General features: G+C 36.5%; 55 protein-coding genes and 5 tRNA genes. 44 read left to right on the forward strand and 16 right to left on the reverse strand.

Annotation, left to right across the window (positions count from 1 at the left end; translation table 11 throughout):
* The 8 genes from ABGX27_06725 to rplQ all read left to right on the forward strand — a co-directional run.
* The coding region (locus ABGX27_06725; GenBank protein ID MEO2069192.1) for a type I methionyl aminopeptidase at window positions 1-82 on the forward strand (82 nt) is incomplete at its 5' end.
* 27 nt (window positions 83-109) lie between these two features.
* The gene (infA, locus tag ABGX27_06730; GenBank protein ID MEO2069193.1) at window positions 110-328 is read left to right on the forward strand and encodes a translation initiation factor IF-1; all 219 of its coding nucleotides are present in this window, start codon (window positions 110-112) and stop codon (window positions 326-328) included.
* A gap of 63 nt (window positions 329-391) precedes the next feature.
* The gene (gene rpmJ / locus ABGX27_06735; protein MEO2069194.1) at window positions 392-508 is read left to right on the forward strand and encodes a 50S ribosomal protein L36; all 117 of its coding nucleotides are present in this window, start codon (window positions 392-394) and stop codon (window positions 506-508) included.
* An 11-nt stretch (window positions 509-519) separates the two neighbouring features.
* Entirely contained in the window at window positions 520-900 is a 381-nt protein-coding gene (gene rpsM, locus ABGX27_06740; protein ID MEO2069195.1) for a 30S ribosomal protein S13, read from the forward strand.
* Window positions 901-931: 31 nt separating this feature from the next.
* Window positions 932-1324, forward strand: coding sequence for a 30S ribosomal protein S11 (gene rpsK, locus ABGX27_06745; GenBank protein ID MEO2069196.1), 393 nt, complete (start codon window positions 932-934; stop codon window positions 1322-1324).
* 12 nt (window positions 1325-1336) lie between these two features.
* The gene (gene rpsD / locus ABGX27_06750) at window positions 1337-1963 is read left to right on the forward strand and encodes a 30S ribosomal protein S4 (protein ID MEO2069197.1); all 627 of its coding nucleotides are present in this window, start codon (window positions 1337-1339) and stop codon (window positions 1961-1963) included.
* 26 nt (window positions 1964-1989) lie between these two features.
* Window positions 1990-2955 carry a DNA-directed RNA polymerase subunit alpha gene (locus ABGX27_06755; protein MEO2069198.1) on the forward strand — a complete coding sequence of 322 codons (966 nt, stop codon included), beginning with the start codon at window positions 1990-1992 and terminating at the stop codon, window positions 2953-2955.
* Window positions 2945-3322, forward strand: a complete 378-nt coding sequence (rplQ, locus tag ABGX27_06760) for a 50S ribosomal protein L17 (GenBank protein ID MEO2069199.1) — start codon at window positions 2945-2947, stop codon at window positions 3320-3322. The genes ABGX27_06755 and rplQ overlap by 11 nt, the downstream gene beginning before the upstream one ends.
* A 47-nt stretch (window positions 3323-3369) precedes the next feature.
* On the opposite strand, the gene minE is transcribed toward rplQ, so the two are convergent.
* Genes minE through ABGX27_06775 form a run of 3 tightly spaced genes read right to left on the reverse strand, consistent with a single transcriptional unit; the run spans window position 3370 to window position 5064 of the window.
* Entirely contained in the window at window positions 3370-3612 is a 243-nt protein-coding gene (gene minE, locus ABGX27_06765) for a cell division topological specificity factor MinE (GenBank protein ID MEO2069200.1), read from the reverse strand.
* 4 nt (window positions 3613-3616) lie between these two features.
* Window positions 3617-4414 carry a septum site-determining protein MinD gene (gene minD / locus ABGX27_06770; GenBank protein MEO2069201.1) on the reverse strand — a complete coding sequence of 266 codons (798 nt, stop codon included), beginning with the start codon at window positions 4412-4414 and terminating at the stop codon, window positions 3617-3619.
* The gene (locus ABGX27_06775; protein MEO2069202.1) at window positions 4414-5064 is read right to left on the reverse strand and encodes a septum site-determining protein MinC; all 651 of its coding nucleotides are present in this window, start codon (window positions 5062-5064) and stop codon (window positions 4414-4416) included. The genes minD and ABGX27_06775 overlap by 1 nt, the downstream gene beginning before the upstream one ends.
* Before the next feature lie 62 nt (window positions 5065-5126).
* Between ABGX27_06775 and speB the strand changes: the two genes are divergently transcribed.
* The 3 genes from speB to ABGX27_06790 are packed head-to-tail and all read left to right on the forward strand — an operon-like array spanning window position 5127 to window position 7857.
* Complete coding sequence (gene speB / locus ABGX27_06780; GenBank protein ID MEO2069203.1) at window positions 5127-5939, forward strand: agmatinase; 813 nt, start codon at window positions 5127-5129, stop codon at window positions 5937-5939.
* Window positions 5939-6802 carry a polyamine aminopropyltransferase gene (speE, locus tag ABGX27_06785; GenBank protein MEO2069204.1) on the forward strand — a complete coding sequence of 288 codons (864 nt, stop codon included), beginning with the start codon at window positions 5939-5941 and terminating at the stop codon, window positions 6800-6802. Before speB ends, speE begins: the two co-directional genes overlap by 1 nt.
* A gap of 2 nt (window positions 6803-6804) precedes the next feature.
* Window positions 6805-7857 (forward strand): bis-aminopropyl spermidine synthase family protein, encoded by a 1053-nt coding sequence (locus ABGX27_06790; protein ID MEO2069205.1) that lies wholly within the window; start codon window positions 6805-6807, stop codon window positions 7855-7857.
* On the opposite strand, the gene ABGX27_06795 is transcribed toward ABGX27_06790, so the two are convergent.
* The 5 genes from ABGX27_06795 to gltB all read right to left on the reverse strand — a co-directional run bounded on the left by ABGX27_06795 (window position 7850) and on the right by gltB (window position 17066).
* Window positions 7850-8257, reverse strand: a complete 408-nt coding sequence (locus ABGX27_06795) for a hypothetical protein (protein ID MEO2069206.1) — start codon at window positions 8255-8257, stop codon at window positions 7850-7852. The two genes, ABGX27_06790 and ABGX27_06795, sit on opposite strands and share 8 nt — an antisense overlap.
* A gap of 51 nt (window positions 8258-8308) precedes the next feature.
* Window positions 8309-9814, reverse strand: a complete 1506-nt coding sequence (locus ABGX27_06800) for an ion transporter (protein ID MEO2069207.1) — start codon at window positions 9812-9814, stop codon at window positions 8309-8311.
* Window positions 9807-11417, reverse strand: coding sequence for a citramalate synthase (gene cimA / locus ABGX27_06805; GenBank protein ID MEO2069208.1), 1611 nt, complete (start codon window positions 11415-11417; stop codon window positions 9807-9809). Before cimA ends, ABGX27_06800 begins: the two co-directional genes overlap by 8 nt.
* 15 nt (window positions 11418-11432) lie before the next feature.
* The gene (locus tag ABGX27_06810; GenBank protein MEO2069209.1) at window positions 11433-12659 is read right to left on the reverse strand and encodes an aspartate kinase; all 1227 of its coding nucleotides are present in this window, start codon (window positions 12657-12659) and stop codon (window positions 11433-11435) included.
* Between the two features lie 69 nt (window positions 12660-12728).
* The gene (gene gltB, locus ABGX27_06815) at window positions 12729-17066 is read right to left on the reverse strand and encodes a glutamate synthase large subunit (protein ID MEO2069210.1); all 4338 of its coding nucleotides are present in this window, start codon (window positions 17064-17066) and stop codon (window positions 12729-12731) included.
* A gap of 128 nt (window positions 17067-17194) precedes the next feature.
* Here gltB and ABGX27_06820 point away from each other — a divergent pair.
* The 12 genes from ABGX27_06820 to ABGX27_06875 all read left to right on the forward strand — a co-directional run bounded on the left by ABGX27_06820 (window position 17195) and on the right by ABGX27_06875 (window position 23457).
* Window positions 17195-17270: transfer RNA gene (locus ABGX27_06820), tRNA-Thr, on the forward strand.
* A gap of 5 nt (window positions 17271-17275) precedes the next feature.
* Window positions 17276-17361: transfer RNA gene (locus ABGX27_06825), tRNA-Tyr, on the forward strand.
* Between the two features lie 7 nt (window positions 17362-17368).
* Window positions 17369-17445 (forward strand) — tRNA-Gly (locus ABGX27_06830).
* Window positions 17446-17452: 7 nt separating this feature from the next.
* Window positions 17453-17529, forward strand: a tRNA-Met gene (locus ABGX27_06835).
* 201 nt (window positions 17530-17730) lie between these two features.
* Window positions 17731-18234, forward strand: coding sequence for a 3-isopropylmalate dehydratase small subunit (gene leuD / locus ABGX27_06840; protein MEO2069211.1), 504 nt, complete (start codon window positions 17731-17733; stop codon window positions 18232-18234).
* A gap of 14 nt (window positions 18235-18248) precedes the next feature.
* Window positions 18249-19331 (forward strand): 3-isopropylmalate dehydrogenase, encoded by a 1083-nt coding sequence (gene leuB / locus ABGX27_06845; GenBank protein ID MEO2069212.1) that lies wholly within the window; start codon window positions 18249-18251, stop codon window positions 19329-19331.
* 9 nt (window positions 19332-19340) lie between these two features.
* Complete coding sequence (locus ABGX27_06850) at window positions 19341-20357, forward strand: aspartate-semialdehyde dehydrogenase (protein ID MEO2069213.1); 1017 nt, start codon at window positions 19341-19343, stop codon at window positions 20355-20357.
* Between the two features lie 12 nt (window positions 20358-20369).
* Window positions 20370-20729: a roadblock/LC7 domain-containing protein gene (locus ABGX27_06855; protein MEO2069214.1), complete on the forward strand. Its 360-nt coding sequence runs from the start codon at window positions 20370-20372 to the stop codon at window positions 20727-20729.
* An 11-nt stretch (window positions 20730-20740) separates the two neighbouring features.
* Window positions 20741-21430 carry a metal-dependent hydrolase gene (locus tag ABGX27_06860; GenBank protein ID MEO2069215.1) on the forward strand — a complete coding sequence of 230 codons (690 nt, stop codon included), beginning with the start codon at window positions 20741-20743 and terminating at the stop codon, window positions 21428-21430.
* Window positions 21430-22179 (forward strand): patatin-like phospholipase family protein, encoded by a 750-nt coding sequence (locus ABGX27_06865; protein ID MEO2069216.1) that lies wholly within the window; start codon window positions 21430-21432, stop codon window positions 22177-22179. Before ABGX27_06860 ends, ABGX27_06865 begins: the two co-directional genes overlap by 1 nt.
* Window positions 22176-22454, forward strand: coding sequence for an acylphosphatase (locus ABGX27_06870; protein MEO2069217.1), 279 nt, complete (start codon window positions 22176-22178; stop codon window positions 22452-22454). The genes ABGX27_06865 and ABGX27_06870 overlap by 4 nt, the downstream gene beginning before the upstream one ends.
* The gene (locus tag ABGX27_06875; GenBank protein ID MEO2069218.1) at window positions 22429-23457 is read left to right on the forward strand and encodes a LysM peptidoglycan-binding domain-containing protein; all 1029 of its coding nucleotides are present in this window, start codon (window positions 22429-22431) and stop codon (window positions 23455-23457) included. Before ABGX27_06870 ends, ABGX27_06875 begins: the two co-directional genes overlap by 26 nt.
* A 9-nt stretch (window positions 23458-23466) precedes the next feature.
* Here ABGX27_06875 and ABGX27_06880 read toward each other — a convergent pair whose 3' ends face one another.
* The gene (locus ABGX27_06880) at window positions 23467-23634 is read right to left on the reverse strand and encodes a twin-arginine translocation protein, TatA/E family subunit (protein ID MEO2069219.1); all 168 of its coding nucleotides are present in this window, start codon (window positions 23632-23634) and stop codon (window positions 23467-23469) included.
* Window positions 23635-23702: 68 nt separating this feature from the next.
* Window positions 23703-23858 carry a zinc ribbon domain-containing protein gene (locus tag ABGX27_06885; GenBank protein ID MEO2069220.1) on the reverse strand — a complete coding sequence of 52 codons (156 nt, stop codon included), beginning with the start codon at window positions 23856-23858 and terminating at the stop codon, window positions 23703-23705.
* Between the two features lie 139 nt (window positions 23859-23997).
* On the opposite strand from ABGX27_06885, the gene ABGX27_06890 reads away from it, so the two are divergent.
* Genes ABGX27_06890 through ABGX27_06935 form a run of 10 tightly spaced genes read left to right on the forward strand, consistent with a single transcriptional unit; the run spans window position 23998 to window position 32826 of the window.
* Window positions 23998-24618, forward strand: coding sequence for a hypothetical protein (locus ABGX27_06890; protein MEO2069221.1), 621 nt, complete (start codon window positions 23998-24000; stop codon window positions 24616-24618).
* 1 nt (window position 24619) lies between these two features.
* On the forward strand, window positions 24620-25375 hold the full coding sequence (locus tag ABGX27_06895) for a prepilin peptidase (GenBank protein MEO2069222.1): 756 nt from the start codon (window positions 24620-24622) through the stop codon (window positions 25373-25375).
* A gap of 1 nt (window position 25376) precedes the next feature.
* Window positions 25377-26027, forward strand: coding sequence for a hypothetical protein (locus tag ABGX27_06900; protein ID MEO2069223.1), 651 nt, complete (start codon window positions 25377-25379; stop codon window positions 26025-26027).
* Window positions 26028-26036: 9 nt separating this feature from the next.
* Window positions 26037-26675 (forward strand): tRNA (adenosine(37)-N6)-threonylcarbamoyltransferase complex dimerization subunit type 1 TsaB, encoded by a 639-nt coding sequence (gene tsaB, locus ABGX27_06905; protein MEO2069224.1) that lies wholly within the window; start codon window positions 26037-26039, stop codon window positions 26673-26675.
* Window positions 26647-27105, forward strand: a complete 459-nt coding sequence (gene rimI / locus ABGX27_06910) for a ribosomal protein S18-alanine N-acetyltransferase (GenBank protein ID MEO2069225.1) — start codon at window positions 26647-26649, stop codon at window positions 27103-27105. Before tsaB ends, rimI begins: the two co-directional genes overlap by 29 nt.
* Window positions 27092-27328 (forward strand): YdcH family protein, encoded by a 237-nt coding sequence (locus tag ABGX27_06915; protein MEO2069226.1) that lies wholly within the window; start codon window positions 27092-27094, stop codon window positions 27326-27328. Before rimI ends, ABGX27_06915 begins: the two co-directional genes overlap by 14 nt.
* Window positions 27318-28970, forward strand: a complete 1653-nt coding sequence (gene ilvD, locus ABGX27_06920; GenBank protein MEO2069227.1) for a dihydroxy-acid dehydratase — start codon at window positions 27318-27320, stop codon at window positions 28968-28970. Before ABGX27_06915 ends, ilvD begins: the two co-directional genes overlap by 11 nt.
* A 40-nt stretch (window positions 28971-29010) precedes the next feature.
* Window positions 29011-30198, forward strand: coding sequence for an aspartate aminotransferase family protein (locus ABGX27_06925; GenBank protein ID MEO2069228.1), 1188 nt, complete (start codon window positions 29011-29013; stop codon window positions 30196-30198).
* Window positions 30188-31909 carry a hypothetical protein gene (locus ABGX27_06930; GenBank protein ID MEO2069229.1) on the forward strand — a complete coding sequence of 574 codons (1722 nt, stop codon included), beginning with the start codon at window positions 30188-30190 and terminating at the stop codon, window positions 31907-31909. The genes ABGX27_06925 and ABGX27_06930 overlap by 11 nt, the downstream gene beginning before the upstream one ends.
* Entirely contained in the window at window positions 31900-32826 is a 927-nt protein-coding gene (locus ABGX27_06935) for an ABC transporter ATP-binding protein (GenBank protein ID MEO2069230.1), read from the forward strand. Before ABGX27_06930 ends, ABGX27_06935 begins: the two co-directional genes overlap by 10 nt.
* Here the strand turns inward: ABGX27_06935 and ABGX27_06940 are convergent.
* Genes ABGX27_06940 through ABGX27_06950 form a run of 3 tightly spaced genes read right to left on the reverse strand, consistent with a single transcriptional unit; the run spans window position 32820 to window position 36257 of the window.
* Window positions 32820-34652, reverse strand: a complete 1833-nt coding sequence (locus ABGX27_06940; GenBank protein MEO2069231.1) for a hypothetical protein — start codon at window positions 34650-34652, stop codon at window positions 32820-32822. The genes ABGX27_06935 and ABGX27_06940 overlap by 7 nt on opposite strands.
* A 10-nt stretch (window positions 34653-34662) precedes the next feature.
* On the reverse strand, window positions 34663-35949 hold the full coding sequence (locus ABGX27_06945; protein MEO2069232.1) for an outer membrane protein transport protein: 1287 nt from the start codon (window positions 35947-35949) through the stop codon (window positions 34663-34665).
* 20 nt (window positions 35950-35969) lie between these two features.
* A complete protein-coding gene (locus tag ABGX27_06950; GenBank protein MEO2069233.1) occupies window positions 35970-36257 on the reverse strand; it encodes a DUF503 domain-containing protein in 288 nt (95 codons plus the stop codon).
* A gap of 84 nt (window positions 36258-36341) precedes the next feature.
* Between ABGX27_06950 and rd the strand changes: the two genes are divergently transcribed.
* Genes rd through ABGX27_06965 form a run of 3 tightly spaced genes read left to right on the forward strand, consistent with a single transcriptional unit; the run spans window position 36342 to window position 38513 of the window.
* Window positions 36342-36515, forward strand: a complete 174-nt coding sequence (gene rd / locus ABGX27_06955) for a rubredoxin (GenBank protein MEO2069234.1) — start codon at window positions 36342-36344, stop codon at window positions 36513-36515.
* Complete coding sequence (locus ABGX27_06960; GenBank protein ID MEO2069235.1) at window positions 36515-37501, forward strand: glycosyltransferase family 9 protein; 987 nt, start codon at window positions 36515-36517, stop codon at window positions 37499-37501. The genes rd and ABGX27_06960 overlap by 1 nt, the downstream gene beginning before the upstream one ends.
* A gap of 16 nt (window positions 37502-37517) precedes the next feature.
* The gene (locus ABGX27_06965) at window positions 37518-38513 is read left to right on the forward strand and encodes a DUF475 domain-containing protein (GenBank protein ID MEO2069236.1); all 996 of its coding nucleotides are present in this window, start codon (window positions 37518-37520) and stop codon (window positions 38511-38513) included.
* On the opposite strand, the gene ABGX27_06970 is transcribed toward ABGX27_06965, so the two are convergent.
* The 3 genes from ABGX27_06970 to ABGX27_06980 all read right to left on the reverse strand — a co-directional run bounded on the left by ABGX27_06970 (window position 38503) and on the right by ABGX27_06980 (window position 40075).
* Window positions 38503-39375, reverse strand: a complete 873-nt coding sequence (locus ABGX27_06970; protein ID MEO2069237.1) for an MTAP family purine nucleoside phosphorylase — start codon at window positions 39373-39375, stop codon at window positions 38503-38505. The two genes, ABGX27_06965 and ABGX27_06970, sit on opposite strands and share 11 nt — an antisense overlap.
* On the reverse strand, window positions 39368-39859 hold the full coding sequence (queF, locus tag ABGX27_06975) for a preQ(1) synthase (GenBank protein ID MEO2069238.1): 492 nt from the start codon (window positions 39857-39859) through the stop codon (window positions 39368-39370). The genes ABGX27_06970 and queF overlap by 8 nt, the downstream gene beginning before the upstream one ends.
* A 138-nt stretch (window positions 39860-39997) precedes the next feature.
* A tRNA-Glu gene (locus tag ABGX27_06980) sits at window positions 39998-40075 on the reverse strand.
* A 164-nt stretch (window positions 40076-40239) separates the two neighbouring features.
* Between ABGX27_06980 and purC the strand changes: the two genes are divergently transcribed.
* The 8 genes from purC to ABGX27_07020 all read left to right on the forward strand — a co-directional run.
* Window positions 40240-40965 (forward strand): phosphoribosylaminoimidazolesuccinocarboxamide synthase, encoded by a 726-nt coding sequence (gene purC / locus ABGX27_06985; GenBank protein MEO2069239.1) that lies wholly within the window; start codon window positions 40240-40242, stop codon window positions 40963-40965.
* Between the two features lie 68 nt (window positions 40966-41033).
* A complete protein-coding gene (gene trpS / locus ABGX27_06990; protein ID MEO2069240.1) occupies window positions 41034-42020 on the forward strand; it encodes a tryptophan--tRNA ligase in 987 nt (328 codons plus the stop codon).
* Window positions 42021-42086: 66 nt separating this feature from the next.
* Complete coding sequence (gene ribD / locus ABGX27_06995) at window positions 42087-43175, forward strand: bifunctional diaminohydroxyphosphoribosylaminopyrimidine deaminase/5-amino-6-(5-phosphoribosylamino)uracil reductase RibD (protein MEO2069241.1); 1089 nt, start codon at window positions 42087-42089, stop codon at window positions 43173-43175.
* Complete coding sequence (locus tag ABGX27_07000; protein ID MEO2069242.1) at window positions 43175-43987, forward strand: class I SAM-dependent methyltransferase; 813 nt, start codon at window positions 43175-43177, stop codon at window positions 43985-43987. The genes ribD and ABGX27_07000 overlap by 1 nt, the downstream gene beginning before the upstream one ends.
* Complete coding sequence (locus tag ABGX27_07005; protein MEO2069243.1) at window positions 43980-46850, forward strand: glycosyltransferase; 2871 nt, start codon at window positions 43980-43982, stop codon at window positions 46848-46850. The genes ABGX27_07000 and ABGX27_07005 overlap by 8 nt, the downstream gene beginning before the upstream one ends.
* Window positions 46851-46853: 3 nt before the next feature.
* Window positions 46854-48110, forward strand: a complete 1257-nt coding sequence (locus tag ABGX27_07010; protein ID MEO2069244.1) for a glycosyltransferase — start codon at window positions 46854-46856, stop codon at window positions 48108-48110.
* Complete coding sequence (locus ABGX27_07015; protein ID MEO2069245.1) at window positions 48103-48972, forward strand: hypothetical protein; 870 nt, start codon at window positions 48103-48105, stop codon at window positions 48970-48972. The genes ABGX27_07010 and ABGX27_07015 overlap by 8 nt, the downstream gene beginning before the upstream one ends.
* The coding region (locus ABGX27_07020) for a glycosyltransferase family 2 protein (protein MEO2069246.1) at window positions 48969-49483 on the forward strand (515 nt) is incomplete at its 3' end. The genes ABGX27_07015 and ABGX27_07020, both read left to right, overlap by 4 nt.

Below are 49483 nucleotides of genomic sequence, written 5' to 3' on the forward strand. Positions count from 1 at the left end.
TAAAGATGGTAAACTTTCCGCTCATTTTGAACACGATATTGCTATTACTGAAGATGGGACTATAATTATGTCCGCAATTTAAATTTTACAAAACTTTTTTGGGGAAAAGATGGCGAAAGAAAAAGGAATTCAGGTTGAAGGTAAAGTAGTAGAAGCTCTTCCTAACGCGTACTTTAAGGTTGAACTTGATAACGGTCATCAAGTTCTAGCTCATGCTTCAGGAAAAATGAGGGTCCACTTCATTAGGATACTGCCAGGCGACCGTGTGGTCGTTGAGCTTAGTCCTTATGACCTTACAAGAGGAAGAATTGTTTACAGAAAAGGATAATCCCTTCCTTATAAGAAACCGCGGCTGATGGCACACTGAAAAATTTATGAGGAGAGGAGAAAGATGAAGGTAAGGCCATCTGTAAAAAAGATTTGTCCTAAGTGTAAGATCATTAGAAGAAAAGGCGTAGTAAGGGTAATTTGCGAAAACCCAAAGCACAAACAAAGACAGGGTAAGTAAGGAGGCTAGAGGTGGCTAGAATAGCAGGAGTAGACATTCCAGATAATAGGAAAGTTCCATATTCACTTGCTTACATTTACGGTATCGGAATCAAAACTGGATTTAAGATCTGTGAAAAAGCAGGAATTGACCCTGAAAAAAGAGTAAAGCAACTTACAGAAGAGGAAATTGCAAAGATTAGAAAGATTATCGAGAACGAGTACAAAGTGGAAGGTGATCTTAGAAAAGAAATTGCAATGAACATTAAAAGACTTATTGAAATTGGATGTTACAGAGGAGTTCGTCATAGACTTGGTCTTCCTGTTAGAGGACAAAGAACCAGAACTAATGCGAGAACTAGAAAGGGTCCAAGAAAGACTGTTGCTAATAAGAAGAAGGCTCCTAAGAAGTAATTTAATTAACTAGGTTTTTGGGAGGTTATTAATGGCAAGAGCCAGAAAAGGTGGTAAAAAGAAGCAGAAGAGAACTGTAGGTTTTGCTATTGCTCATATACAGACAACGTTCAACAACACAATAGTTACTTTTACAGATAAAGATGGAAATACTCTTTGTTGGGAAAGTGGTGGAACTGTAGGTTTTAAAGGAACTAGAAAAAGTACACCATACGCTGCTCAGCTTGCAGCGACAAAAGCTGCAGAAAGAGCTATGAAAGAGTTTGGAGTAAAGGACGTTGAAATAAGAATTAAAGGAAATGGTGGTGGTAGAGAAACTGCTATAAAAGCTATTGCTGCTGCTGGGTTAAATGTTAAGGCTATCAAAGATGTTACTCCAATTCCACACGATGGATGTAGACCACCAAAAAGAAGAAGGGTTTAATGGAGGTAATAGATGGGAAGATATACAGGTCCAAAGTGGCGTATTGCTAGACGTCTTGGAGTTAACATATACGTTGGAGAGGAAAAGACACAAAAAGGAAAGTCTATTCTTGATAGACGACCATATCCACCGGGACAGCACGGCCGTACACGTAGAAAGATCTCCTACTACGGTCGTCAGCTTATGGAGAAGCAAAAGGTTAAGTATTACTACGGTATAAGAGAAAGACAGTTTAGGCGTTTCTATGAAATGGCTGAAAGAATGAGAGGTCAAACCGGTGAAAACCTTTTAAAGCTTCTTGAAAGTAGACTTGACAACGTAGTTTACAGACTCGGTTTTGGTAAGTCCCATAGACACGCAAGACAGCTCGTTGTTCACGGGCACATCTTGGTAAACGGAAAGAAGGTAGATAGACCTTCTTACCTTGTGAAGCCTGGAGATGTTATTGAGGTTAAAGAAAAGAGTAGAGACATTCCTCAAATTAAAGAAGGTATAGAGCTTGCTCAAAAGCGTGGAATTCCTTCTTGGCTTGAACTTGACGCCGAAAACTTCAAGGGAGTTGTTAAGGCAGAACCAACAAGAGAAGAAATAGGGATACCAGTTGAGGAACACCTAATTGTAGAGCTCTACTCTAAGTAAGCTTTAAGCGTTTAGTGGAGGAAATAATGGTTGAATTTATTACTCCTGACAAGTTTGTCTGGGAGGAACACACTCCTACCTACGGAAGATTCGTAGTTGAACCTCTCGAAAAAGGATACGGTGTTACTATTGGGAATGCTTTAAGGAGAGTTCTTCTATCATCCATCGAAGGATCAGCTCCGACTGCCGTGAAGTTTGAAGGGGCTTACCACGAGTTTACAACTCTTCCTGGCGTTGTTGAAGATGTAACGGAGATAGTTCTTAACATAAAGCAACTAAGATTTGTTCTCCATGGAGATGGTCCTGTTTTTATAGAGCTTAAAAAGAAAGGACCAGGCGTTGTTTACGCTAAGGACTTTGATCTTCCTTCACAAGTTGAACTTCTAACTCCAGACCAAGAAATAGCAACTCTTGACAATGAGAATTCTGAGATAGAGATACACCTTAGAATAGACAAAGGAAAAGGATTCGTCTTATCCGAAGATATCCAACAAATTTTTGAGATTACTACTATTGGATGGATCCCTCTCGATGCAGACTTTTCTCCTATCAAGAAAGTAGCTTTCAGAGTAGAAGATACTAGAGTTGGTGGAAGAACAGACTATAATAAGTTAACAATGGAAATTTGGACTGACGGAAGCATTACTCCAAAGGATGCTGTTGTTAGAGCTACCAATATCCTAATTGAACACTTCTCTATGGTAAGAGACAAGTTAGTTGAGGCTCTTTTTGCTACTTCCAAAGCAGAATCTGGAGTTGAGGAACAAGAAGTATCCGAAATTTACACTAAATCCTTAGAAGAAGCAGGACTAAAGGGTAGAGCTTTAAAAGTACTGACTGAAAACGGAATTCAGACCGTGGGAGATCTTCTCAAATTAACAAAGAAAGATCTTGATTCTATGAAGGGACTTGGTAAGAAGTCTATTGCAGAAATAGAGAAATTTGTAGCTTCTCTTGGATTTGAGCTTGGAGGTGTGAAAGATGAGACATAGAGTGAAGGGAAAAAAGCTAGGAAGGCCAACTGAACATAGATTGTTAATGCTTAGGAACCTCGTTACTGATTTAATGGAGCATGGAAAGGTAGTTACAACTATTGCAAGAGCAAAAGAACTTAGAAGACTTGCAGATAAAGTAATAAACAAGGCCAAGCAAGAAGATAAAGTGAAAGCTATAAGAGATGTTTTAACAATAGTTACAAGAAAGGAAGTTGCGTATAAGCTTGTTAATGAAATTGCTCCAAAGTATCAAGATAGAAATAGCGGATATACAAGACTTTTACACTACAGCTTTAGAAAAGGAGACGCTGCTCCAACAGCTATAGTTATGCTCGTTGAACCAAAGGAAGCATCTGAGGAATAGTTAAGAATAAGTTTCTTCGAAGAATATGCCCCCGAAAGGGGGCTTTTTTATTTTGAAGCCTTCACAGGAACTTCTATCTCTATTTTCTCAAGATCATCATGAGAAATGTTTATAGATATAGCTTCTGCTTCTATAAAAGGAAACTTTTTCAGGGCATCAAGGATTGCGTTTTTTATTTCTTCCACTGCATTCGGGGGAATTCCAGTTCTATCGTATTTTAGAACTAACTTAAGTCTTTGTTTTGCAATTTCTTTACTGGGAGGCTTCTTATTAAAAGGCCAAAAGTCCATTTTTCTATTCTCCTCCTAACAATTTCTTCAGCTTGTCTAGAAAACTTTCGTTGTAGTCAAGTTTTAGGAACGGTACATTTTTTCCTAAAAGTCTCTCACTTATGTTTCGTAAAGCTTTTCCAGCGATAGAGTCTTCAAACAAGACAGCAGGTTCTCCTTTATTAATGTAAGAAACCATATTTTTATCTTCAGGAACTGTTCCTATAAGTTCTAAACCTAATATTTCCACTACCTCATCAGCATCAAGCATATCTCCTCTTGCAACTTTTTTAGGATCAAGCCTGTTAACTATTAGTTTAGGTTCACCTTTACCCATGTTTTCACACAATCCTACAACCCTGTCAGCATCTCTAATAGATGCCATTTCTGGGTTAGTAACTATTAAGACTCTGTCTGCAGGTGCAACTGCAGTCTTAAAACCATCTTCTATTCCAGCTGGTGAATCTATAAAGATGAAATCAAACTTTTTCCTTAATTCCTCTACTATTTTAACCAAGTCTTCAGGTTTTACAGCACTTTTATCTTTGGTTTGAGCAGCTGGTAAAAGGTAAAGGTTTTTAGTCTTTTTATCTTTTACTAAAGCTTTTTCAACAGTACAGGCACCTTCTATTACGTGGACAATATCATAGACAATTCTATTTTCTAAACCTAAAATAAGATCTAAATTTCTTAAACCTATATCCGCATCAATGGCTACCACTTTATATCCTTTAGAAGCTAAAGCTGTAGCAAGGTTACCCGTAACTGTACTTTTACCAACTCCACCCTTTCCAGAGGTAATGCAAAATACTTTGTCCGCCATTATCTCCCCTTTTCAAGAAATTCTATTTTTAAATTTCCAGCTTTAACCTTAGCTCTAAAGTTTAAATAAGCTTCCTTTCTATCAAAAACTTTTTCTACATTTGCAATTTCTATTCTAGGAGCTTCAAAGTAAAGGGATCTAACTTCTCCTTCGCTTTTCCCTATTCCTGCCTTAACTATGCCCCTTAAGCTTCCCATAACGTAAACGTTACCACCTGCTTCTATTTCAGCTCCAGGATTTACGTCGCCAAGGATTACCAAATCTCCTGTTGAGGTAATCTTCTCTCCAGAACGAACCGTTTTCCTTAGGAACTTAACCTCTTCTACTTCTGAACGTTCCTTCTCCTTGGCTGTTTGCATATTAAACAGATCACACGGAATGCCTACTGAAAGACAAATATCTCTATTCTCTTTGATATTAGTTTTAAATCCACAGAACGTCAATCCTTCAATGGACTCTATGAAGTCTTTAAGATCAAGAATTTCTTTGCGTGTAAGGAAATAGTCTTCTACAGAAACAACTATTCTTGATCCTTTTAGTAGAGAGTTTTTTCCCAAGATGAAACTTTTTATTCCTTCTATCGAAAAATTCTCTTTATTTACTAAAATCTCTATTCCTATTACGTTAGTTCCTCTAAGCTTGAAATTCATCCTTTTGTCCTTATTGAATTGGATTAAAATTTCCTCTTGAAATTCTATCACAGAGGAGATGAATGAAATTCTTGAGCGCTAAGGATAGTGGAAGGATTTCTATCTTTGGAATTCCTTACGACTCGACAACTTGTTTTAGGGCAGGAACTAGATTTGGACCTTCAGGAGTTCGGAATTTTTCTGAAAATTTGGAAACTTATAGTCCAGCATTAAAAAGGGATTTGGAAGATTTAGATTTTGTGGATTTGGGAGACATAGAAATTTCTGTTTCTCCCGAAAAAATGATAAAGGAAGTGGAGGAGTTCTTAACCGAAAAGAAGGTAGGAACACCCGTAATGATAGGAGGAGATCACTCTGTTAGTTACCCTGTAATTAAGTATCTAACAGAAAAGTATGGAAAGCTTACAGTTGTCCAATTTGATGCTCATGCGGACTTAAGGGACGAATATACAGGGACAAAGTTTTCTCATGCTTGTGTTATGAAAAGAGCTTTAGAACTAGGGTGTGATTTAATTCAGGTTGGAATTAGAAGTGGAACGAAGGAAGAATTTGAATTAATGGAAGACTCTAAAAGCATTATCTACTTACCGACTCCTGACAATCTTCCTAAGGTATTGGAGGAAGTAGAAACACCTGTTTATATTACTATCGACATAGATTTCTTTGACCCTTCGTTTGCACCGGGAACGGGAACTCCGGAGCATTGCGGTTTTTCACCTGTTGAATTCTTTGAAACTATTTATAAATTACCGCCTGTTAATATTGTTGGTTTTGATGTTGTAGAAATTTCTCCACCTTACGATCCGTCAGGTATTACTCAAGCCCTTGGGGCAAAGATTATTCGTGAGCTTATGCTCTTTTTCTGGGGGAAATAATGCTCTGGTTTACAGAATTTTACGAAGGCGAAGGAATGGATTTACAGGGAACAGGTCTTACTGTAAAGGTAAGAAAGGCTATAACTAAGAAAACACCCTTTCAAGAAGTTATACTGCTTGATACTGTAGATTTTGGAAAAATGCTTGTTCTTGACGGGGCTATACAGACGACGGAAAAAGATGAGTTTATCTATCACGAAATGATAGTTCACCCTGCACTTTTCACACTTGATAGGAAACCGGAAAAGGTTTTAGTAATAGGTGGAGGAGATGGAGGAACTGTTAGAGAAGTTCTAAAACACGAACCTAAAAAGGTTGAGATGGTTGAAATAGATAAAGATGTAGTAGAGTTTGCCAAAAGGGAGCTCCCTACAATATCTTGTGGCTTAAATGATGAAAGAGTAGAACTTATTTTTGATGATGGAAGAGAGTATATAAGAAATAAAGAAAACATTTACGATGTTATTATAGTGGACTGTTCAGATCCTATTGGCCCTTCAAAAGTTCTTTATGAAGAGGAGTTTTATAAAGATGCTTTTAAAGCTTTAAAGGAAGATGGAATCTTTGTTACCCAATCAGAATCTCCGTTTGCTCAAAGGAGAGTTTACGTAAAAGTTGTAAAAGAACTTCAGAAAGTTTTTCCTATAGTAAGGCCGTATCTGGCTTTCATTCCTACTTATCCTTCAGGAATGTGGAGTTTTACCATAGCTTCTAAGAAAAAAGATCCTCTTTCCTTAGAAAGAAACGTTCTTTTAAGACAAATTCAGGAACTTGAAAGAAAAACTCAAAAGCTTAAATACTATAACTCTCAAATTCACTTTGGAGCTTTTGCAATACCAAACTTTGTTTACAGGGAGGAGTAGAAATGGAAATACTTGAAAGAATCGCTCAGGAAGCAGAACAGAACACCCAAGTCCCTGCTTACCCAAGAAGTGTTGAAAAAGTTATCGCAGCAATAAGATCTACTTCTAACTTTTGGAAAATCGTAGATCTGTCTGATGAACCACTACCTCTTGTAGCTGAAATCTTAAAGCTTCTTAACAGAGAAGGACTTATTGCATTTGAAGGAACTCAAATTTTACTTACAGAAAAGGGTGCTGAGCTTGTAGAAAAGCTTGGAATTGAAAGTTTTGTTTCCCACAAGTGCCCAACCTGTAATGGAAGAAGCGTTGTTATTACAGACCTAAAAGAAGCGTTTGAGAAGTTTCTCAAAATCCAAGAAAACAGACCTCCTGCTATCCACCAGTACGACCAAGGTTATGTAACTCCTGAAAATACTTTTGCAAGAGTTGCTCTTGCAGATAGCAGAGGAGATTTAAGAGGAAAGAATGTAGTTGTTCTTGGTGATGATGACCTTATGAGTATTGCACTTGCTTTAACAGGACTTCCAAAGAAAGTTACAATCCTTGAAATAGATGAAAGACTTATTGACTTTATAAAGAAAGTTTCTGAAGAGTATAACCTTAACATCGATGCAAGAGTTCACGACCTAAGACAGCCTCTTCCAGAAGACGTTGTTGGAGCTTACGATACATTCTTCACAGATCCACCAGAAACTGTAGAAGCTATTAAGGCTTTCGTAGGAAGAGGAGTTGCTACACTTAAAGGACCAAGATGTGCTGGATACTTTGGGGTAACAAGAAGAGAATCTTCCCTTGATAAGTGGGCAAGAATCCAGAAAGTTCTCCTTGATATGGGACTTGTAATTACAGACCTTCTACACAACTTCAACGAGTATGTAAACTGGGATTACTATCAAGAAATGAGAGGATGGCAGCTTACACCTGTTAAAGAACCTCCAAAGGAAATCTGGTACAAGTCCACACAGTTTAGAGTTGAAACTGTTAGAGGATTCAAAGGATTTAACGATCCTATTGTTGGAGATATCTACAACGACGCTGAAAGTTCTACTACTTAAAACTTTCTTGAGGGTGGGAACTCCCCACCCTACTTATTTTTGTAATGATAAGGGAGACAGGCAAGTATTTTACTTTAATAATTTCATTTTCTCGGAAGCTTCTAATAGTTAGTCTATCTATTAAGACTTCTCCATTCCTGCACGTAATTCTTTTCTCGTAAAGGAAATTTCTAACTCTTGATACTTCGCAAGTAGTGCTTTGTAGATAGCTTTCTCCTCTTTTAGGAAACTGAAAAACATCTTCTGTAATTTCCAAAGATGTCGTTATTCCAACAAAAAGTAAGATTGTAAGAGGAACCATCAGTTCTAAGTGGTCTTTCCTTAATAGGAGTTGGAAAAGAATAATTAGAAGGTAAATGGACAGCACTATAAGTGATAGAGAAAATAAAAGATTTTTCACGAGGATAAGTATTACACCTACTTTTAAATCTATCCTTTCCTCCGAAAAGAGTTAAAAAACTACAAAAACATTATCCCCATCCTCTAACTTTTCTTCATCGGGAGGATTCAGTATTACCTCTTCTTTTCTCTCTATTGCTATCGGTAAGGCTTTATACCTTCTGAGATATCTTATAAGTTCGCCGAAAGTTTCAAAGTTACCTACCTCTTTTATTTTTACTTTCTTTATAGTACCTTCATTTGTTAAAAGTTTTTCCATTAGCTTCGCAGATCCAGGAGTGACAATACTATTAAACATTAATCTTCCAATGACTTTACCGTACATAAAAACTCCGTTTACTCCTAGTCTTTTCTCAAAAACTTCTGCGTTCTCATCGTGAAGAACTTCAACGTAAATCTTAGCTTTTGGATTCATTGTCTTTACAAGCATTGCTGTTAGTGCTGTTCTTGCATCTACGTTTCTGTCAGATAAACCTTCTTTTCTTTCACCCAAAATAACAACCTCAGATGCGTTTTGAATAGAAACTTCAACCAAAATCTGTTCTTTTGTAAAGTCTCCTTTTTTATAAAGAATGTACTTGCTTATATCCACTCCAAGTTCAGATTTCTCAAGTTCTGTAACTAAAACAACAGGTTTTTCCTTGTCCAGTCCAGTTCTTATTATTTCCTCTACAAGCTCTTCACCGCTTTCACTCCACCCACAAATAACAAGATGATTCTTTAATTTATCCATCTTTAGTCCTTCTCCTTTAAGAATGTTCATTCTGTTTATAAGGGTTGCTGAGAAAGTAGCAGTTAATGCTGATACAAGAACTATTCCCCCACTTATTAGCAAAGATGCCAAGAATTTTCCTTCTTTTGTGACTGGAGTAATATCTCCGTAGCCGACTGTTGAGATCGTTACAATTCCCCAGTATATGGCTTCAAAAACGGAGTGGAATGCTTTGTTCCCAGCGTTATATTCGTAGATGTATACAGTTAACGAAATTGTCACTATCCAGAGTACTAATGTGATAACTATAAATGAGATTATAGGAGCTTCTTCCTTTATCGCTAAAAAAAGACTTCTTAAAGCGTAAGTGTATCTAAATATTTTTAAAAGTCTTAAAAGTCTAAGTATTCTGAGCGTTCTAAATGGTCTAAAAATTGGAAGTATTGCAAGAAGGTCTATTATCGAGTAGGGCTTTACCATCCATTTCAGTTTAGGCTCTAGTGCTATAAAGAACGCCTTTATATAGCTTCCTGTATTTGACAGACCTTCTCTAAAATCATCTATAAAGTCGGATATGACCCAGAACCTTAAAATGTACTCAACAACAAAGAAAAGAAGGGATATTTCCTCGTAGTCGTCAAACAGTCTTTGAAGATCTGGAGGTAAAGGAATATCTATCCACAGTTCCAAAACAATAGGAACAGAAGAAGTAACAACTATAAAAAGAGCAAAAGTATCATAAAGAAGGCGATAAGGTCCTGTATCACTCTCAAGAAGGTTGTATAGCCATATTTTTACTTTTTTTAGTCTTGTTAGAATTTTTTTGGAGAAACTTTCTTTAAGAATTTTTCCCTTCCTCTTCTTCGTCTTTCATTAGTTTGTATTTTAACGCATCTACAAGGGCTATCCAAGATGCTTCTATCACGTTAGGTGAAACCCCAACCGTTCCCCACTTTCTCTTACCGTCGGTTGATTCTATTAAAACTCTTGGGGAAGAAGCTGTTCCGCTAGCTTCATTTAAGATTCTAACTTTGTAGTCAGTAAGCTTTACTTCTTTTATTGAAGGGTAAAACTTCTCAAGAGCTTTCCTTAATGCCTTATCAAGAGCTTCTACTGGTCCTCTACCTTCAGCAGCTGTATGCTCTACTCTGTCTTTTATACCTTTTTCTCTCGCTATTTCTTCAGGAATCTCTACCTTTATGGTAGCTTCTGCATAGGCTTCTTCGTTTTCAGATCTCTTTTCTGTGAAAACTCTAAAACCTTTTAACTCAAAGTATTTTTTAGTAAGCCCTAAAGTTTCTTTTAAAAGAAGCTCAAAGGAGGCGTCTGCTCCTTCAAAATGATAACCTTGAGCTTCAAGATTCTTAATCTTGGAGAGAACTTTTTTAACCTCTTCAGAGTTCTTTTCAAGTTCTATTCCAAGTTCTTTTGCTTTGTTTACTATATTGCTTCTTCCAGAAAGTTCAGAGACCATAATTCTTCTTCTATTTCCAACAAGGCTTGGGTCTATATGCTCGTAAGTTCTTGGATTCTTTTCTACTGCTGATACATGAACGCCAGCTTTGTGGGCAAAGGCGTTATCACCAACAAATGGAAGGTTTACAGGATGAGGTCTATTGGAAAGTTCAGAAACAAGCCTTGAAACAGAATAGAGTTTCTTAAGGCTCTCTTTTGGTATGGACTCATATCCCATTTTTAGAACAAGGTTAGGGATTATTGAACAAAGATTTGCATTTCCACATCTTTCACCAAGACCGTTAATTGTTCCTTGAATCTGGATAGCACCCTTTTTAACTGCTATTAAAGAATTTATAACTGCCATATCTGAATCATTGTGGGCATGAATTCCAAGAGGAGCTTTTACCTCTTTTATAACATCATCAAATATTTTTTCTGCTTCATACCACAAAGTTCCACCGTTTGTATCACAAAGAACTAAACAATCTGCACCAGCACTCTCGGCAGCTTTTAAAGTTTTCATAGCATATTCAGGATTCTCTTTGTATCCATCAAAAAAGTGTTCTGCATCGAAAAAAACTTCATCAAAGTATTTCTTAAGGTACGTTATTGTTTCATAGATTAGTTCAAGGTTTTCTTCAAGACTTATCTTTAAAGCTTCTGTTACGTGTAAGTCCCAAGATTTCCCAAAAACCGTTACTGCAGGGACTTCTGTCTTTACAAGCTGCTGTATATTTGCGTCATCCTCAATCTTTATTCCTTTTCTCTTTGTTGAACTGAAAGCAACAATTTTGGAGTTTTTTAGGTCAAGACCTTTTACTGTTTCAAAGTAAGCCAGATCTTTTGGATTTGATCCCGGCCATCCACCCTCTATGTAATGAACTCCAAGTTCATCAAGAGCTTGAGTAATTCTCAGCTTATCCTCAAGAGAAAAAGAAATCCCCCTTGTCTGGGCACCATCTCGTAAAGTCGTATCGTATATATAGACCATTGCCTTACCTCATTCCTAGGCTTGTTCACTCTTATCAAGTCCAAAAGCCTCGTGGAGAACTCTTACAGCGAGCTCTGTAAACTTCTCGTCTATGATACAGGATATCTTTATTTCGGAAGTTGAAATCATCACAATGTTTATTCCATAATTTGCAAGAGTTTCAAAAACTTTTCCAGCTACTCCAGCGTGGCTTCTCATTCCGAGTCCAACGACAGAAACTTTCGCAATTTTGTCATCTCTTATTACGTTCTTTGCTCCAATCTCTTTTGCAACCTCTTTTGTTATTCTTTCGGCCTTGGCTGCATCGTTTTTCTCTACTGTAAAGGAAATATCTGTGTAGCCATCAACAGAAACATTCTGAACTATCATGTCAACCGGAATGTTGGCATCAGCAAGAGCATCAAAAATTTTTGCAGCAATACCAGGCTTATCTGGAACTCTTTCTACTGTAATTCTTGCTTCATTCTTGTTATGGGCAATTCCTCTTACTACAACTCTTTCCATTGTTTCGTCTTCCTCCTTAATAAGCGTTCCTTCGTCCTTTGTAAAAGTACTTCTAACTCTTAGAGGAACTTTATACTTCATTGCGAACTCTACTGACCTTATCTGAAGAACTTTTGCACCTAAAGATGCAAGTTCAAGCATTTCTTCATAGGATAGAACGTCAATTTTCTTGGCTTCTGGAACTATTCTTGGGTCGGCTGTATAAACTCCATCCACATCGGTATAGATATCGCACCTTTCAGCCTTCAAAGCGGCAGCAAGGGCAACGGCAGAAGTGTCTGATCCACCCCTTCCAAGGGTTGTAATATCGCCTTTTTCTGTTATTCCTTGAAAACCGGTAATTATGACAATTTTTCCTTCTTTAAGGTGTTTTTTTATTCTTTCAACATCTATGTCAAGAATCCTTGCTTTTGTAAAGGCTTCGTCCGTTTTTATTCCTGCTTGCCAACCTGTTAAAGAGATAGCAGGATGTCCCATACTGTTTAAAACAATGGAAAGAAGTCCTGCAGATACCTGTTCTCCAGTAGAAACTACAAAGTCCATATCCCTTTCGTTTGGTTCAGGAGTTATTTCTTTTACAAGGTTTATTAGCCTATCTGTTTCTCCAGCCATTGCAGAGACAACAACAACAACATCGTTTCCTCTTTCTTTCTCCTCTAAAACCCTTGTCGCAACGTGCTTTATTCTATCTATTGATCCCATAGATGTTCCACCAAACTTTTGAACAACGAGAGCCATTAATTCGCCTCCTATAATAGTTAAAAGGTGTAAAGCTTAATTATCTTTAAAAATTTATGTTATTTAAAGTTAAGCTGGTAGCTTATCCATCCCAGAAAGTTTTATTTCAAGCTCTTTAACACCTATAGGAACTACTTTTCTAATGGATTCTAAAAGGAATCTATTTTCAAGGACTTTAGCAGCCAGTTTACTCCTTGTGAATTTGTAGTGTTTGGAAAGTAGCGACTTTAAAACTTCGTAGTCTTCAGTTGTAAGTTTTCGTACCTCAACGTAGTCTTTGTTAATCTTCTCTTCTATTTCGTCATCAAGGACAAATGCTGTTCCTCCGGTCATTCCAGCTCCAAAGTTCTTTCCAACTTTTCCTAAAATAACAACTATTCCTTTTACCATATACTCACAGGCGTGTTGACCAGCTCCTTCAACAACAGCAATCGCACCACTATTTCTGACTGCAAACCTTTCTCCAACAACTCCTCCTGCAAAGAGAGCTCCTCCTGTTGCTCCATAAAGAAGAGTATTTCCGGCTATTATGTTCTCATGAGGCTCTCCTTTAAACTCTTCAGGAAATCTTAAAACTATTGTTCCACCGCCAAGCCCTTTTCCGACATAATCGTTAGCTTCTCCTACAAGCTCTAAGGTTACTCCCTTTGGTAAAAATGCCCCAAAACTTTGTCCAGCAACCCCACGAAATCTTAAGTGGATAAACTCCTTTTCAATTTCTTCTTCTTTAAGAAGTTTAACTATGTGGTAAGCAAGTGAAACCCCAACACTCCTGTCAGTATTCTTGATTTCGTACTCTTTAAATACTTTTTCTCTCTTTTCTATAAATTGAAGAACATCCCTTACAATCTTTTCGTTTAGTGGTGATTCTACAGGAGTGTAAGGTAATTCTTTTCTCTTTAGTTTATAAATAGGATTTTGGGTGATAAAACTTAAATCCAAGTTCTTTGCATATCTAAACTTATCTTTTAACTCTCCGTTTTCGCTAAGTAAGTCATATCTTCCGATTATTTCGTCTAAGCTTCTATAACCCATTTGGGCTAATATGTACCTTACATCTTCTGCTACTAGCTTAAAGTAGTTGACAACAGTTTCAACGCTTCCTCTGAACTTACAGATTCTATTTTTATCCTGAGTGGCTATCCCAACGGGACAAATATTGGTATGGCAGTCTCTATCCATTACGCAGCCTTCAGCTATCATTGCGGCTGTTCCAAATCCAAACTCTTCAGCTCCCATTAATGCTGCTATTACAACGTCTTTTCCTGTTTTAAACCCTCCGTCTACTCTTAAAACAACTTTTTCTCGCAAGTTATTTTCAACTAAGTCTTTTTGGGTCTCTGGAAGACCTATTTCCCAAGGGAGACCTGCTCCTTTTATTGAGGAAAGAGGAGATGCTCCTGTTCCACCACAGGCACCGCTAATTTGAATTATGTCGGCTTTTGCCTTTGCAACTCCGGATGCTACTGTTCCTACTCCACTTTCAGCAACAAGCTTTACGGTTATTCTTGCCTTTGGGTTAGCAAGTTTTAAGTCATAAATAAGTTGTGCTAAGTCCTCAATTGAGTAGATATCATGGTGAGGAGGAGGAGATATTAAAGCTACGCCTGGAACAGAATATCTTAAAGATGCTATGTAAGATGTAACTTTATGTCCCGGTAGATGACCACCTTCTCCAGGCTTTGCTCCTTGGGCAATTTTTATTTCTATCTCTTCAGCAGATGCTAAGTAAGAGGGGGTTACTCCAAACCTTCCAGAAGCTACCTGCTTAATCTTGCTGTTTTTGTTGGTGTTGTAACGGACTGGATCTTCTCCACCTTCTCCACTACAGCTTTTTGCTCCCAAAATGTTCATAGCTTCTGCTATTACTTCGTGGGCAACTTTTGAAAGAGCTCCTACTGACATTCCGGGAACAATAAATCTTTTAACGATGGAAGAAACCGGCTCAACTTCTTCTACAGGGATTGGTTTTCTATCCGACTTTATGGTAAGTAAATCTCTTAAATGGGTAGGTCTTTTCTCTACAGCTTTTACTACTTCCTTGAAGTCTTCGTACTTTCCACTCTTTGAAGCTTTAAATATGTTTCTTATAACTTCTGGACTCCAAGAGTGGTGAATACCGTTTGGACGAGATTTTAGTTCTCCACTGTATTCTGGCTCTTCTACCTTTTCGGCTAACTTGACCCTTTCCTTAACTATTTCTTCTATATCTTCTAAGGTTATACCACCAATAGGTGAGAAGGTGTTAGGGAAGTATTTGTCAACAACTTCTTTGGAGATTCCTACAATGTCAAAAAGACAGGATCTATGGTAAGAAGCAAGGACAGAAATTCCCATTTTGGACATTATCTTTAGGATACCTGTTTCAATAGCTTTCTTGTAATTCTTCTCAAGTTCTGAGTACGGCAGGTTAAGGTCTATTTCTTTTGATTTTAGATACTCAAAAACAAGGTATGGATGGACTGCTGAGGCTCCAAAAGCTATAAGAGCTGCTACCTGATGGGTATCTCTTGCTTCTCCTGTTTCAACAATTATTGATACCTGATGTAAAAGTCTTTCCCTTTCAAGGAATGCAGTAAGTCCAGAAACGGCTAATATTGAAGGAATTGGATACTTAGTGTCTCTATCGGATAGGATAATAAGTTCTGTTCCTTTTTCTAAAATAGACTTTTTAACTTCTTCAAATAGTTTATTTAAGCCTTCTTTAAGTGAAGTATCAAATTCCATTTTAAAGGTGTCAACCTTTAAGATGTTGGTGTCCTTCAGTTCTTTAAATTCTGAAGGAGTAAGTAGTGGAGAGTGGAGTTCTAATCTCCTTAGAACTTTTCCCTCAAGGTTTAAAAAGTTGACCTTTGCTCCAAGTCTTATACTTAAAGACATTACAGCTTTTTCTCTTATTGGATCTATCGGAGGATTTGTAACTTGGGCAAACTTTTGCTTAAAGTGTTTAAATAGTAAGTAGGGTTTATCTAAAAGGTTAGGAATTGGAGTGTCATCTCCCATTGAAAAGACTGGTTCCTTTCCCATTTCAGCCATGTACTCAATAACTTCTTCTAAATCTTCTCTTGAGTAGCAAAACTTTACAAGTTCTTTGTTTAGGTTTTCCCGTGTCTTAGGTTCTATCTTTTCGGTTCTTTTGAGGTTAAAGAGTTTTCTTCTAACCTCTCTTTCTAAACGGAAAGAAGAAGCTATTCTTTCTAAAACATCCTCATTCTTCTTTACTGTCTTGTTTTCGGTATCAACAACAATGGTTTCTCCAGGCATTAACCTTCCAAACTCTTTTACTCCTTTTTCTGGAACGTCAATCATTCCAACTTCTGAGCCAAATATTACTTCGCCACATTCGGTAATAACGTACCTTGCAGGTCTTAGACCGTTCCTATCAAGCTTTCCACCTATCACTTTACCATCGGTGAAAGCTATGGCAGCAGGGCCATCCCAAGGTTTCATAAGAAGAGAAGTAAATTTAAAGAAAGCTTTCACCTCATCCTTAACGTTGTTTAAAAGCTCGTAAGCAGGAGGAACAAGAATGTTTATTGCTATTCTTGGATCTATTCCACAAACAATCATTAATTCAAAAACTCTATCTAAAGAAGCAGAATCGCTTTCATCAAATTCAACCAAGGGTAAGATGGTTTCTACTTTTTCTTTTATTTTCGGATGGTTTAATATCGGTTCTACAGCCTTTATAAAGTTTCTGTTTGCTGTAATAGTGTTTATTTCACCGTTGTGAGCTATAAGTCTTAACGGCTGAGCCAATCTCCACTCAGGGTTTGTATTGGTAGAATACCTTTGGTGGAATATTGCAAGAGAGCTCTTTATTTCCTCGTTCTGAAGATCTAAATAAAATTTTCTAAGATCTGGAGCTAAGAGCATTCCTTTGTAGGCCACTAGTCTATCTGAAAAGGAAACAACGTAGTTGTCAGGCGAAATAGCTTTCAGTAGCTTTTCAAGTTTTCTTCTTAATACGTAAATTTCCAAAAGGCTTTTGTTTGCTGGAGCTATTACTTGAATAATTTCTGGAAGTGCTTTCCTTGCTATCTCTCCACATTCTTTAGTATCAATAGGAACATCCCTAAAAATGCAAAATCTAAGAGTTTCTTTAACTTCCTTTTCTATAATTTCCTTGGCTTTGTCTACGTTTCCTTTTAAGAAAAAGACACCAACAGCTACTTTATCAGCTTTAAAATCTCTGTCTATTTTTTTGGCTTCGTTTATAAAGAACTCGTGAGGAACCTGAAAGAGAATACCTGAACCGTCTCCTGTTTTTCCGTCTGCAAGAGTTGCTCCTCTATGAGTAAGGTTGGCTACTGCCCTTAATCCTTTATCTATTATTGAATAAGATTTTTCTCCGTTAATGTTTGCTATAAATCCTACTCCACAGGAGTCTTTAAATTTTATTGCCATTGCAACTCCTTCTCTTTATTAAGGTTAAAATGGAAAATAATTCTACCAAAGAGAAGATGGTCAAAAATTCCATTTTTCCCCCTTGACACTTTTTAAGTTCTACCTATATTATTCAGCGTCCACGATGTGCCGGCTTAGCTCAGCTGGCAGAGCGGGTGACTTGTAATCACCAGGTCGGGGGTTCGACTCCCTCAGCCGGCACCATACGTGGAGGGGTGGCCGAGCGGTCAAAGGCACCGGACTGTAAATCCGGCGGCGGAAGCCTACGCAGGTTCGAATCCTGCCCCCTCCACCACTAAAGGGCGGGCGTAGCTCAGCTGGCTAGAGCATCAGCCTTCCAAGCTGAGGGTCGCGGGTTCGAATCCCGTCGCCCGCTCCACTATAGACGCGGGGTAGAGCAGTCCGGTAGCTCGTCGGGCTCATAACCCGAAGGTCGCGGGTTCAAATCCCGCCCCCGCAACCAATTTTCTTCTCCCATCCCTTCCTTCATCTTCCCTAAATACTTCCTTTATATTCTCTCCATTCAAATTAACCCTTCCTACTTTTGTATCTTTTCCATTTCTTCTTGATGACAAGGAATCTCAAGCCATTTTCTTTTGTTTTTTCTACGTTTTTACTGGTATAATTCCCTTTGACCTTGGACACAAAAATTAAGGAGGAAAAAATGTCTGATATTTTAAAAGGAAGAGCTTTTAAGTTTGGAGATGATATTAACACTGATGAAATTATTCCTGCAAGATATCTAAATACGTCTGACCCTTCTGAACTTGCTAAACACGTTATGGAGGATGCTGATCCAGAGTTTCCAAAGAAAGTTCAAAAGGGAGATATTATAGTTGCAGGAAAGAACTTTGGATGTGGTTCTTCAAGAGAACACGCTCCAATAGCTATAAAAGCAGCTGGGGTATCTGCAGTTATTGCTAAGTCCTTTGCAAGAATCTTCTATAGAAATGCAATAAACATTGGACTTCCAATTTTTGAGTCTCCAGAAGCTGTTGAAGGAATAGAAGAAGGGGATATTGTTGAGATAAATCAAGAAACTGGCGTTATTAAGAACTTAACAAAAGGAACAGAGTTTAAAGCAAATCCTATTCCACCTGATATTAGAAAAATCATGGAAGCTGGTGGTTTAATGGAATACGCTAAGCAAAAGCTAGGATTAAAGTAAAAAGTAGGAGGTGAATGTTGAAAAAGTTTAAGATAGCTGTTCTTCCAGGTGATGGTATTGGGCCTGAGATTGTAAAGCAAGCTGTGAAAGTAATGGATGCTGTTTCTGAAAAGTTTGATATAAAGCTTGAATATGATTATGCACTAATAGGTGGTGCTGCAATTGATGAATGTGGAGTTCCTTTCCCAGAGGAAACAAAAGAGAAAATTCTTTCATCAGATGCTGTTCTTCTTGGAGCTGTAGGTGGTCCTAAGTGGGATAATCTTCCATTTGAGATAAGACCAGAACGTGCACTTTTAGGAATGAGAAAGCTTTTAAATGCTTTTGCAAACCTTAGACCTGCAAAACTCTATGAAGAGCTTATTGATGCCTCTACCTTAAAGCCTGAAGTTGTTAGCGGCGTTGACATAATGGTTATTAGAGAGCTAACAAGTGGTATCTATTTTGGAATTCCGAAAGGCATTTTTGAAGACGATGGAGAGAGAGTAGGTATAAATACTTTAAGGTATAGAGAAAGTGAAGTTGAAAGAATTGCAAAAGTTGCTTTTGAAGTAGCAAGAAAGAGAAACAAGAAAGTAACAAGCGTTGATAAGGCGAACGTTCTTGAGGCAACCGTTTTATGGAGAGAAGTAGTAGAAAGAGTTCATAAAGAATATGAGGACGTTGAACTTAACCATATGTATGTTGATAATGCAGCAATGCAGATAATCAGATGGCCTAAGCAATTTGATGTTATAGTCACAACAAATATGTTTGGAGATATTCTCTCTGATGCTTGTGCAATGCTTACAGGTTCTCTTGGAATGCTTCCATCTGCAAGTATTGGTGGAAAAATTGGACTTTACGAGCCAATCCACGGTTCTGCTCCAGATATTGCAGAACAAAATATTGCTAACCCAATAGCTACTATAAATTCTGTCGGAATGATGTTTACATACTCTTTTGATATGCCAGAAGTTGAAAAAGCTATTGATGAAGCAGTTAAAAGAGTTCTCGCAAAAGGATATAGAACAAGAGACATTTATTCTGAAGGAACAAAAGTTGTGTCTACAGAGGAAATGGGTGATTTAATCGCCGAAGAGATAAAGAAGATGTAGGGGTAAAGAATGAAGGGTTATAGGGTTGCTGTTGTTGGTGCAACAGGAGCTGTTGGGCAAGAAATGTTAAAAGTTTTAGAACAGAGAAATTTCCCTGTTGCTGATCTAAAGCTTCTTGCATCAAAAAAGTCAGCAGGAAAAAAGCTCTGTTTTAAGGGAGAAGAAATCACTGTTGAGGAGTTAAAACCTGAGAGTTTTGAAGGTATAGACATAGCTCTATTTTCAGCTGGGGGAGATAGAAGTAAAGAATTTGCTCCAGAAGCTGTAAAGAGAGGGGCTGTCGTAATAGACAATAGCTCTGCTTTTAGGATGGAACCTGATGTCCCTCTTGTTGTTCCTGAGGTTAACCCAGAAGATGTGGACTGGCACAAGGGGATAATAGCCAATCCTAACTGTTCTACCATTCAAATGGTAGTTGTTTTAAAACCTCTCTACGATATTTCAAGAATAAAAAGAGTAGTTGTTGCTACTTATCAAGCAGTTTCTGGAGCTGGAGCACAGGCTGTTGAGGAGCTAAAAGAACAGACAAAGGCTATTTTGGAAGGAAAAGAAGTTCCTCCTCCTAATAAAATTCCAAAGCAGATAGCCTTTAACTGTGTTCCTCACATTGATAAGTTCTTTGAGGATGGATATACAAGAGAAGAACATAAAATGATAAACGAAACGAAGAAAATAATGCACGACGATGAGATTAAAGTCTCTCCAACCTGTGTAAGAGTACCTGTCTTTGTAGGACATTCAGAAGCGGTAAACATTGAATTTGAAAGCCCAATTTCTGTTGAAGAAGCAAGAGAGGCTCTAAGTAAAGCTAAAGGTGTTAAGGTTGTAGATGATTTTGAGAACTTCATTTATCCAACCCCAATAGATGTAGCAGGAAAGGATGAAGTTTTGGTTGGTAGAATTAGAAAGGATGATACAATAGAAAATGGTTTGAACTTGTGGATTGTTGGAGATAATTTAAGGAAAGGAGCTGCTTTGAACGCCGTTCAGATAGCAGAACTTTTAGTTGAAAGGAACTTAATATAGTAGGGTATAGCTATGGAAAGAAGATTCAAGGAAATTGTGAACTCCCTTCCTGAGATTGATTCAATAGCTATTGTTGATGAGGAGGGGTTTATCGTTTACAGGTACGATAAACCAAACCTTGATGTAGATCCTGAGGAAATTTCTGTTCACCTTGTAAATCCCGTTAATAAGATTTTAGAAATGACAGAAGATATTTATCAGGGAGAAAATTCTTTAGAAGAGATTGTTCTGTTTACTGAAAAACACGTTATACTGGTTTACAAGCTTGTTAATGATACTTTCTTAGTTGTTCTTGCAAAGAGAACACCACTTTATGGAAAAGTGAGATTTAAAATTCGTAGTAAGCTAAATGAGATTAAGGCAGCTCTTTAAAGGGGGGAGAAATGGCAAAACTTTGGTATCTTGGACATGCTGCGTTTTATCTTGAAGGAGAAGGAATAAAAGCTTTGATAGATCCCTTCTTAACAGGAAATCCTTGGGGAATTGCAAAACCTGAAGACTTTAAGGAACTTGACTATATATTTGTAACCCACGGACACGGGGACCACTTAGGAGATGCTGTAGATATAGCTAAAAATACTGGAGCTACTATCGTTAGTATTTTTGAGGTTGCTCAGTATTGTCAGGCAAAAGGGGCAAATGTTCATGCAATGCACATTGGAGGAAGCTATAAGTTTCCTTTTGGTAGAGTTAAGTTAGTTCCAGCTTCCCATGGAAGTTCTGTAATAGAAGATGATAAGGTTGTTACTTTAGGCTCCCCATGTGGAGTAATAATTGAGGTTGAAGGAAAGAACGTTTACCACGCTGGGGACACTGGGCTCATTGCTGATATGGAACTTATTGGAAGATATGAAGATATAGAAGTTGCTCTCTTACCAATTGGTGGAAACTTTACGATGGATGTAAAAGATGCCTCTATAGCTGCAGAACTTATAAAACCAAAAGTGGCAGTACCAATCCACTTTAAGACTTGGCCGATAATTGATGCAGATCCTGAAGAATTTAAGAAGGTAACAGAGTCAAGAGGAATAAAAGTTCAGGTTCTTAATCCGGGAGAAGAGTTGGAGTTCTAATGAAATTAGGACTTACCCTTTCGGGCGGCTTCGTAAAGGGAGTCGCCCATGCAGGCCTTCTTAAAGCTTTAGAATATAAAGGAATTTCTCCTTCCTTTATTGCTGGTTCAAGTGCTGGTGCTCTTGTTGGTGTCCTTTACTGTGCAGGTTTTTCTCCAGATGAGATAAAGAAACTTTCTAAAACCATTTCTTGGAAGAAACTCGTAAAGCCCACCTTTAAAGGAGGTATTTTTTCTCTAGAAGGATTAAGAAATAAGCTTTTAAACCTCTTAGGAGATATTGAGTTTAGGGATCTAAAAATTCCTTTTGGTCTTTCTGTGGTTAATCTTAAAACATTAAAGCCAGAGTTTATAACCGAAGGAAAAGTTGTTGATTGGGTTATTGCTTCATGTTCTGCGTCTCCAGTATTTGTTCCGTGTAAAATAGGTAGAAACTATTACGTTGATGGTGGGATTAGAAACTGTCTTCCTGCTGAAATGCCAAAAGTGTTTGGCTGTTCAATAAATATCTGTTCGAATGTTAACATTTTGCCTCCTAAGTTTAATCCAAACTCTATTGTTGATGTTGCAGTAAGAGTAAGTTTTGCTAGTATTATTGAAAATCAAGAGAAAAGATTCCAATATTGTGATATCCTTGTAAATCATGAAATAGAAGGTTCTCGTTTTGATTTTGATAACGTAGAAAAGTTTTTCGAGATTGGTTTTGAAAACGGTTTAAAGGCAATAGAAAGATTAGAGGAAGTTTTATGAGTATAAAGGCTTTTCATGCCTTTGTTAGCGGTAGAGTTCAAGGAGTTGGCTATAGAGCTTTTACAAAGAGGAAGGCAGAAAAGCTTGGATTAAAAGGATTTGTTAGAAACTTACCAGATGGTAGAGTTGAAGTTTATGCTGAAGGTGAGGAAGAAAAGCTCCAAGAGCTTCTTTTACAACTTAAAAAAGGGCCAATTCTAGCGAAAGTTGAGAAGATTGATTTTGAGTTTACAGAAACAAGGGGTAATTATGAAGATTTTGATATTCTTTATTAGCTTTCTCCTTTCTTTTTCTTCGGCTTTTGCAGATGTTATTTATAAAGTGAGAAAGGGAGACAACTTATCAAAGATTGCAAAGAGATTTGGTGTTTCTGTAAGAGATTTAATCAGGGCTAACGATTTAAAAAAGCCATACATAATTAGAGTTGGTCAAAGACTAAAGATACCAACGAAAGAGAGAAAAGCTTTTGTTCTATATGAGGTCAAAAAAGGAGATTCCATTCTAAAAATCGCTAAAAGGTTTGGTGTTTCCGTTGACGAAATTATAAAGGTTAACAATTTAAAGAAACCGTATATCATACGGGTAGGTCAGAAACTAAAAGTTCCTGTAAAAAGTACAAAGAGAGGAAAAAAACTTTCAAGAACCCGTAAGAAGAAAAACGATAATTTCATCTCTGCACAGCAAGCCCTTAGAAGGTCTTTGTTTAGAAAAGTTCCAGTTTATAAGTACTATCGAGTTAGAAAAGGAGATTCTATTCTGAAAATTGCTAAGAAGTTTGGTGTTTCTGCTAAAAGCATAATTAGGGTTAATCACATTAAGAAACCTTACATTATAAGACCCGGACAAAAACTAAAGATACTTGTTGGTTATAGGGATATCCTGAAACTTGATAGACCTATTCAGTTTCGCTTTCCTATTGATGGTAGAGTTGACCCAACGGTTAGAGAAAAAGGATACCCAGGGATTTTCTTTCTTAGTCCTGTCGGAGAAAAGGTTAAGGCTGCAGAAACAGGAATTGTTAAGTTTGCCGGAAAAGATGACCACTTACTTAAAGCTTACGGCAATTTCATTGTCATAGAACATCCAGAAGGATATCAAACGGTTTACAGTAACCTTGATAAGATTTTGGTAAAGCCAAAGCAGGTTGTTAAAAGAGGACAAGTTATAGGAACTGCTGGAATTTCTGGTGATTGGGGACGTAGTGGAATTTACTTTGAGATAAATAAGGTTTACGGTGGGAAAGTTTATCAGATAAATCCTTTGGAAGTTCTTAAATAATTATAGTAATTACCTTTTTTTCTCTACTACTTTTATAACAGGTTTTTCTTCCTCGCCTTCCAGGCCCTTTTTGAACTCCTTTTTAGCTTCAAAGAAGGCCTTAAAGAGATTTATAATCTTATCCCATCCAAAGATTACTCCAACGACAACAAATAGGAGAATAATTTTCGTTATCAACTTTCACCTCGAGGATAATCTTAAACTTTATTATATAAAAAGGGGCAAACTGCCCCTCAATATTAGCCTCAGCCAAATGGAGAACAGGCATTAACGATGTCAATTACTTCACCATCTTCAGAGTTACAAAAGGGACACTTGACTTCCATAAGTTGGAGAGGTGTATAAATTGCTTCTTCAAACTCAGCCCCGCAGCTGTTACACTGGAAGACGTAGATGTTCATATTTACCTCCAAAAATTAATATCATTGTGTATTCCTAAATTTAGGAGTTTTTTTAGAAAATGAAAAGCCAATCTTGATTTGTTGGTATGTAGAAATGGATTAAATTTCCCTTGGCAACTTCTTAAGGAGGTTTTCCAAGATGTCGCAGGATAAAAGAAGGAGAATGAAAGTAAGGATAGATGGAAGATATCACGAGATAGAGGTAAAGGATAGCTTTCCAAAAACAACAAGTAGCATTCTTAGACTTATTGAATATAGATATTTGTTTCCAGAACGTTCAATAAAGTATGTTGAAAAAGATGGAGAAGTTTTACATCCTACAAAAATTGATGAGGTTAAAGATCTAGAGGATTTAAATATAATTACAGAACCTTCAGTTAATATGATAAAGAAGCAGATAGAACTCGCTTTGATGGCCCTTGACGCAATGAGTGTTTCTTTAAACCAAATAGTTAGAGACTTTGAAACCAAGGGGGAACTTGCAAAACTCTACCTTAACAATCTTTTAGATTCTTTAGAGTGGACTGTAAAGGTTGTTGAAAATGGTTCAAAGATCCTACCGATTTACGATGGACTTGACGAAGCTATAGTTAGACTGGAAGACAAAATACTTAAGTTGGATGACTTAATGTATGAAGGAAATGAAGAAAGAACTATAGAAGTTCTGTCTAAGGAACTACCCGCAGCTATTGAAGAGTGGAAGAGTTTTCTAAAGGAGATGGTAAGATTTATAAAGTCAGCATCTGACGAGGTTCATTAATATGGAATATTTTTTAGCTTTTGTCATAGGAGCTATAGTCGGAAGTTTTCTAAATGTTTGTATCTATAGAATACCTTTAGGTAAGTCTTTAATTTTTCCTCCATCTTCCTGTCCAAGTTGTGGTAGAGAGATAAAATGGTACGACAACATTCCAATCATTAGTTATCTTATCTTGAGAGGAAGATGTAGGAACTGTAAGGAAAAGATTTCTGTCCAGTATCCTATCATTGAGTTTCTAACAGGATTATTAACTTTACTTGTTTTTGCAAAATATGGAATTTCTTTAAGCACTTTTTACTTTTTGATTCTTACATACGTTTTAATTGTGGTTGCTACCATTGACATTAAAACAATGCTTGTGTCTGTTAAGTTATGCTACTTTACAATGCTTATAGGAATACTACTTTCTCCTTTCGTTTCTGTTGTTTCTTTTAAGGACTCAATCCTTGGAGCCTCTTTTGGAGCAGGAGTTATTCTGTTCGTTATTGAAACGTATTATATACTAACGGGAAAAGAAGGTATGGGATACGGTGATGCTAATATAATGGCTGTAATAGGAGCATTTTTAGGATGGCAGAAAGTTCTTCTAGTTGTATTTTTAGCTTCGCTTGTAGGTGCAATTGTAGGTATTTTCTTTATGATTATTAAAGGAAAGGATACAAAGTTTGCTTTGCCTTTTGGGCCTTTCTTAGCTATAGGAGCTTATATCACAATGCTTTTTGGAGAGGAAATAATAAACTGGTACTTGGGGTGCTGAAATGATATTTCAAAAGAAAGTGGAGAATTTCTTATTAAAACTTTCGGAAATTTTCTTAACAGCTATTACGGTATCTCTGCTTATTATTTCTTTTGTTCTCTTTTGTGAATTCCTGGTAATGTCTCCACACTTCTTTCACTTGGAGGAAATAATCTTCTCTGGACACATTAAAGATGCAACTGAAAGTCTAAAAGAAATTATTTCCCCTCTCTTAATGTTTGTAATCGTTATAGAACTCATTATCATGCTCATAAAACACCAACCAAGGATTGTTTTCGATGTTCTTTTGATAGCAATAGCAAGAGAAATAATCATTTCTGGACACAACTTTAAAAATGTTTTGCTTGGAGCGTTATCACTGCTTATTTTGTTTTTCATTAGGAGATTTTTAACCTTTAAGAGTGTTCCTCCTGGAACGGCGGTTATTATAGATCCTTACATTACTGTTGAGTCTTTAAATGATATGCTTGATGTTCATATTCCATTTGAAGAAGAGAAGTATCTTGTTGACCTTATAGAAAAAGTGGCAAAAGATAGAGGAATTGCTCTTGAAAGGAGTAAAACAATAGATATTGCTAACGTTAAGATTGAAATACTTGACGTTGATGAGAAAGGGAAGCCTATCTTAGTAAGAGTTATTAAGACTGCGTAGGGTAAAGGTGTGTTAGTTTTAGGTATAGATCTTTCCATTTTTGAAGGAAGTGTTTCTTTGGCAAGAGATGGTGAAGTATTATCGGTTTCTATGTGGAACCAACCAAGGAAACATGCTGAAAAGGTCTTTATAGAAATAGAAAAACTTTTAAGAGATTTCAATCTTTCTAAAGATGATATAGACCTTACAGTAGTAACTTCTGGGCCGGGATCTTTTACCGGTGTAAGGCTTTCTATAACCGTAGGTAAGTCTTTAAAAGTTTTGGGATTTGATGTTAAGGCTGTATCCACTTTAGAGCTTATAGGATTAAATCTTGTGAAGTTGGGAGTAAAAACCGTTTCCCTTATTTCAGGTAGAAAAGGAAGATTCTACACTTTGTTAAGAGAAAGTTTAGAAAGTCCTCTCAATGTTATGGATCTAACAGAAGAGGAGGTTCTGTATTTACTTGGAAATAACGAAGAGTGCGTGGTGGCATACAAAGGAGAAATTCCAAAGAAGATCAAGGAAAACTCTAGGACTTTTCATGAAACTACTCCTTTGGGAGTTTACTGTTCCCTTTTACCCTTTGAACATCCTTTCCTTTTGAAACCTCTCCATTTCTACTACGTAAGAGATCACGATGCAAGACCTTCTTGTAAGGGAATGTAGGGAAGAAGATATAGGTGATATACTAAAAATAGAAAGAGAATCCTTTTCTGATTGCTGGAGCAAGGAAACTTTGGAAAAAGAACTCTCCTTACCTTTTTCCTATTTCTTAGTAGCTGAAGTTAACAAAGAAGTGGTTGGTTATTTGATATCGTGGATAATTGATGAGGTTTGTGAGTTAAACAGAATAGCAGTGTCAAAGCGTTTTAGAGGAAAAGGAATTGGAAAAAAACTTATTACAAGTTTAATAAATTTTTGCTTTGAAAAAAGTGTAAAGGGAATCTTACTTGAGGTTAGAGAATCAAACTTTGCAGCCATAAGGTTCTACGAAAGTTTTGGTTTTAAAAAAATTTCTACAAGAAAAAACTATTACGGTAATGAGACGGCTCTTATCTACAAACTTTTTTTAGGAGGCAGACATGTTAAGGGATGAGAATCTGAAGGCCCTAGCGAGAGAAAAGTTTCACTACTTTAAAACTCTCGAAATGAAACACCAAGAACTTGATGATCTAATTGATAAGATGGAAAAGAAAGCTGTTTTAACTCCTTCTGAAGAAGCAGAACTTAAAAAGCTAAAAGCTGAACGTCTTCGCTTAAGGGATGAAATGCTCTTTCTATTAAAGAAGGTAGAGGAGGAGTTAAAGAATGAGAAGTGATATTTTTAGAACTTTTGAGAAAATGCCAGCCCGTGCCTTAATGATGGCAACAGGACTCCAGAGGAAGGATATAGATAAGCCTTTAATTGGAATTATTTCAAGTTGGACTGACCTTGTTCCTGGCCATGTAGATATGTTTTCCTTGGAAAGATTTATCGAAAGAGGAATAGCTGCTGCAGGTGGAACTCCTTTTGTTGTTCGTGTTCCTGCCGTTTGTGATGGTATTGCTATGGGACATGAAGGAATGAGGTTTTCTTTACCTTTGAGAGAACTTATAGCGGATGCTGTTGAAGATGTTGTAACTGCTCACCAGCTTGATGGAATAGTTCTTCTAACTGCTTGCGATAAGATTACTCCAGGAATGCTAATGGGTGCAGCAAGGGTAAACATTCCTGCCATCGTTGTTACTGCCGGCCCAATGCTTGCAGGAAGGAGAGGAAAGGAAAGATTAGACCTTGTTACCCATACCTTTGAGGCTATTGGTCGCTACAAAAAAGGAGAGCTTACCTTAGAAGATTTAAAAGAGTTTGAAGCTTCCGCTTGTCCTTCTTCTGGGGCTTGTCAAGGTATGTTTACAGCAAATACTATGGCGTGTCTTACAGAAGCTTTAGGACTCTCTTTGCCTTTCTGTGGAACGTCTCCTGCACCTTTAGCGGAGAAAAAAAGGATAGCCGAAGCTTCTGGAGAGAAGATAGTTGAACTTGTAAGAAAAGGAATAAAAGCAAGGGACATTTTGACTCCTGCTGCTTTTAGGAATGCAATAAGGGTAGATCTTGCTCTTGGAGGTTCTACCAACACTGTTCTTCACCTTCCTGCAATAGCCCATGAAGCAGGAATTCCTTTTGAGATAAAACTTTTTGACGATTTAAGTAGAGAAACTCCAAAGATTTGTAGCATGAGACCCGGTGGAAAATATCTAATGGAAGATCTCCATTACGCCGGTGGAATTCCCGGAGTTCTAAAAAGACTTCACGACCTTTTAGAAGACAATCCGACAGTTTCTGGGGTTTCCATCAAACAGATTGCAATGAGTGCAAAGATTTGGGATGAAGATGTAATAAGACCTATTGGTAATCCTTATAGCAAAGAGGGTGGAATAGCTATTCTTTATGGAAATCTTGCCCCAGACGGAGCTGTCGTTAAGCAAGGGGCTATGTCTGAAAAAATGAAAGTCTTTACGGGAACTGCAAGAGTGTTTGACTGTGAAGAAGATGCAATGAAAGCAGTAATGGAAGGTAAGATAAAAGATGGAGACGTTATCGTGATAAGGTATGAAGGACCAAAAGGTGGTCCTGGAATGAGAGAAATGCTAGCAGTAACTTCTGCAGTTATGGGAATGGGACTTGGTGAGTCTGTAGCACTTATTACCGATGGAAGGTTTTCGGGTGGAACCCACGGCCCTTGTATTGGACACATATCTCCAGAGGCAGCCGAAGGAGGACCTATCGGTGTTGTTAAAGAAGGTGATAAGATTCACATAAACATTCCTGAAAGAAAGCTTGAGTTGCTAATTTCTCAAGAGGAACTGGAAAAGAGGCTTTCTGAATTTAAGCCTAAGCAAAAAGAGGTAAAATCCAAACTTCTTAGAAAGTATGCAAAACTTGTAACCTCTGCTGCAAAAGGAGCAATTCAAGATGTTTAAGGGGCTTTTGCCCCTAATTTCTTGATAAAGGGGTAGATAAATGAACGTTTTTGAAAAGACAGAAAAGTTTGTTATGAAAACTTACAACCGTTTTCCTGTTTCCTTTGTAAAAGGGGAAGGCTGTTGGCTTTTTGATGAAGACGGGAAAAAATACTTAGATATGCTTGCTGGAATTGCTGTTTGTAATCTTGGACATTGTCATCCCGCAGTTTCCGAAGCTATTTGTGATCAAGCAAAAAAACTTTTACACGTTTCTAACCTTTTTCACATAGAGCCGCAGGCAACTTTAGCAGAACTTATCTGTAAAAACTCTTTTGGAGAGAAGGTTTTCTTTTGTAACAGTGGAGCTGAGGCAAACGAAGGTGCTATAAAACTTGCAAGAAGGTATGGAACAGAAAAAGATCCTGAAAAGTATGAAATTATAGCTTTTAAGGGTTCTTTTCATGGAAGAACAATGGCTGCTGTTTCAATAACAGGACAGGGGAAGTATAGTCAAGGTTTTGGTCCGACACTTGAAGGGGTCAAGTTCGCCGAGTTCAACAATATAGACTCTGTAAAAAAGGTTATCTCAGAAAAAACTGCAGGAATAATAGTAGAACCAATTCAGGGAGAAGGTGGTATAGTTCCAGCAGAAAAAGAGTTTTTAAAAAGCTTGCGGGATCTAGCGGATGAAGTAGATGCGGTTTTGATTTTTGATGAGGTTCAGACAGGGGTAGGAAGAACAGGAAAACTTTTTGCCTATGAACACTACGAAGTTGAACCTGATGTTATGACTCTTGCGAAAGCTCTTGGAAACGGTGTCCCAATAGGGGCAATTGTTGCTAAAGGAAAAGCTAAGGACGTCCTAAAGCCGGGACTTCATGCATCAACTTTTGGAGGAAACCTTCTTGCTACAAGGGCAGGAATAGAAGTTCTAAAAATTGTTTCAAATGAGGACTTTCTAAAAGAAGTGGAAAAGAAAGGAGAGTATCTCAAGAAAAAGCTAAATGAGTTGAAGGAAAAGTATCCAAATCTTATTGATCACGTTAGAGGGAAAGGATTAATGATAGGAATGGTTTGCAAAGTTCCTTGTAAAGATATCGTAAAGTCTTGTCTAGAGAAAGGTCTTATTATTAACTGTACGGCACAAAACGTGCTAAGGTTTGTTCCACCTCTTATTATAAAAGAAGAGGAAATAGATCTTGGTGTGGAAATCTTAGATGGAGTTTTAAAGGAGTATGAAAGTTAAAGAAGCTGTTCCTTCTTTACTGTTTGAAACAGAAAGCTTGAGACAGGAAGTTGTAGTTGACGCTCTTGATTTCTTTATAGAGAAGATAAAGAAACTCGGTGTTTCTATAAATGCCATTTATCCTGCTGATCCTCTTTCCCTTCCTTTTTGTATGTACCTTTCTAATAAATTATCTACACCAATAAAAACTGAAAGGTTTTTATCAAGTTCAGATAAGGTCCTAGTTGTTTTCTCTTATCTTCCTCATAGGTATATTACGAAAAAGTTCATTAGCGAGAAGCTAAAAATCTTCAGGAAAAACTTTCCAAATTCTCCTTCATTACTTATTGCTTCTTCTGAAAAATCTAACCTTGTTGATTTTCAGCTACTTAAAGTTAAGGAACTTAATAGAGTAAACTCTTTTAGATTTCTACTAGAAGCTTTCAAAAACTTTTTTTACCCTGTTGAAAGTGAATTTACATACTTTCCGAGAACTCTTTGGGAAGCAGCCAAAAACGAAATAAAAACCTTTGAAAAGGCAAAACGAATAAGAGATAACATTAGAAAGTATACGGAGGAAGAGGAAAGTTCTCTTATTCTTAGGGAAGATTATTTAGAGATAGCTATATGGGAACGATTTAAAAAGAACATACTAGTTGTTCCAACCTTTTCTCAAGATAAGGAGGAATTTTCACAAATAACTTTTGAAAAACTCATAGAGGTTGAAAATAAAGTTTACAACTCAGTAATTACATCTCTTTTGGAATTTCTTTCCCAAAAACTTGAGTATTCTTTTCCTACTTACTTAGCATATTCAAGCTTTGAAGTGGTTGATAAGAAAGGTGTGGTAATTGTTCCCAAAGCAAAGGAAGTTCTTGATGGAGTAGATTTAAATATTGAAATTATTTTGAGGAGTAATAGCTTTACAAGGGATTTTCAAAAACTAAACAAAATACTGGACGGTTTTTTTGTTTCTTTAACAGGTAGCATTTTTGAAAAAGATGCCTTTAAGCCAAGTTTAGAGTTTGTTGTGGAAAAAGAAATAAAGAAAGCTTCTGTCTATATTAGTTGGTTCTTAGATAGAAGTATGCTACTGAAACTTTACAAAAAAGTAAATAAAAAATGGTTGCTTTCAAGGCTTCTTTCTCGCAAAGAATTAAAACTAAAGATAAAGGAACTTTTTAAGTTCTTGGAAGAGTTCTCTTTTTCACCGGAAAATTTGGAGTGGGTGTTTTCTGAACTTAACGCTATTTTAAGGAAAAGCCCCTCTTTCATGAAACTGTATGAAGAAAGAATAAAGGAAGTTTTGGACAAGAAAAACTTATGGGCGATAGTTGGAGCTTTTGGAAGTTTCTTGGTTGATGATTCAGATGAAGCGCTAAAGTTTCTCCTATCTTTGAAAGGATACGAAAACTTACATGAGTTTTTAGCAAAGGAGGATAGGTATTTTATTCCTATAAGAACAAAAAGAATTTACAGAGAAAATATAGAAAGGGTGATAGAAAAGAATTTAAGAATTTACCTTAAAGCTGAACCCTTAAATCCTGATTCTCCAACAACTTACGTTGTTCATTCCGAAGATGGTAGTTTTTTAGGAACTATACCTCAAATCTTTTCTCATTACATTTTTGCAAAGGAATCTTCTGGAAAGAAGATAGTTTGTAAAAAACTTTACTTTGATAGCTTAATTTTCTCAGGAAAATCCTACTGGGTAGAAGTGGAATGTCTTTAAAGGTAGAAAATCTTTCCATTTCGACCAAAGGATTCAAGATAGTAAAAGATGCTTTTTTAGAAGTAAAAAAAGGGGAAAAAGTTGCACTCGTTGGAGAAAGTGGAAGTGGGAAATCCCTAACAGCGTTTTCCATTTTGAAGCTTTTACCCAAGGATTTAGAGGCTAAGGGAAAAATAGAAGTTGATGGAATAGATGTTCTTTCACTAAAAGGAAAAGACCTCCTTTCTTTTCGCTGGGAAAAAGTTTCAATGGTTTTTCAAGATCCTTCTGCTTCTTTAAATCCTTTAATGAAGATAAAAGACCAGATAGCAGAGGCTATACTCTACCATAGGAAAGGAAATAAGAAAGAAATAGAAAAAAAAATTTTAAACCTTCTCAGACTAGCAAAAATTCCAAGACCTAAAGAAATAGCCAACGCTTATCCTCACCACCTTTCAGGAGGTCTAAAACAGAGGGTAGCAATAGCCATGGCTTTGGCTTGCGAACCTGACTACATCTTGGCAGATGAACCGACCACTGCCCTTGATTTAACGGTTCAGGCTGGTATCTTGGGACTTTTAAAAAGTGCTGAAGCCGGAGTATTGCTAATTACTCACGATATGGGAGTAGTTGCCGAATTTTCAGAGAAAGTTTTTGTTATGTATGCTGGACATACTGTGGAGTATGGAGAAACAAATGAAATTCTAAAAAATCCTCTACATCCTTACACGGAAGGACTTCTTAAGTGTTCTTTAACTTCTTTGAGCAAGGAGAAAGGAAAGCTTTTTTCTATTCCAGGAACTATTCCAGAACCTTCTCAAAAAATAAAAGGCTGCCCTTTTCATCCTCGCTGTCCAAAGGTAAAGGAAATTTGTAAAAGGAAAATGCCCCCTACAGTGGAAGTAGGGGACAGAACGGTAAGGTGTTTCCTCTACTGACTAAAGAAACTGTTTATCTGTTCTCTTGCTGTTTTCTGAGCATTTTCAACAAATTGAGGATCAAGCTTTCCTTCGGCTTCTGGATATTTATCTATTTCTGTGTGGAGGAGGAATCCGTGGTGAACCCAGTTTTCTTCGTTTCCAAAGATGTACCAACCGGAAGAAGACGCTGGTGGATTTAGAGGGTCTGGGGTTTCTACAAGGGTAGCGTTATCAAAACCAACCCTTTTTGCCAAAGCTTCGTTTGAAATATTTGGCACTACTGTATCTCCATACGCGTTTTGAACTAATGTTTTTGTAGAGTTTGTTGTTGCAAGATATACGGGATCGGCTGGATCAAGAATAGTTTGGAATATTCCGAGTAAAAACGCATAAGCGTTTGTGTTTTTCTTTACTCCAGTGGCCTCTAAAAGGGCTTTTATTGTTTCATTCTCTGCTGTATCAACAATTGAGATAAGGTTTGCCCCTCCGACATTTAAAACAACTTTGTCAGGATTTCCATAGTTTGCGTAAATGGAACCTGTGATGGATCCCATAGATATACCGAGGAAATAGACATTTGAGGGTTTATCGTTAGTTCCATCGCCATCAATATCGTAAAAGCCATTTCTTAGAAGTTCTTCTAGCAACCTTAGATTAAAAACAGCCTGATAAATATTAAACCTATTTTGTATCACGTTTGAAGTTAAGAAACATCCTAAACATTCAGTAGGGTTGTTTTCTGTTAGTTTCGTATAGTCTCCATGGAAAGGAAGATCTATAGCTACAACAGGAAGGTTTACATCAGAGAGAAGATTTCCTGCCTGATCTTTACTTCCTCCGAGACCATGTTGGAAGATGTAAACTGTGCCATTGTAAGAGTCTTGATTACCAAAGTAAACAGGAATGAACTTAACATAATCTCCTAAGTCAAATGGTTCTCCATTTTGGACTTTTTGAAAGAGTTCTGCTAGTTTCGTTATATCGAATGCGGGGAACGTTCCGTTACTTATAGCGTTTTTTATCTCGTTTGAGTTGTTTATAAGATCTAGAACATTTGCTATTGCGAAATCAAAACTTTCGTAATCGCTACTTAGGTTATCGTAGGAAAGGCCTTTTATTTCTAATGGAATAGGATCTCCACTTTCAAGAGATGAAAGGTAAGCTTTAATAACTCCAATGTCTTGAGATGATAGAGTTTTATTTGCCGTTGAGAAAGTAAAGGCTTCTGCTACTTCCTCTTTACTAAGTCCTAGGCTCTGATATAGAGCGTCGTAGTATCCTTCTTCTTCAAGTGAATTGAAAGCTTGAGGTGATAAAAGAGGATTTCCATTAATATCCTTAATTCCTTCAAGAAGAATAAAAGCATACTGGTGTCCTGCCTCTAAAGGTTTTACAGGATAAAACTTAAGGTATCTTCCATCCTGTTTGAAAGAAAGTCTATCTGCGTGATTTTCCCCAGAGGCTAAGTCAATTAAGAGATACTTCCCTATAAGAGAAGACTGGTCAATTGGTATGTCATTAATCAAGGGAATGATAATAGGAGTATTGGGACTAAAACCTTTTATTTGAAGTTTATTTATAGCTTCGTATAAAACTTTCTTTGCAGGATCTTCTACGGCTGATGTATCAAGGTATAGATAGCCGCTTGTTTCCTTCCAAAGAAGGTCATTTGGGAAAGGTATTCCCAATGGTGCATCTGCGTCTTTTATAAGTGGATCAAACACTAGTCCATTCCTCTCAAAAGAAGTTGTTACAACCTCTGGAACAGAACTATTTTCTTGAAGATTTGCTTCGCATGAAAACATTATCAAACAAGCAGCTAATAATCCAGAGATCTTTTTCATTTTATCCCCCTTAGAACCTGTAATTAACGGTTATACCGTAACCCCAAAGATATCCATCTGCAGACATAGCAACCGTTCCAGGTTCTCCTCTGGATCCCTCGTAAGTACTGTTAAGTTCTACGCTTTCACCCCCAATTTCTCTTTCGTACTCTGTTACGATATATTGAATGACGGTATCAACAGTAATTTTTCCAAAGTTTAATCCCAGACCAAGGGAGTAGGTTTTCTTATCCGCATCTGGCCAAAGCATATCAAAGGTTGAATCTGGAATAGGAGATGGATCGTAGAAATATCCTCCTCTTAAAGTAACGATCTTATTTAGTTTATACTCAAGGCCTATTCTTATTTGACGAGTATCTTTCCAGTTTCTTGGAAAATATTCTTCAGTTTTTCCAAGTAGTTCTTGGTCAAATTTAACTGTGTAATCTTTAATAATGCTCCAGTTTGTCCATACAACATCAGCGGTTAAGGTTAGCTTCTTGTTTGGTTTATACGTGACACCAGCTTGCAATTGTTCTGGATGGTCAATCTCTGTTGTTGCATGTACCTTATCAACGCCAACAACTTCCACTGTTCCTTCAAAGTTTGTTTGTGTTCTTGACCTGTAGGTAATACCGAAGGAAAGGTTATCGTAAGGTGTGTAGAGAACACCAACATTAAAAGAAACATTAAAATCATCACTTAGTTCACTTTTTATTACTCTGTTATGAAGGCTGGGTATTGTTGGGGAATAAATTCTTTTTTGAGTGCCAGCTTCGGATCTACCGAAAGAAATTCCAAAACCTGCAGATAAGTTGTCGGTTAGCTTTATGGCTACTGTTGGTGTTACTACTCCCCTTATGTAATAAGATTCAAAACTGTTATAGGCTGCAGGATTCTCTGCTGTATCTGAGTTCCATTTAATATGGAGACCATAAGGAACATAGGTAGCTATTCCAAAGTAAACGTTTTTAAATAGATGGGTTGCATAACCTATGTGAGGAACAAAAAGGCTATCGGAAGTGTCTGTGAAGGAAACATTATATGGGGCAATCTTTACTCCGTCTCCATCTATCGCTTTGAAATTGTGAACCTTTAGGGTAGGATTAAGGTATTCTCCTCCTATAGAAATCATTGGAGTGTCTATCTGTGTAAGACCCGCAGGGTTGTAATAAACAGCAAAAGGGTCATCAGCATAAGCTGAAAAAGCTCCTCCCAGTGCTGTTGCCTTTGAACCAATTCCAAAAGTGTCAACGTTTCCTGCTTTGGTAACTAGAGGGAAAAGAACGATGGTAAGAAGAGATAAGAACTTTTTCATAGTTCTGACCTCCACTTGAGTTAAAGTATCTCCTTATAGTAGTTCGTAACTTTTCCCGGGTAGAGATCTTCTATAAAGAGAACAACCTTTTCCAGTGTTGCGTCGACCACTTTTTGACTTGTTCCTATCGTAACGATGCCTATTACAGCAGATTGCCATTTATTTTGGTCTCCTACCTCACTTACCGAAACGTTGAATTTGTTTTTTAGCCTCTCGATTATTCTTTTTACAACGCTTCTTTTTTCTTTGAGAGAATGGGCTTCGGAAATTAGGAGATGTACTTCTAAAAAACCGATTATTGCTGCCATTGGTCCTCCTTCAGAAATAGTCTCCGTTTCTCTAGGATTTTTGATATATTAATCGAAGTATTTTAATTCAGGCGGAGAGTAAAAATGGAAATTAAGCACCAACTTTGGAGATGTACAGTTTGTGGATACATTTATAGCGTTGAGGAAGGGGATCCAAAAAGTAACATTCCTCCGGGAACTTCCTTTGAGGATTTACCTGATGACTGGGTCTGTCCAATTTGTGGAGTTGGAAAGGAAAAATTTGAACCTGTAGACTAATGAAAATACTAATTGTTAGGTTATCTTCATTAGGAGATGTAATTTTAACGAGTTCTGTTTTAAGCCCCTTGAGAAAAGAGGGGATAGAGATAGACTTTTTAACCCTTAAGCCTTTTGGGGAAATTTTTAGATTTGACAAAAGACTTAGAAAAGTTTTCGAGGTAGAAAAAGAAACTTTTAAATCTCTTTCTTCTATCAGAAACTTAGCTAAAAGTCTTGAAAAAGAAAAATATGATTACGTCTTTGACCTTCATGGTGTGCTTAAAACCTTTATCTTTGGAAAGTTTCTTCCCTTTCCAGTTTACAGATACAAGAAGAAAACTCTCTTGAGAAGATTGATGGTTGTCTTTAAACCGTTTAAAGCCAAACCTCTGTTTGTTCCAGAACTTTACGCTGAAGTTTTTAAAAAAATAGGAATAGAAATAGGAAATCCTCGTCCTTCTCTTTTTTTAACCCAAGAAGAAAAAGAAAGAGTGAAAAAGTTTTTACCATTCGAGGAGTTTGTTGCTATAGCTCCTGGAGCAAGGTGGAAAACAAAACAGTATCCCATAGAAAAGTTTAAAAAGATTGTTGAACTTTTAGCCTCTAAAGGTAAAAAAGTTGTGGTTATCGGAGGGAAAGAAGAAAGGGAACTTGGGGACTTTTTAGCAAGTGGAAATAGCGTTATCAACTTTTGCGGAAAATTATCTATTAGAGAAAGCCTTTCTGTTATTTCTCTTTCCCAAGGAGTTATATCCAACGACTCTGCAGTTGTCCATATGGCAAGGGCTGTTAAAAAATTTGTGGTTGCTATTTTTGGACCAACCCATCCATCTTTCGGATTTGCACCAGCGGAAGATGAAGGAATAACTATAACTAGAAACTTACCCTGTTCTCCTTGTTCCCTCCACGGAAAGACAAAGTGCGAAAATAGGGAGTGTTTTGAGATTCCACCTGAAGAAATAATAGAAGTTTTTCTTGATAGAATTTCACAGGAAAATTTCTAAAAGAGGAAACTTTAAAATGACACCTAAGAAACTTTCTCTGGAAATCCTTGTCGTCTTCCTTATTAGCTGGATTATTGAGTTTCTTTACTTAGGAATAAAAGGAGTTTTTGAAGGAACAACTTTATCTCTTTTGGAGATTTCTCTCTCCTTTGATAATGCTGTTATGAATGCAGTTATTCTGACTGGTATGTCAAAAGTATGGAGAAGAAGATTTCTAACGTGGGGTATGGTTATAGCTGTTTTCGGTATGAGGTTTCTCTTTCCGGTTCTTATAGTATCAATAACTGCTGGTATAGGTGTAAGTAAAGTTGTGAATATCGCTTTTAGAGAACCTGAAGTTTATGCCCATTACCTTGAAAAAGCAGAACCTCTAATTCTTTCTTTTGGTGGAGCTTTCCTTCTTATGGTCTTTATAAACTGGTTGTTTGATGCAGGAAAGGATATTTATTGGATTAAGTTTTTAGAAGAAAAGGCTGCGAAATTGGCAAAACTGGGTGAAATAAAACTAATTGCCGCTTTAATGGTTGTTTTTATAATTGGTTTCTTGAAAAAAGACCCTAATGTGATTCTTGCTATGATCTTAGGAATCTTGCTTTTTGAGGTGGTGCACTTTATAAAAAGTTCTATGGAATATTTCGACAGGAACGGTATCGCTGCTGGAGGGCTTGGAGGATTTATATACCTTGAACTTTTAGATGCTTCGTGTTCTTTGGATGGAACAGTTGGAGCGTTTGCTATCAGCCAAAATTTGATTATTATCACTTTAGGTCTATCGGTAGGTGCCTTTATCTTACGTTCTTTAACAATCTATTTCGTTGAATCCGGAAAACTTAAACAACTTCCATACCTTGAACATGGAGCTCACTGGGGTATAGGTGGACTTGGAATAATGATGTTAATTCAGCTCTTCCACCACATTCCGGAACCTATAATAAGTGGAATCGCATTATTCTTTATTTTATCTTCTCTCTATTCTTCTATAAGGAGAACGGAAGGTCTACTTAAAGATTGAATATCCATTCTTTCCAGTCTTCCCCTATCTTTCCTTTTCTTCTATACCTTTCTAAGAAATTCTTGCAAGGGCAATTCCTTTCTAACCTTTCAAGTTCTTCAACAACATGCTTTAGAATTTCAGGAAATCTTTCTACTGCAAGGTCAACAAGTTTTTTCTGTTCCTCTGGTAGCATTCCTTCAAAGAGAATGCCAGCTTTAAATTTGTAAGGTTTTATGCTTTCAGCGTAGTTTGTGATATAGCAGATGGCACCATAACAGATTTCAAGTTCTTTAGCTAAAAAGATTTCGGGAGATAATGTCATTCCAACAAGATCACCTCCTAAAAGTTTAAAAGCTTTAATCTCTGCTGGTGTTTCGAGCCTTGGTCCTTCGGTACAAGTATATGTCGCTCCAAATTTGAAAGGAAATCCAAGACGTTCTAAGGTGTTTTTTAGAACAGTGCTAATTTCTGGACAGAAAACGGGGTTTTGTCTTACAAAACCAAGCCCACCATTTTCAAAAAATGTATGTTTTCTTCCTTTTGTGAAGTCTAGAATATCGTCTGGAATAACGTAGTCTCCTGGCTTTAATTCTTCCCTTAAAGATCCAGGTCCTGTCCAAGCAACTATTCTTTTAACTCCTAAGAGCTTAGCAGCGTATATGTTGGCTCTGTAGTTTACAAAAGGAGCTGTAGTGTCGTAATCTTTTTCTCCGTGTCGGGATAAAAAGAGAAATTCAAAACCGTTTTCGTGTCTTAGCTTGTATATTGGATTTGATAATCCAAAAGGGGTATCTACTTGTTTCTTTTCTAGGACTTTTCCGAATGATTCTTTTTCTAAAAAATAAGCTCCACTTCCCCCTATTATGAGGACTTTAGCCACGGTTTCTCCCTATCTTTGGAGGGGTTATTCTATGTAGTTTAAATCTTTCCTTTGCTAAATCTACTACCCAGCCTATCTCTTGATACCTTTGGACAAAAGGATCTATTGATATGCCACCTCTTGGGTTAAACTCTCCGTAGACTTCTATATAGAAGGGATTTAACAGCTTGAAAAGATCATCAGCTATTAAGTTAACTGTATCCTCGTGAAAGCCACGAGAATTTCTAAAAGAAAAAAGGTAGAGTTTTAAGGACTTACTCTCTACAAGCCACTTGTCCGGTATGTACTGAATATAAATAGTTGCAAAATCTGGCTGACCTGTAATGGGACACAAGGTAGTAAATTCAGGACAGTTAAACGATACCCAGTAGATTCTGTCTGGGAATTTGTTTGGGAATTTTTCTAAGATTTCTGGTGAGTAATCGAATATGTATTCTGTTTTTTTTCCCAGTTTTGAAACAGTTCCAAAATCTTTTCTTTCCATTGGAACACCTTTGGCGGAGGATAGTTAAATAAAAAAAGGGTGACGCCACGTGGCGCCACCTTTCTCCTAATGAGGGGAGGGAGGGGGAAAAGGGGGGGATTATGAAGACAGTATAAACCTCCCCTCTACAAAATATAATGGCGTCCCCAGCGGGATTCGAACCCGCGTCGCCGGCGTGAAAGGCCGGTGTCCTAGGCCTGGCTAGACGATGGGGACGCTTGGTATGACCATAATATAGGCCACCATTAAGAATTGTCAACAGGTTTTAGTAAACTGTTGCACTGAAAAAAAGCTTTACTGTAACCTTCTCATAGACATAAAGTTTATAATTTCTATACAACCTTATATCAATTATTAATTTTTGTTAGGAGGAATAAGAAATGGAAAAGAAGGAGAAGCTTTATGAAGGAAAAGCCAAGATTTTGTATAAGACAGATAGCAATAATTTGCTTGTCCAATACTTTAAAGACGACACAACAGCTTTTGATGGCGTAAAGAAAGAAGTTCTTGAAGACAAAGGTGTAATTAACTGTGCTATTTCAACCGTGATATTTGAGTATCTTGAAAAGCACGGTATTAAGACCCATTTCGTTGAAAGACTTTCTCCAAGAGAAATGCTTGTTAAGAAGTGTGAAATTATTCCTGTGGAAGTTGTTGTTAGAAACATTGCTGCTGGAAGTTTCTGTAAAAGGTATGGAGTAGAACAAGGAAAACCTTTACCTGAACCCCTTGTTGAATACTTCTATAAGTCTGATGAACTTCATGACCCAATGGTATGTCCAAACCACGTTTACCTTTTTGGATGGGCTACAAGAGAAGAACTTGCCCACATGACAAAAGAGGCTTTAAAAATAAACGAGCTTTTAAAGAAGTTCTTTGACGAAATAGATATTATCCTGGTTGACTTTAAGCTTGAATTTGGAAGACACAACGGAGAAGTAATCTTAGCTGACGAAATTACTCCGGATGCTTGTAGACTTTGGGATAAATCAACAAAGGAGGTTCTTGACAAGGATAGATTTAGAAAAGACATGGGTAAGGTAGTAGAAAGCTACAAAGAGGTTTATAGAAGAATTATGGAAAGATACGAAAGAGTTGAGGAGTAATGATGCTCATAAGCAATGTTGATAAAGAAATGAAAATTGCACTTGAAAAGTACGAGAAACCCAAAGATATAAAACGTGTCCTTTCCGGTATGCGTCCGACCGGAAAAATTCACCTTGGAAACTATTTTGGAGCATTAAAGACATGGCTGGAACTTCAGGATAAAGCTGAGTGCTTTTTCTTTATTGCCGATTGGCACGCGATAACAACCTCTTATCACGATACTAAAAGTTTAGCCGATAATACCCTTGAAATGATGGCAGACTGGGTTGCTGCCGGCTTAGATCCTGAAAAATCGGTTTTGTTTGTTCAGTCATCTGTAAAAGAGCATGCTGAGCTTCATCTCCTTTTAAGTATGATTACTCCTGTTAGGTGGCTTGAAAGGAATCCAACTTACAAAGAAATGATGGAAAACCTAAAGGATAGAGAACTTGCAACTTACGGATTTCTCGGATATCCTGTTCTCCAAACCGCAGATATAGTTCTTTATAAGGCAGATACAGTCCCTGTCGGAATAGACCAAATTCCCCACTTAGAACTTTCTCGAGAAATTGCTCGTAGATTTAATAGATTTTTTGGAAAGCTTTTTCCTGAACCTCGTCCTTACCTTTCCGAAGCGCCAAAGCTTCCCGGACTTGACGGTAGAAAAATGAGCAAGTCTTACGGAAACTGCATATACTTAGCAGATACTGAAGAAGAAGTAAACAAAAAGGTAATGTCAATGGTTACTGACCCTTCAAGGGTCAGGAAAACCGATCCTGGACATCCTGAGGTTTGCTCTGTTTTTGCTTATCACAAGATATTCACTTCACTAGATAAGACTAAAGAGCTTGAAGAGGCTTGTAAGAAAGGAAAAATTGGTTGTGTTCAGTGCAAAAAAGAACTTGCTAAAAACTTAAATAATTTCTTAAAGCCAATTAGAGAAAAGAGACAGAACTTGCTTTCTAAACCTGAAAGTCTCATTGAAACTTTTGCTGAAGGTTCTAAGAAAGCAAGAGAAATTGCTAAAGTTACGATGGAGGAAGTAAGAGAGGCTGTGAACTTTTTAAAAGTTTAGATTGTCTTTTTTTTCTCCCTTTCTTACTTTTTTCCTTATAACCTTATTTTCAAGGTTTAACAAGTGATGATTACAGACGAAAAATTCATGAAGCTTGCTATCAAGGAAGCCTACAAAGCAAAAGGAAAAACCCTTCCTAATCCGGCAGTTGGTGCCGTTATAGTTAAAGATGGCAAAGTAATAGCAACAGGTTATCATGAAAAGGTAGGACTTCCCCATGCTGAAAGAATAGCGATAGAGAAAGCAGGAGAAAATGCTAAAGGATCTATACTTTACGTAACCCTTGAACCTTGTAACCATTATGGAAAGACCCCTCCCTGTTCAGAAAAAATAATAAATGCTGGAATAAAGAAAGTAGTGGTCGGAATTAGAGATCCTAACCCTGTAGCGAGAGGGGGAGTTGAAAGGCTAAAAAGTGCAGGAATAGAGGTAAAAGTTGGAGTTCTTGAAAAGGAGTGTTTTGAGCTTATAGACGACTTTATTGTTAACTTGAAGGAAGATCGTCCTTTTATTTCTTTAAAGCTCGCAGCAACACTTGATGGGAAAATTGCAGATTATAAAGGAAATTCCAAGTGGATAACTTCTAAAGAGTCCCGCAAACTTGTTCATCTTTTAAGAAGCTACCATAATGCTGTAATGGTAGGAATAGGAACTGTCCTAAAAGATGACCCACTTTTAAATGTGAGAGAAGTAGAAACAAACTTTCAGCCTAAAGCAATAGTTGTTGATCCCCACTTAAAAATTCCTTTAGATTGCCGATTAATAAAAAGTAGAAGTGAAGACTTGATAATCATTACTACAAGGAAAAGTATGACTTCTGAGAAGAGTTTATTTTTAAGAGAGAGAGGAGTTAAACTACTAGAAGCAGGTAAAAGTTCTATTGAACTTAAGACTGTTTTGGGAAGGCTAAGAAAAGAGTTCGGTATTTATTCAATTATGTGTGAAGGTGGCTCAAAGTTGGCAGGTAGCTTATTGGAGGAGAATTTAATTGATAAGTTCTACCTATTCTATGCACCTAAAGTCTTAGGTGGAAAGGGAATGTCAATGTTTGAAGGAGGTTTTTTGATAGAAGATGCTCATCCAATTAGGATCTTTTCAATCAATAGTATAGGTAATGATTTACTAATTAAGGCTTATAGAATAGAGGCAATATAATGAAACTGGGTACTATAGGAAATGCTGAAAGAAATTTGCTTTATATTCCTAAGAATATAAAAAGAATAGAAGAAAAAAAATACAGTTTAGGAAGAGAACTTTTAAAAGACGGTATTCCTAGAGGGACTACCTACTTTATTGCTGCGGAAAGAATAAAAGATGAAAGTAAAGTTTTAGAAGTAGGATGTTCTTATGGTTATTTTGGTAAGCAACTAAAGAATTTAAAACAGGTAAATATAGTTGGAATAGATATTGATAAAGAAGCTTTAACTGAAGCTAAAGAAACAGGTGCCTATGATACATTGTTAGAGATGAACTTAGAATCTTCTCAATCTCTCTATGAGTTAAAAAAAAGATACTATGAAAGTTTCGATACTATTTTATGTTTGGATGTTTTAGAACATATAAGAAATATAAATGAACTTTTTTTAACTTTAATTTCTTTGCTGAAACCTGAAGGAGAACTAGTAGTAAGTATTCCTAACATAGGGCATTTAGATATTATTTACAATCTATTAATTGGAAGATTTAATTATTCTCTTCTGGGAATACTTGATAACACTCATCTAAGGTTCTTTACTGAAGATTCTTTTAGGGACTGGATTCAGATTATATCTGAAGATAACAAGTTGAATTTACAAGTAGAGTTGATTGGACAAACTTTTTCAGATCGGATAGAACTGTCTGGAGAGTTGGATAATAATCTACAAGAATATGTAATAAAGAAGCTGATTTTAATGAGTAAAAAAGTAAACAATAGAAATTTATTTGTCGTTCAAAATTTGTTCTCAGTTAGGAGATATAATGGGTAATAAAAAGGGAATAAGTTTGTTAATTCCTACTTATAACCGGCCTTACTTTCTTCGTAGAGCTCTTATTTCTGTCTTGAATCAAACTAGACTACCGGATGAAATAATAATTTCTGATGATAATCCCTCTTCTAATGAAAACTTTGTAGCTATTAAAGATTTGGTTGAAAAACATAAAGGGCTGATAAGATATAGGAAAAATAGTGAAAGGCTAGGGGTAGAAAAAAATTACTCCAAATTATTAGAAGAAGCAAATTATGAATATGTAAAGTTTCTTGCAGATGATGATTGGTTGCATCCAGAAACTTTAGAATTAATGGAAAAAGTCCTTGATCGATATGAAGAGGTTGTCCTTGTTTCTTCTCAAAGAATTCCTGTTAATGAAGAAGAGGAGCTTGTTTACGGTGTAGAAGCCACGAAACCTTTATGTAGTGAAGATCAAATATTGAATGGAAAAGAGGTAATAAGGAAATCCTTAACTGATTTAAAAAACTACGTAGGAAAATTTTCAACCTATATGTTTAGGAAATCTCATTTAGATATAAATCCTTTTCAGTTTTGTGGTTTAAACTTTAGAGCCAATGCAGACTGGGTTTTATGGATGTATTTGCTATCTAAGGGAAATCTTTTCTATTTTTCTCGTCCTTTGTCTTTTTTTACTGTTCATTCTGGACAAGATCAAATTAGTTTGAGTGATCAAATCTCTGGGGTTAAAGAACGTATAGAACTCATTTTTAATGAGAGAGTTCATAAAACTTTTGGTATTCAACTAACTTCTGAAGAAAAAGCACAAGCGGTTGAAAACTTAGCGTTAGATTTAGGTTATTTAAAATTAAAGCTTCCTAAGAACAAAACTGAAGAACTAATAGAGATCCTTTTAGAAAAGTATCAAAAAGATCTGTTAAAAATAATGAAGGAAGAATATGATCGTTCTCCCTTTTCTATTATAGTTGTTACCTATAACTCTTCTTCGACTATAGAAAAACTCCTTGAATCCCTGAACGCTTCTATAAGAGAAGATGACGAAGTAATAATTATTGATAATGCTTCACACGATGATACTTTCTCTATAATTGAAGAATTTTTAAGAAAAAAAGAACTCACAAATTATAAGGTTGTTAAGTTAAATGAGAATATTGGTTATGCTGCTGCAGTAAATGAAGGAGTAAAGTTATCCAGGAATGACTATCTCGCTTTTGTTAATCCGGATACAGTTCTTCCTGTTAATTGGAGTAAAGTTGTTTACGAAAATTTGAAAAAGACAGAAGTTGGAGCAGTAGGAGCAATTTCTAACTATGCTATTGATTTACAAGATGTTAAAAGATTTTCCTCCTTTGCCGAGGTTCTGGAAGAAGAAACCTTCTGCAAGTATGTAAACTTAGTTAATGAGCACTTGGGTAATTTATACGGGAAAAGCAGTGAAGAAAAGAAATTTCTTGTAGGTTTCTTTTTAGCAACGAAAAAGGAGGTCTTTGAAAAGGTAGGGGGCTTTGATAAAGAACTTTTTTTAGGAATGGATGACCTAGATTACTCTCTAAAATTAAGAGAGCACGGTTTTAAACTTCTTCTTCCTAAGAATCTTTTTGTTTACCATGAAGGACATGTTTCGTTTAAGAATAGCAAAGGAAGTGAAAAACTTAGAGAGTTGACGGAAAATGTTTTTGCCGAGAAATTAATAAAGAAGTATGGTTTCGGCAATGTACCTACACCTGAAGATCTTTGGGCAGATAAGGGGGCAATTTACTTTGCAACTTTTTTACCCGCAGATCCTAAATATAGGTTTATGTTTAAGTTCTCAGATGGAAAAGTGGATTTTAGGCATGTAGCGAAGGAGATTGTAAGAAAGCCAAAAGTAGGAATCATTACAGTTTCTTATTTTTCGTCAGAAGAAATATATCTCATGGCAAGGAGTTTATCCAATTTATCCTATACTAATTTTCATTGGTACATAATAGATCATTCTGAAGACGAAAAAGAAATAGATCTTTTAAGATCTGCTACATTAGTTTTACCTGACCATAAGGTAACAATTATAGGTAGAGAAAATCTTGGCTATGCAGCAGGAGTAAATTTTGGTGTTGAATTAGCCCTTAAGGATGATTGTGAGTATTTATGGATTTTAAATCCAGATGTAGAAGTAGAGTCTAACACACTTATTGAATTACTAAGAACGGTTCTATTTACCGGGGTTCCTGTTGTAACCTGTAAGATTAGAGATTCTGTTGAAAGAGATAAACTCCAATATGATGGATTTAGAGCTAGTTATAAGCCTTTTCTGGACTATCCTCAGCGAATACATAGAGTTTTATTTTTGTCTGGAGCTAATATATTTTTAAAGGCAGAAATTTTTAAAAATGTGAAATTTGAAGAATCGTACTTTCTCTATTTTGAGGATAATGATTTTTATGAAAAACTCTTAGGTTGTGGACTGTATCCTTTATATACTCCTTATGTTAGTGTTTATCATAAAAATAAAAGCGGTAAATTTTTATCTTCACCAGTAGAGATTTATTATTTTTTCAGAAATCTCATTTTCTTTTTTAAAGGAAGAGATATTTCATTTATTATCGAAAAGGTTTTTGAAGTTTACAAAAATATTTTTTCAAACAAGAAAAAGCTTAGATCACTAATAGCTGCTATTTACGATGGAGTATTTGATAAACTAGGAAAAAGTGACCTTTCTTTCCTTTCTTCCCTTCCTAAAGATCGAAACAAAAAGAAACTTCTAAAAAGCTATCTGGACCTAAGAAGAGTTAGTAAAGTTCTAGCAATGGAAAAAGGAAGAGAGTATCTGCTTTTAAATCCAAGGGATAGGGATGTATTCTATAAATACTTTAGGGACGCTATAATCTTGATGGAGAGGTGAGAAGTGGAAGAGAAAGTAAGTGTTTTAGTGATTTCAACTGGTAAATTTAATGAGGAATTGGTCACTTCACTGGAAGAAAATAGAGACTATATTAAGGAAGTTTTTATCTCAGGTGATACAAGTTCTCTTCCTGAAGGAATCAAGGATCTTCAAATTCCTTTGATTTATTTGGATATCCAAACTTTTAATAAAGCTGTCATAAGGAATAAGTTTTTAGAGTCCTCTTCGTCAGAATTGGTTCTTTTCCTTAGTTCTGAATGTTCTTTAGAAGATTCAACAATTGAAGAACTCGTTGCAGATATGGAGGATTTTGGGGCAGATATTGTTTATCCTAACTTAATAGTGCAACTTGGGGAGGAAGAAAAAATAAGAAACTTTGACGATTTTTATGGAAAAGAAGTTGAGATTGTGAAAAGTCTTTCCATAGAAAAACTTATTCCTGAATGGGGAATACTTGCTAGAAAGTCAAAAATAGAAAGTTTAAATCGTTTTGATGAAAAGTTTGCAGATTACGAATTTTATGAATTTTTGTACAGAAACCTCAGAAATCTAAGACTGAAGCTTTCTGAGCTTAGTTATGTAACTTACTCGATAGGCAATACTTTTATAGATACATCATATAGAAGTTTGGTTATACGAAACAACGTACTAAAAAATTATGATTGGAAGTCAGAGATTTTTCCCTTTCTCTCATGGGAAGAAAAACCGGAAGTAGCTGAAGCAACTGCCCTCACGATAGTAGGTAGAACTCTTTCAGACTATTATGATTACTTTAACGCATCAGATTTCTTTAGAAAAGCTTTACTTACATTTCACAACCAGGTAACCTTGCAGGAATTAATAAAAATCTATTTAAATATGGGATTATTTAGAGAAGCAAAAGACTTAATTAGTGATTTACAAGGAGTATCTAAAGAAGATCAGGAGAAATTAAACTTTTATACTGAAAAAGTGGAATCTTTAGTTAAAGAGCTTGAAAAGGGAGTAGAAGAAGGGAAGGTTTTTGAGGTCTTTACTGCTATTCAGGATGTGGCAACATTTTACGAGGGAGCACCTATTCATAATATTCTCGGAGTTATTAATTGGATACAAGGTAATAAGGAAGAGGCTTATAAATTTTTCTTTAAGGCAGTAACGATGAATCCTTTGGATAATGACTATCTCTACAATCTTGCAGAAGTGGCAAAGGATCTCAATAGAAAAGAAGAAGTAAAAAACCTTATTGAGAGACTGGTTAGTATCGAGAGGAAAAATGGTTAAAAAAAATAAATCAAGAGATGAAAATTATTGGAAAGTTTTAAATTCCTTGAAAGAAAGAGAATTTTTTAAAGATACATTAAAACAGCTAAAATCTAAGAGGTTGATATTCACGGTAACAACTGGGCGCAGTGGGACAGGATATCTGGCAAAGATGTTATCTTTATTCCCTTCTATTTACGCTTTTCACGAACCGGAGCCTGATTTTGTAGATGTCATGAGAAAAGCAATAGAAAAACCAGAATTGGCTGTTAAGTTTTGGGTTTTCAAAAAGTTGCCGGTTATAGCAAAGCTTTTAAAGAATATTTACTGTGAAACGAGCCATTTATTCTGTAAAGGGTTTTTCTATCCTTTACTTGACTTAGGCATTCTTCCTGAGCTGATCATTTTAAGGAGGGAGAGAAGAAAAGTAGCAAAGAGTTTATTTGAATTAGATACTATTCCTGGTAGAACACCATTAGCTATCTTTTACTACTTGAAACCTGATGACAGAGGAGTCTATTTACCTTTAGCAAATTGGCAAAAGCTTCATGACTATCAACTATGTTATTGGTATTGTTTAGAAATAGAAAAAAGAATGGAAATTTATAGAGAAGAAGTACTAAAAAGAGGTGGCAAAGTATACGAGGCAGAATTTTCATCACTTCTTAGTCTTGAAGGCTTTATTTCTTTTGTCGATAAGATGGGAATACTTCCTTCACATCCTGAAAACATTATTGAAAAACTTAAGCAACAAATAGGAAAGAAGATTAACGAGAAAAGGGAAGAAAAAGTTAGGAAACTTGAAAAGGAACTTTCCACTTCTCAGATAGAGGAACTAGAGAGGGAAGTGGAAAACTTGGTGGGGTATTCGGGGTACAAATGAAAATTTCTGCTTGCATAATAGCGAAGAACGAGGAAAAAAATCTTCCTAGACTTCTTAAGAGCCTTAGGGGAAAGTTTGAAGAGATAATACTTGTTGATACAGGATCAGAAGATAGAACAGTAGAGATAGCAAAGGAATATGGTTGTAAAGTTGTAAAACACGAGTGGAATGGTTTTGCAGATGCAAGAAATAGAGCTATAGCAGAAGCAACTGGTGATTGGATATGGCACTTTGATGCCGATTTCGAGCTTGAAGAAGAGGAGTATAAGAAAGCTTTGGTTTATTTAAAAAACGTTCCTGATTCTGTAGATGCAGTCTTAATAGGAGTAAAGAACTTTGATAAGTTTGGAAAGGTAAAAAGTATATCCTCTCACATTTTTATTCATCGAAATAAACCTAAGATTAAATGGGTTGGAAAGATCCATGAGACCCCAAATGTAGAGTTTGCAATAGGTATTCCTATATTTGTGAACCACTATGGTTATGCAGATGAGAAAATACAGATAGAGAA

The organism is Desulfurobacteriaceae bacterium, assembly GCA_039832905.1.
GTDB lineage: Bacteria > Aquificota > Aquificia > Desulfurobacteriales > Desulfurobacteriaceae > Desulfurobacterium.

Coding starts and splice junctions, on each gene's coding strand:
- infA (MEO2069193.1), top strand. CDS start 110: ATGGCGAAAGAAAAAGGAATTCAGGTTGAAGGTAAAGTAGTAGAAGCT.
- rpmJ (MEO2069194.1), top strand. CDS start 392: ATGAAGGTAAGGCCATCTGTAAAAAAGATTTGTCCTAAGTGTAAGATC.
- rpsK (MEO2069196.1), top strand. CDS start 932: ATGGCAAGAGCCAGAAAAGGTGGTAAAAAGAAGCAGAAGAGAACTGTA.
- rpsD (MEO2069197.1), top strand. CDS start 1,337: ATGGGAAGATATACAGGTCCAAAGTGGCGTATTGCTAGACGTCTTGGA.
- ABGX27_06755 (MEO2069198.1), top strand. CDS start 1,990: ATGGTTGAATTTATTACTCCTGACAAGTTTGTCTGGGAGGAACACACT.
- rplQ (MEO2069199.1), top strand. CDS start 2,945: ATGAGACATAGAGTGAAGGGAAAAAAGCTAGGAAGGCCAACTGAACAT.
- minE (MEO2069200.1), bottom strand. CDS start 3,612: ATGGACTTTTGGCCTTTTAATAAGAAGCCTCCCAGTAAAGAAATTGCA.
- minD (MEO2069201.1), bottom strand. CDS start 4,414: ATGGCGGACAAAGTATTTTGCATTACCTCTGGAAAGGGTGGAGTTGGT.
- ABGX27_06775 (MEO2069202.1), bottom strand. CDS start 5,064: ATGAATTTCAAGCTTAGAGGAACTAACGTAATAGGAATAGAGATTTTA.
- speB (MEO2069203.1), top strand. CDS start 5,127: ATGAAATTCTTGAGCGCTAAGGATAGTGGAAGGATTTCTATCTTTGGA.
- speE (MEO2069204.1), top strand. CDS start 5,939: ATGCTCTGGTTTACAGAATTTTACGAAGGCGAAGGAATGGATTTACAG.
- ABGX27_06790 (MEO2069205.1), top strand. CDS start 6,805: ATGGAAATACTTGAAAGAATCGCTCAGGAAGCAGAACAGAACACCCAA.
- cimA (MEO2069208.1), bottom strand. CDS start 11,417: ATGGTCTATATATACGATACGACTTTACGAGATGGTGCCCAGACAAGG.
- ABGX27_06810 (MEO2069209.1), bottom strand. CDS start 12,659: ATGGCTCTCGTTGTTCAAAAGTTTGGTGGAACATCTATGGGATCAATA.
- gltB (MEO2069210.1), bottom strand. CDS start 17,066: ATGGCAATAAAATTTAAAGACTCCTGTGGAGTAGGATTTATAGCAAAC.
- leuD (MEO2069211.1), top strand. CDS start 17,731: ATGTCTGATATTTTAAAAGGAAGAGCTTTTAAGTTTGGAGATGATATT.
- leuB (MEO2069212.1), top strand. CDS start 18,249: ATGTTGAAAAAGTTTAAGATAGCTGTTCTTCCAGGTGATGGTATTGGG.
- ABGX27_06850 (MEO2069213.1), top strand. CDS start 19,341: ATGAAGGGTTATAGGGTTGCTGTTGTTGGTGCAACAGGAGCTGTTGGG.
- ABGX27_06855 (MEO2069214.1), top strand. CDS start 20,370: ATGGAAAGAAGATTCAAGGAAATTGTGAACTCCCTTCCTGAGATTGAT.
- ABGX27_06860 (MEO2069215.1), top strand. CDS start 20,741: ATGGCAAAACTTTGGTATCTTGGACATGCTGCGTTTTATCTTGAAGGA.
- ABGX27_06865 (MEO2069216.1), top strand. CDS start 21,430: ATGAAATTAGGACTTACCCTTTCGGGCGGCTTCGTAAAGGGAGTCGCC.
- ABGX27_06870 (MEO2069217.1), top strand. CDS start 22,176: ATGAGTATAAAGGCTTTTCATGCCTTTGTTAGCGGTAGAGTTCAAGGA.
- ABGX27_06875 (MEO2069218.1), top strand. CDS start 22,429: ATGAAGATTTTGATATTCTTTATTAGCTTTCTCCTTTCTTTTTCTTCG.
- ABGX27_06885 (MEO2069220.1), bottom strand. CDS start 23,858: ATGAACATCTACGTCTTCCAGTGTAACAGCTGCGGGGCTGAGTTTGAA.
- ABGX27_06890 (MEO2069221.1), top strand. CDS start 23,998: ATGTCGCAGGATAAAAGAAGGAGAATGAAAGTAAGGATAGATGGAAGA.
- ABGX27_06895 (MEO2069222.1), top strand. CDS start 24,620: ATGGAATATTTTTTAGCTTTTGTCATAGGAGCTATAGTCGGAAGTTTT.
- ABGX27_06900 (MEO2069223.1), top strand. CDS start 25,377: ATGATATTTCAAAAGAAAGTGGAGAATTTCTTATTAAAACTTTCGGAA.
- rimI (MEO2069225.1), top strand. CDS start 26,647: ATGCAAGACCTTCTTGTAAGGGAATGTAGGGAAGAAGATATAGGTGAT.
- ABGX27_06915 (MEO2069226.1), top strand. CDS start 27,092: ATGTTAAGGGATGAGAATCTGAAGGCCCTAGCGAGAGAAAAGTTTCAC.
- ilvD (MEO2069227.1), top strand. CDS start 27,318: ATGAGAAGTGATATTTTTAGAACTTTTGAGAAAATGCCAGCCCGTGCC.
- ABGX27_06925 (MEO2069228.1), top strand. CDS start 29,011: ATGAACGTTTTTGAAAAGACAGAAAAGTTTGTTATGAAAACTTACAAC.
- ABGX27_06930 (MEO2069229.1), top strand. CDS start 30,188: ATGAAAGTTAAAGAAGCTGTTCCTTCTTTACTGTTTGAAACAGAAAGC.
- ABGX27_06935 (MEO2069230.1), top strand. CDS start 31,900: ATGTCTTTAAAGGTAGAAAATCTTTCCATTTCGACCAAAGGATTCAAG.
- ABGX27_06940 (MEO2069231.1), bottom strand. CDS start 34,652: ATGAAAAAGATCTCTGGATTATTAGCTGCTTGTTTGATAATGTTTTCA.
- ABGX27_06945 (MEO2069232.1), bottom strand. CDS start 35,949: ATGAAAAAGTTCTTATCTCTTCTTACCATCGTTCTTTTCCCTCTAGTT.
- ABGX27_06950 (MEO2069233.1), bottom strand. CDS start 36,257: ATGGCAGCAATAATCGGTTTTTTAGAAGTACATCTCCTAATTTCCGAA.
- rd (MEO2069234.1), top strand. CDS start 36,342: ATGGAAATTAAGCACCAACTTTGGAGATGTACAGTTTGTGGATACATT.
- ABGX27_06960 (MEO2069235.1), top strand. CDS start 36,515: ATGAAAATACTAATTGTTAGGTTATCTTCATTAGGAGATGTAATTTTA.
- ABGX27_06965 (MEO2069236.1), top strand. CDS start 37,518: ATGACACCTAAGAAACTTTCTCTGGAAATCCTTGTCGTCTTCCTTATT.
- queF (MEO2069238.1), bottom strand. CDS start 39,859: ATGGAAAGAAAAGATTTTGGAACTGTTTCAAAACTGGGAAAAAAAACA.
- purC (MEO2069239.1), top strand. CDS start 40,240: ATGGAAAAGAAGGAGAAGCTTTATGAAGGAAAAGCCAAGATTTTGTAT.
- ribD (MEO2069241.1), top strand. CDS start 42,087: ATGATTACAGACGAAAAATTCATGAAGCTTGCTATCAAGGAAGCCTAC.
- ABGX27_07000 (MEO2069242.1), top strand. CDS start 43,175: ATGAAACTGGGTACTATAGGAAATGCTGAAAGAAATTTGCTTTATATT.
- ABGX27_07005 (MEO2069243.1), top strand. CDS start 43,980: ATGGGTAATAAAAAGGGAATAAGTTTGTTAATTCCTACTTATAACCGG.
- ABGX27_07015 (MEO2069245.1), top strand. CDS start 48,103: ATGGTTAAAAAAAATAAATCAAGAGATGAAAATTATTGGAAAGTTTTA.